Here is a 56,044-nt window from a genome sequence, read left to right as displayed (position 1 = left end):
ACACCACGTCCTGAGGAGCTGAGGAGCGTCATGTCCGCCCCCTCCCGGGCCCCCGACCGGCGGCACGCCCCCGACCGGGACGTACCGCCACCGGTACCGTCCGCGGCGCGGTCCGGGGCACGGCCGTCCCGGCTCGCCGGCCTGTGGCCCTACCTGCTGATCGCCCCCACCCTGGCGGGCACCGCCTACCTGCTGCTCTACCCGCTCGTCCGCAGCGTCGTCATCTCCTTCCAGCACTTCAGGACGGGCGAGCTGATCCGCGGCGGGGCGGAGTTCGTCGGCCTGGGCAACTACGCGGAGGTGCTCGGCGGGGCGGAGTTCTGGGCCGTGGTGCGCAGGACCCTGATCTGGACGGCCGTCAACGTCGTCCTGATCATGGTCATCTCCACCGCGGTGGCGCTGATGGTCGCCCGTCTGGGCCGGACGATGCGGCTGGCCGTGCTGGGCGGCCTGGTGCTCACCTGGGCCACCCCCGTCCTCGCCGCCACCACGATCTTCCAGTGGCTGTTCCAGTCGCGGCTGGGGGTGGTCAACTGGCTGCTGGTCACGCTGGGGTTCGAGTCCTTCAGGGACTACACCTGGTTCGCCGACGGCACGTCCACCTTCGCCATCCTGGTCGCCCTGGTCGTCTGGCAGTCCGTGCCGTTCGCCGCCCTCACCCTGTACGCGGGCCTGACCACCATCCCCTCCGAGCTGTACGAGGCCGCGCGGATCGACGGCGCGAACGGGCGGCAGGTCTTCACCGCCGTCACCTTCCCCATCCTGCGGCCGCTCTTCGGCCTGATCACCTCGCTGGAGGTGATCTGGGTGTTCAAGTGCTTCGCCCAGATCTGGGCGATCAGCAAGGGCGGCCCGGGAGAGGCCACCACCACGCTGCCCGTCCACGCGTTCCAGGTCGCGCAGTCGCTCCACAAGTACGACCTCGGCTCGGCGATCTCCACCCTCACCGTGCTGATCCTGATCGCCCTGCTGATCGTCCACCTGCGGCGGATGCTCAAGCACGAAGGGGAGGAACCGTGACCACCCTGACGCCGATCCGGCAGGCCCGTCCGGCACCCGTCCGTCTCCTGCGCCGCGCGCCGCTGAACCTGGCGGCCCTGGCCGTGCTGGCCGTCTCGGTCTTCCCCGTCTACTGGATGGTGCTGACCGCGTTCAAGCCCACCAGGGACATCCAGTCGCAGACCCCGACCTTCTGGCCCGCCCACCCCACCCTGGAGCACTTCGCGACCGCGGTGAGCGCGGACGGTTTCTGGACGTTCTGGCGCAACAGCCTCGTCGTCACCGTGAGCGCGGTACTGCTCGCCCTGGTGGTAGCGCTGCTGTCCGCGTTCGCGGTGGCCCGGATGCGCTGGCGCGGGCGCAGGGCGTTCATCCTGATGGTCTTCATCGCCCAGATGGCACCCTGGGAGGCGCTGCTGGTGTCGATGTTCATCATCGCCCGCGACACCGGGATGCTCGACAAACTGTCGATGCTCAGCCTGATCTACTTCATGACGACGCTGCCGTTCGCCATCGTCACCCTGCGCGGGTTCCTCGCCGCGATCCCTCCCGAGCTGGAGGAGGCCGCGATGATGGACGGGTGCGACCGGCCGGCCGCCTTCCGCCGGGTGGTCCTGCCGCTGCTCGCCCCCGGCCTGATGTCCACCTCGCTGTTCGGCTTCATCACGGCGTGGAACGAGTTCGCCTTCGCCAACGCGCTGATCATCAAGAACCAGGACGACCGGACGCTGCCCGTCTGGCTCTCCTCGTTCGGCAACGTCTTCGGCACCGACTGGGGGGCCACCATGGCCGCCTCGGCCCTGTTCATGCTCCCGGTGCTGCTGGTCTTCCTCGTCCTGCAGCGCAGGGTCACCTCGGGGATGATCGCCGGTTCCGTCAAGGGGTGAGATCCCGCCCCGCACCGCCTGCAGGCGTGCCCGTCCGGGAGCGCCGTGAAGGGAAGACAACGTGATCATTCCGAGACCGCGGGACGTCGTGGCGACCGGCGGGGACCCCGTCCCGTTCCGGCGCGATCTCCTGCGGCCGATGCCCGACGACCCGTCCCTCGGCGAGGAGGGGTACCGCATCGCGGTCTCCCCCTCGGGCGTCGAGCTCACCGCGGGCGGCCCGGCCGGCCGCTTCTACGGCTCGCGGACCCTCGCCCAGCTCGGACCGTCGATCCCGGCCGGGGTCATCGAGGACCGGCCCGGGTTCGCCTGGCGCGGGGTGATGCTGGACGTCGCCCGCCACTTCATGCCCAAGGCGTTCGTGCTGCGCCTCGTCGACCTGCTCGCCGAGCACAAGCTCAACGTGCTGCACCTGCACCTGACCGACGACCAGGGGTGGCGGCTGGAGATCGAGCGCTACCCCCTGCTCACCGAGGTCGGCGCGCGGCGCGGCGGGTTCTACACGCGCGAGGACGTCCGGGAGATCGTCGCGTACGCGGCGGAGCGCTTCGTCACCGTGGTGCCGGAGATCGAGATGCCCGGCCACGCCCAGGCCGCCATCGCCGCCTATCCCGGTCTGGGCAACGACCCGGACCGGAGGGTGGAGGTCTGGACCGAGTGGGGGATCAGCGAGCACGTCCTCAACCTGGAGGAGTCCACCGTCCGCTTCTGCCAGGACGTGCTCGACGAGGTCTGCGAGCTCTTCCCCGGCCCGTACGTGCACGTCGGCGGGGACGAGTGCCCCACCGCCGAGTGGGAGGCGTCCCCGGCGGCGCGGCGCCGGCTGGCGGAGCTGGGACTGGCCGGGCCGCAGGACGCGTGCGCCTGGTTCATCGGCCGGATGGCCGCCCACCTGGAGAAGCACTCGCGCAGGCTGGTCTGCTGGGACGAGCCCGACCGCGAGCCCACCCCCGGCACCACCGTCATGATCTGGCGGGACGAGCAGGCCGACCGCGGCGACAACGAGATCATCCTGGCGCCGCACACCCGGACCTACTTCGACTACCGCCCCTCCGTGGGCCCCTTCGAGACACCGGACGACGGTCCCGGCGACCCCGGCGGCCCCGGCGGCCCCGGCGGCCCCGGCGGCCCCGGCGGCTCCGGCGGCCCCGGCGACTCTGTCGGCTCCGGCGGTTCTGTCGGTTCTGCCGGCTCTGCCGGCTCCGGCGGCTCCGGCGGCTCCGGCGGTTCCGGTGACGGGCCCGCCGGTGACGAGCGGCAGACCGTGCAGGAGCACGTCCTCACCCTGGCCGACACCTACGCGTTCGCACCCGACCCGGCCGCGCGGGGCGTGCAGTGCCAGCTGTGGACCGAGTACATGCCCACCCCCGAGCGGGTCGAGTTCATGGCCCTGCCCAGGATGTGCGCGTTCGCCGAGGTCGCCTGGGGCACGGCCGGCGACTACCCCGGCTTCCTGGCCCGCCTCGGCCCGCACCTCGACCGGCTCGGCGCCCTGGGCGTCCGGGGCGGCCCGCTCATCCCCTGACCCCCGCGCCGGCCCACGGCCCCGCCCCCGCGGGCACCGGGGCCGCCCGGACCACCGAGCCTCCGAGACCACCAAGACCCCGAGACCCCGGCACCCTGGAGACCATCGAGACCCCGGAGAACCCCCAGACCACCTGACCCCCACGCACGGGACCGCAGGCCACCCGGCCCTTCCGTCCGGTACCCGCCAGACCTCGGAAAGCACCGACGAAAGGAAAGAACGTGCGCGGAAAGCTGTTACTCGGCGGGCTGCTGCCCGTCCTGCTGCTCGCGCTGGTGGGCGTCACGGCCGGCCCGGCCGCCGCCCAGCAGTCCCTGCGGCTCCAGTACAAGACGAGCGCCACCGGAGCCACCGCCGACCAGGTCGAGCCCTGGTTCAACCTGGCCAACGACGGCACCTCGGCCGTACCGCTGAACGGCGTGAAGATCCGCTACTACTTCAAGGCGGACGCCGGATCGCCGCAGTACCGCTTCGCCTGCTCGTGGGCGACGATCTCCTGCTCCACGATCACCGGCGCCTTCGGCACCCTGTCCCCCGGTACGGCCACCGCCGACCGCTACCTGGAGGTGGGCTTCACCTCCGGCACCCTGGCCCCCGGTGCGCGCACCGGTGACCTGCAGCTGCGCTTCCACCGTGCCGACTGGCAGCGGATCACCCAGAGCGACGACCACTCCTTCGGCCCGGCCCACACCACGTACGGCGACTGGACCAAGGTCACCGTCCATCACAACGGCGCCCTGGTCTGGGGCACCCCGCCCGCGGGCGGCGGCGGCCCGACCCCCACTCCCACCCCCACGCCCAGCAACCCCGGGGGTGCCGGGGTGGTGTTCGACGACTTCGCCTACACCGGCGCCGACGACCCGGCCATCACCGCGCACAACTGGACCGTGCGCACCAACAGCGGCGGTCCCGGCGTGCCCGGGGCGAGCTGGCCCAAGCAGAACGTGAGCTTCCCCACGCTCTCCGGCGGCAACAGGGCACTGCAGCTCAAGGCCGGTACCGACGGCACGGCGGCGGGGACCCGGCAGTCGGAGGTGCTGCACCAGCGCAAGTTCCTGGAGGGCACCTACGCGGCCCGGGTGAAGTTCTCCGACGCCCCGATCAGCGGGCCCGACGGCGACCACATCGTGCAGACCTTCTTCACGATCACGCCCCTGGCCTTCGACATGGACCCCGCCTACAGCGAGCAGGACTTCGAGTACCTGCCCAACGGCGGCTGGGGAGAGCCCGCCAACATCATGTACACCACCTCGTGGGAGACGTACCGTAACGAGCCCTGGGAGGCGGTGAACGTCCACACCGAGGTCAGGCAGAGCTACGCGGGCTGGCACGACCTGGTCCTCCAGGTCTCCGGCGGCCAGATCAGGTACTACATCGACGGCGCCCTCTTCGCCGAGCACGGAGGCATCTACTACCCGGAGACGGCGCAGTCGGTCAACTTCAACCTCTGGTTCATCAACGGCGGCCTGGTGGGCTCGGCGACCCCGCGCGAGTACATCCAGCAGGTCGACTGGTTCTACCACTCCAAGAACGAGGTCGTCGCACCGGCCGACGTGCTGAACCGCGTCAACGGCTACCGCTCGGCCTCGACCACCTGGGTCGACACCGTTCCCGGCTCCTGAGATCCCGTCCGCACGGCCCGCGTCTCCCGGCGCGGGCCGTGCCCGTTCCCACGGCCCTCGACCGGCCGTTATCCGTCGGGGTCGTTCACATCGTGCGTGAACGATCCCGACAGATCATGACCGTTCCGGCGTGCGAGGACGCGGCGGGTCAGGGGGCCGCGGTCTCGGGGTGCGGGATGCGCGCGCGCAGGCCGGCCAGGGCGAACTCCACGGCCTGGCGGCCGGCCCGCAGCGTCTCCTCGGGCGAGGCCCCCTGGTTCATGGCCACGAAGGTGGCGAGCTTGGCCCCGCCGACCACCGCGCCGACGGCGGCCGACGCCTCGACCAGGGTCAGCTCGTCGGGACAGGCCCGGTGCAGGGCCTCGGCCAGCTCCCGCTGGCCGTCGAAGAGAAGCAGCAGACCGCGGGCCCGCAGCGAGGGGACGGTCATCGTGAGGCGGTTGGTCGGGACGATCCCCCGCCTGACCTGGTCGTCCACGTCGAGGGCGGCGTAACCGTCGGCGATCACACGACCCAGCACGTCGGCGGCCCGTTCCCCGGGCGCGGCCTCGGCCATCGTCCTCAGGGCACGGTCGAGGCCCTCGCGCGAGTCGTGGAAGACCACGTCCTCCTTGCTCGCGAAGTAGCTGAAGAAGGTGCGGGTCGAGACGTCGGCGGCCGCGGCGATCTCCGAGACGGTCGTCTGCTCGTAACCCTTCTCCATGAACAGGTCGAGCGCCGCCGTGATGAGCGCCTGCCGGGTTCGTAGCTTCTTGCGCTCACGAAGCCCCAGATCCTCACCCATAGCGTGCATCGTACTGCATCGCAGTAGTTTTTACATCTGTTGCAAATTTACACTTGATGTAGTTTTCTGGGTGGAGACGAACCGCGCCGACGCGACAGGAGCACGAAGATGACGGAGTCCACGGCAGAACCCTCGGTGCCCCCGGTGCCCCGGGTGGAGCCCTCCACGGGGTCCCCGGCAGAGTCCACGGCAGGGTCCTCGACGGAGGCGATCACCTTCCCGGTCGGGCGTCCGGGGCCCTTCGACCCGCCCGAGCGGCTGGCCTCGCTGCGCGAGGAGCGGCCCGTCGCCCGGCTGGCCTATCCCGACGGCCGGATCGGATGGCTGGTGACCGGCCACTCGGCCGTACGGGCGATCCTGGCCGACCCCCGGTTCAGCTCCCGCCGCGAGCTGCTGAACGTCCCGGTCCCCTTCCCGCTGATGCAGGAGATGCGCGGACCGGCCGAGCCGGGGATGTTCATCCGGATGGACCCGCCCGGCCACACCCGCTACCGCAAGCCGCTCACCGCGCAGTTCACGGTGCGGCGGATGAAGGGGCTGGAGCCCCGGATCCGGGAGATCACCCGGGAGCGGCTGGACGCGATGGAGAAGGCCGGGCCGCCCCTGGACCTGGTGAGCGAGTTCGCGCTCCCCATCCCCTCGCTGGTGATCTGCGAGCTGCTCGGCGTCCCGTACGCCGACCGGGACGAATTCCAGCACGCCACCTCGGCGCTGCTGAACCTGGAGTCCTCGCCCGAGGAGATCCACGCGGCGCTCGCCGGCATCGCCTCCTTCTTCGCACGGCTCATCGCCCTCAAGCGCGCCGACCCCACCGACGACCTGCTCGGCGGCCTGATCGAGGACGGTGAGCTGACCGACGAGGAACTGCGCAACGTGGGGTTCCTGCTGCTCGCCGCGGGACACGAGACCACGGCCAACATGCTCGGGCTCGGCACGTTCGCCCTGCTGGAGCACCCCGACCAGCTCGCCACGCTGCGCGCCGACCCCTCGCTGATCGACAACGCGGTCGAGGAACTGCTCCGCTTCCTCAGCGTCATCCACATCGGCCCGACGCGGGCCGCACTGGAGGGCGTCGAGGTGGAGGGCGAGCTCATCAGGGCCGGCGAGGTGGTGACGCTCTCGGTGCCGGGCGCGAACCGTGACCCCTCGCGCTTTCCCGACCCCGACCGCCTGGACGTCACCCGCTCCGCGAGCGGGCACCTGACGTTCGGGCACGGGCTGCACCAGTGCCTGGGGCAGCAGCTCGCCCGCGTGGAGATGCGCATCGCCTTCCCGATGCTGTTCGACCGCTTCCCCGGGCTCCGTCTCGCCGTACCGGCCGACCAGGTGGCCGTGCGCGACACCATGACCATCTACGGCGTACGAGCGCTGCCGGTCGCGTGGTAGGCCGCGACATGAGGGTCACCGCGGACGTGGCGTCGTGCGTCGGGGCGGGCATGTGCGCGCTCACCGCGCCCGCGGTCTTCGACCAGAGCGAGGAGAGCGGCACCGTCGTGCTCCTGGACGAGACGCCCCCGCCCGAGTTGCACGCCGCCGTCCGCCGGGCCCGGTACCTGTGCCCCTCGGGCGCCGTCTCGGTGAGAGACGGCCATGACGACCCCGCACGTCCGGGCTCCGAGGACGTCGACGGCGGAGGCCCGGAGGACCTCCGGGCCGGGAACGGTTCGTCCCGGGGCGAAGCCCGTTCATCGCCCCTGCCGGTGGCGCCACCGGGACATGGCGATGCGATACGGAGCTCCGCCGGGACCGAGCGGGGAGATCGGCGAGGCTGAGGTTCCCTCAGGTGGGGACGGGTGTCGTCATCGGCGCGGTTCCCAGCGGAAGATCCGGGAGGCCAGCACGACGGCGACGACCACCCAGCCCAGCGTGGGCGCCAGGAGCATCAGGGACTCGGTGACGGGGACGCCGCCGTTCCAGGCGGTGACGGCCAGTTCGGTGGCCGAGCCACCGGGAAGCAGCCGCTTGAGCAGGGTGAGTTCCCCGGTGCCGGTGATGCCCACCCAGCTGGCCACGGCGATGGCGCCGAGACTGACGGGCAGCGTGGTCACCTGCGCGTGCTCGGGGGAGTTCGTCAGTCCCGCCGTGGCCAGCCCCAGGCCGAGCATCATGATCATCATCGAGAGGACGGCCGCCGCCAGCAGGAGGACGTTGCCCGGCCCGCCCGCGACCGCGGCCAGCACGGTCATGATCACGGCCACCTGGACCAGCGAGATGACGGTGATCGGGAGGAGCAGCCCGGCCAGGATGCCGGCGTCGCCCTCCGCGGTGGAGCGCAACCGCTTGAGGAAGAGGTTCTGCCGACGGGAGGCCAGGGTGGTCACCGCGGTGGTGTAGAGCCCGAACGCCCCCACGGTGAACATCGTGATCGCCGCGATGTACCCGAGGCTGCCCAGGGCCGCGAAGGCCTCGTGCCGGTGGATGAAGAACCCGCTGACCACCGCGGGCATGACGAGACCGGTGACCAGGACCAGCCGGTTCCGGAAGATCTGGATCAGCTCGCCGAGAGCGATCGAGAGCATGACGAAGGTCCTTTCCTTGGAGGGTCCGGCCGGTCTCAGCCGTTGCCGATGGCGCGGAAGACGTCGTCGAGCCGGGTCGGTCCGGCCTGGAGTCCCCGCAGCTCCACCGAGTGCTCCTGTGCCCAGCCCAGCAGGACGTGCAGGTCCTTCTGCAGGCCGAAGGTCTCGACGAGGAACGTCCCGTCGCCGTCGCGTACGGCCGGCAGCGGCAGCGGCACCGCCGGGGCGGGGACCGGCAGGGAGAAGCGGATGGTGGCGGGCATGGCCTGTGTCAGCTCCGAGACGGTCCCCTCCCGGTGAAGGGTGCCCCCGTGCATGAGACCGATGCGGTCGGCGTGCTGCTGCGCCTCCTCCAGGTAGTGCGTGGTCAGGACGACGGTGGAGCCGGCTTCGCGCAGCCTGCCCACGGTGTCCCACAGATCGTCCCGGGACCGGATGTCCAGGCCGGTGGTGGGCTCGTCCAGGAAGATCAGCTCGGGTGTTCCGTACACGGCGGTGGCGAAGTCCAGGCGTCGCTTCTCGCCGCCGGAGAGCTGGGCCACCGTGGTGCCGGCCTTGCGGGTGAGGTTCACGACGCCGAGCACGCGCTCGACCGTGTCCGTGCGCCGGGTGAGCGCTCCGATCAGCCGGACCGACTCCCTCACCGTCAGGTCCGGGGAGAACCCGCTCTCCTGCAGCATGATGCCCGTCCTGGGCCGCACGGCGCGCCGGTCGTGCGGGCTCCGCCCGAAGACCCGCACGGTGCCCGAGGTGGCCCTGCGGTGGCCTTCGACGGTCTCCAGGACCGAGGTCTTCCCCGCCCCGTTCGTGCCGAGCAGCGCATACAGCTCCCCCGGCCGTACCTGGAAGGACAGGTCCTTCACGGCGTGGAAGTCGCCGTAGGTGAGATTCAGACGTTCGACGTCGATGACCGGTGTGGAGGACATGCCGTCGATCCCATCAGCCACCGCGCCCACCGGGCAGTGCGGCCACGTCACGACCCGCACGTGACGTTCCCGGAGCGAACGCATGACGTGGTGTCACGACGGCGCCACCGTCGTCGCGGCGGCCCAGCCGCGAACGCCTTCGCCTCGTGCCGTTCCGGCCCGTGAACGGCGACGACGGACCGGTCCGGTCAGGATGGCGGTGCCGGCCCTCACCTCGCGTTCCGAGGCGAGGGCCGGCACCCGCTCCCCTGCTCACCGTCTACGGCCCGGTCACCTGTTCACCCGGCCGACGGCCCGCCCACGGTCGTCGCACCCGGCCGGGTGCGACGACCGGCTACCGATCCGTCTGCCCGGACAACGCCCGGCTGTGACGGAGAGCGTGTTTCCCCGGCTCGTCCGGAAGCGGGAACCTTCGCGGGAACAAGGGGTCCCCTACTCCAGGATCTGAAGCTCGTAGTGGGGCTGTCCCTGGTGCGGAGGGTAGCTGTCGGGATAGTACACACACCGCCAGGCGCCCCCGAAGCTCTTACCGTCGATCTTGCATTTGGTGTGATTCGCCGCACTGGCCGGGTGATACCAGATCACCGTGTGCCAGAACGCCGCCGATGTCGCCGATGTGGCCGACGTGGCCGACGTGGCCGATGCCGCCGACGCGGTCGTCGGCCCGCTCACGGCGCACAGAAGCGCCGTGGCGGCGAGTACGCCCAGCCCCCGTTTGAACATGCTTCGAACCTTCCGATCAACAGACTGTAAAAATACCTGACAAAGAAATGTTAGATCATTCTTTAACAGGCCGCAGTGGCGGAGACCGGCAGGCGCCTGAAGCCTGAACACCACGGGTTCAGGGGTGAGTTCGTCGGACCACGCGGGGCGGAGCGGATCGACTCAGGCCCGCGGACCCGGGGCGCGGCGGAAGGCGAAGGGCTGGCTCTCCCGGCCGGGGATCACGAACCAGCACTCGCCGGTGCCCTCGCTGTCGAGCAGCCGCATGAACGTCTCCACCACGTCCGAGACCTCCAGGACGGGGAAGCCGAGCTGCTCCAGCACGGCCTTGCCCTCGCCGAGGATCGCGGTGTCGGCGAAGGAGGGACAGAGCGCCTGCACCCTCACCCCTCGCGACTGGAGGTCCTGGCCGAGCGTGCGGACCAGCCCGACGACCGCGTGCTTGTTGGCGGCGTAGATCGGGTCGGACGGGATGCCGACGATGCCGGCCATGCTGGCGGTGGCCACGATGGTGCCGCCGCCCGCCGCCAGCAGCGCGGGCAGGGCGGCGTGCACCCCGAACACGACGCCGTCGAGGTTGACGCCCATCGCCAGGCGGTAGCGCCGGAGGTCGAAGTCCTCGCCCACCCCGCAGCCCGAGGAGATGCCCGCGTTGAGGAAGGCGAGGTCGAGCCTGCCGTACCGCTCGACCGCGGTCGCCACCGCCGCCTCGTTGTCCTCCAGGCGCGAGACGTCACAGTGGACGTACGTCGCGTCCAGCTCGCCGGCGAGCTTCTCGCCCGCGGCGTCGTCGACGTCGGCGAGGACGAGGCGGGCCCCGCCGGAGGCCAGGCGCCGGGCCACGCCCGCGCCGATGCCGTTGCTCCCGCCGGTGACGAGGGCCACCTTTCCCTCCAGGTCGTCGCCGCGGACCATGTTGGACGCCTGGATCGCGGGCTGCGGGACCAGGCCGCTGAGCAGCCCGCCCCCCGTGCCGTCGTTCCGGGCGGTTCCCGTGCTCGTCTCCTGCGTGCTCACAGCGGCAGTCCTCCGGTGGCGGCGTTGGTCGATCCCGTGCTCCGGTACGCCGCGATCGTACGCTCGGCGATCCGCATCTGGTGGATCTCGTCGGCGCCGTCCGCGAAGCGGGCCCAGCGGGCGTGCTGGAGCATGTTCGCCAGCGGGGTGTCGGTCGAGTAGCCGAGCGCGCCGTGCACCTGGACCGCGCGGTCCACGATCCGGTTGAGGCTGTTGGCCACGAAGTGCTTCGCCATCGAGACCTCGGTACGGAAGTCCTCACCCTTGTCGATCTTCGAGGCGGCGTGCAGGACCATGAGCTTGCACTGGTAGAGCTCCATGGCCGAGTCGGCGATGAGCCACTGGATGCCCTGCTTCTCGGCCAGCAGCGACCCGTGGCTGTAGCGGTTGAGCGCGCGGTCGACCATCATGTCGAGCGCGGTCTCGGCCTGGGAGATCCAGCGCATGCAGTGCGCCAGCCGCGCCGGGCCGAGCCGGTACTGGCCGAGCCGGTGGCCGTTCCCGCGTCCGCCGAGGATCTGGTCGTCGTGCACCCGCAGGTCGGTGATGACGATCTCGCTGTGCCCGGTGGAGCCGTGCATCGTCTCGACCTCGCGGACGTCGTTCCACCCCTGCTGCGGGAGGTCGACGAGGAAGGCGGTGTTGCCGCCGCGCGAGCCCTCGGGCACGTCGAGCTCGGTCTTGGCGATGAGGATGGCGAAGCTCGCCCGGCGGGCGTTGGAGATGAACCACTTGTGGCCGTTGATCACCCACTCGTCGCCGTCCTTGACGGCGTGGGTACGGATGAGCGTGGGGTCCGATCCGGCCACCTCGGGCTCGGTCATCGCGAAGCACGACATGGCGTGGCCCTTGAGCAGCGGCCTGAGGTACCTCTCCTTCTGCTCGTCGGTGCCCCAGTGCAGCAGCGTGTGCATGTTGCCCTCGTCGGGCGCCGAGCAGTTGAGGACCCACGGCCCGAGCCGGGTCTTGGCCGCCTCCGACTGCACCATGGCGAGCTCGACGTGGCCGAGCCCCATCCCTCCCCACTCGACGGGCATGTGCGGCAGCCACAGTCCCTCGGCCTTCGCCTTGGCGCGCAGGTCGAAGATGACGCGGAGGTACTCGTCGCGTCCGGTCTCCCTGTCCACGTCGAGGCCCTCGACGGCCGGGACGACGGTCTCCTGGATGAAGACCCGCACGCGGCGCCGGATCTCCTCGTGCTCGGGCGCGAGGGTGAAGTCGATGGCCATGCTCTCCCCTTGACCGGTTACCGGTTCCGTGACGTGCCGGCAGGTCGCGGGAGGTCACCGGGAGTCCCGGGAGTCGCGGACGTCACGCCGATCGCCTCTATCCTGTGCCGTGGGCCGCGACCTTTGATGCGGCTGATCGACGTTTTCAGACACGTGCATTATTACCATAGTCATCGGCACATCCACCGGCAAGGCAGGAGTTCCCATGCCCCCTAACCCGGAGGCCACCGGCAGGCGTCTGGTGGCGGCGGCCGAGCTGCTCTTCGCCGAACGGGGCATCGACGGCGTGTCGCTCCGCGAGATCAACGCCGCCGCCGGGCAGCGGAACTCGACCGCGCTGCAGTACCACTTCGGGGACCGCGCCGGTCTGCTGGCCGCGGTGCTGGCCAAGCACCATCCCGAGATCGAGGCCCGCCGTCACCAGCTCCTCGACGAGTACGAGTCCAGGGACGAGCCACCCGGTGCCGGGACCCGCCGCACCCTCGCGGGCGCGCTGGTGCGGCCGATGGCCGCGAAGCTGGCCGACCCCGACGGCGGCCGCGCCTACCTGAGGATCATGGAGCAGCTCGTGCACCGCGCCGGCGTGCCCGCCCTGCAGAGCAGGCAGGCCGACCCCGCGCAGAGCATCAACCGGTGGCGGGAACTGGTGGCCCCGCTCCTGCCCGAGGTCGCCGTCACCCGGCTGCACCAGCGCTTCATGGCCATCCGGGTGACGTACGTGGAGCTCGCCCGGCGCGCCGCCGGGCCGGAGGGGAAGGACGACCGGCTCTTCACCAGCCACCTGGTCGACGTCGTGTCCGCCGTGCTGGCCACCGAGGTCTCCCCGGAGACCGCGCGGCTCCTCGGTGAGCGCGACAGTCGCCAGGCCACCGGCCGGACGTCCCGCTGAGCCTTCGGCGAGTGCGGTCAGACCCCGGCGTGGGCCTCCTGGAAGGCGCCCCCGGCCGAGTAGGTGACCAGCGTGGTCAGCACCTCCTTGACCGACTCGCGCCGGCGCACGTCGCACAGCACGATCGGGGCCACGCCGTCCAGGCCCAGGGCCCGCCGGATCTTGGCCGGGTCGTGCCGCCGCGCGCCGTCGAAGCAGTTGACCGCCACCACGAACGGCAGGCCGCGCTGCTCGAAGTAGTCCACCGCGGGGAAGCAGTCCTGCAGGCGGCGGGTGTCGGCGAGCACGACCGCGCCGAGCGCGCCCACGGAGAGCTCGTCCCACATGAACCAGAACCTGTCCTGGCCCGGGGTGCCGAACAGGTAGAGCCAGAGCCCCTCGCGGATGGTGATCCGGCCGAAGTCCAGCGCCACGGTGGTGGTGATCTTCGATTCCACGCCAGAGAGGTCGTCCACGCCGACCCCGCGCTCGCTCAGCAGCTCCTCGGTGTGCAGCGGCCTGATCTCGCTGATCGTGCCCACCATGGTCGTCTTCCCGACTCCGAAGCCACCGGCCACAAGGATCTTGATGGCCATCGCCGGAGTGTCGGCCGGGCTCGTCCCCGGCTCAGAGGCCGCGTATTCCATGGAGCACTTCCCTGTATATACGTTCGTCGATCGTCTTCCCCACCGGGCGGGGCCGGTCGATGGTGACCAGGCCCTCTCGCCTCAGCTCGCTGAGGAGGACGCGGGTGATGTTGAGCGGCAGCCGGAGGTGCGCGGCCACGTCGGCCACCGGGGTGGGACGGCGGCACGAGGAGAGCACGTCGAGATGCTCGGGCATCAGCCCGACCGGTTCGGCCGGCACGTCGACGGTCGTGACGATGGCCACCAGGTCGAAGCTCTCCCCGACCGGGCGGGCCCTGCCGCCGGTCACCCCGAACAGCCTGATCAAGGGCCCGGGATCCTCCCCGGTCATGACCTCACACCGTTCCAGGCGGGCGCCGGGGCGGCCCCCCTCGGCTGCGCGGACAGGTGCTCGCCGACGCGCTTGACCAGCAGGGCCATCTCGTACGTCACCATGCCCAGCTCGGCGTCGCCCGCGGCGAGCACGGCCAGCCTGGCCCCCTGCCCCGCCGCGGTGACGAACAGGAAACCGCCCTCCAGCTCGATGATGGTCTGCCGTACACCGCCGAGGCCGAAGTGCCGGCCCGCGCCCAGCGCGAGGCTGTGACTTCCCGCGGAGATCGCGGACAGGTGCTCGGCGTCCTCCCGGGTCAGCTGCCGGGAGCCGCCCATCGCCAGCCCGTCGGAGGACAGCACGATGGCGTGCCGGATGCCCGGGACCCGCTGGGTCAGGTCGTCGAGCAGCCAGCTCAGTTCAGATCTGGGGTCGGGCATCGGGGCGACTCTCCTTTCGGGTCCACACGTCCTGGTCCTGCTCACACCGGCTACGGCCCTGCTGCCAGCCCTGCTGCATGGACGACATGAGGTTCGAGAGTTCCTCCGGCGTCCGCGTGGAGACCTCACCACGCCGCACCGGGGAACGCGTCTGGCGAAGCTGGGGCGCCAGATTGGCCTGCCGTACCCGGACGGGGAGCCCGTCCAGGTCGTCGTCGGCCTCCGGTGCGGCGGCCGGTTGCCGGACGGGAACGGTGGGGGGGCTGCTCCTGCCGCTCCTGGGCCGGGAACCATCCGGTCACCGGCTCGGGCACCGGTGCGGCCGGCTGCCGCTCCGGAACGCCGGGCAGCGTCCTGGGCCACGACTCGGGCTGCATGTCCAGCGCCCGGGGCGGCCCGGCCGCGTGGGCACCGCCCTGGCGGGCGCGCTGCGAGACCTCGAAGACCGGCACCTCCTCCACCGCGAGCAGGGTGGACGGCAGCAGCACGATCGCGGTGGTCCCGTCGTAGGGCGAGGGCCGCAGCACGACCTTGATGCCGTGCCGGGACGCGAGCCTGGCGACGACGAACAGGCCGAGCCGGTCGCTGTCGGCCAGGTCGAACTCCGGTGGTTCGGCCAGCTTGGCGTTGAGCTCGTCCAGGGTCGTCCGGTTGAGTCCCAGGCCCCGGTCCTCGATCTCCAGCGCGAAGCCGTTGGCCGCCGACATGCTCCGGATGTGGACCACGGTGTTCGGCGGCGAGAAGGCGGTGGCGTTCTCCACCAGCTCGGCGATGAGGTGGATCAGGTCGGTGACCGCGCCGCCCACCAGCATCGGGGCCTGCGGCATGGGCAGAACCGTGACGCGGGTGTAGTCCTCGACCTCCAGCACGGCGCTGCGCACCACGTCGAAGATCGGCACCGGGTCGCGCCACCTGCGGGCGGGCGCCGCGTCGGACAGGATGATCAGGTTCTCCGCGTGCCGCCGCATGCGGGTGGTCAGGTGGTCGAGCTTGAAGAGGTCCTCCAGGATCTCCGGCTCCTCGATGCGGCGCTCCATCGCGTCCAGGAGGCTGAGCTGACGGTGCAGCAGCGCCTGGTTGCGCCAGGCGAGGTTGAGGAAGACCTGGCCGACGCCCTTGCGGAGCGTCGCCTGCCCGACCGCGGCCTCCACGGCGGTGCGCCGCACACTGGAGAACGCCTGCACGACCCGGTCCACCTCGGCGGTCTCCGCCGGTTCCAGCTCGGGGGCCTCGGTCGCCGGGTCGACGTCGTCGCCCTTGCGCAGCCGCTCGACCAGCCGCGGCAACCGCTCCTCGGCCAGTTCCACGGCCGAGGCCTGCAGCCGCCTCAGCTCGGCGATCATGGATCGGCCGAACCGGTAGGAGACCAGCACCGAGGCGACGATGGCGAGCAGGCCCAGGCCGAGCACCAGGCCGATGCGCAGCAGGGCGTCGCGCTTGAGCGTCTCGCCCTTGGCGGTGGCCCTGGCCAGCTCCTCCTGGGTCTGCCGGGTGATGGTGTCCAGGACCGTCTGGGAGTCGCGCTTCCAGGCGGCCGCGTCCAGCGGCGGCCTGCCCTTCAGGTCCCACGCGAAGATCGTGTTCTCCGCCGCCTGGAGCCGCTGGTGGGGCGCGTCCCCGACGACCTGCTGGTAGCGCGCCTTCAGCTCGGGCCCCATGTCCCGGTCCGCGTAGGCCTGGTAGTTCCTGCGGCTGGTCATCGCCGCGACGAAGGCGGCGTGCTCGGCCTGCGTCATCTCGCCGCGCTTCAGCACGGGGATGAGGATGGCCTGCTCCCTGCCCAGGTACTCGGCGGTGCTGCTGTAGGCGCCCAGGCCGCGGACGACCCGGAAGGAGGAGACCTCGGGGAGCGCCGCCGGGTCGCCGAACTGCCGGTTGGCCGCGCCGATGAACGCGTTGTAGGCCTCGGTCACCTGGATCGCGCTCATCGAGCCGCTGTCCGCGGAGACGCGCAGCGCGTCCAGCCCGTCCATGGCCGACTCCAGGACCCGCACGTCGACGGGGGCGTTACCGGGTTCGTGGGCCGCGGTGGACGCGATCACCTCGCGGACCACCTCCACCTTGCCGTCGGTGATCCTGCGCTGGTCGGCCAGCGCCCCGTCCTGCCCGGTACGGTCGGCCGCGCTCGCGGTGAGCCTGCGCTCGTTCTGGAACTCGACGATCAGCTGCCGGATCGGCGCCCCGATCGACTCCCAGCGGTTCAGGGTCGTGGAGAGGCCGCTGACCTCCACGACGGTCGAGTAGGCCATGAACGACCACAGCGCGACCAGCGCGAGGATCGGGATGACGAGGATCTTGAGGATCTTGGATCGGATCGGCGGGGGGGGAACTCATTCGACCTGTCCAATCCGCGGTTCCTGCAGGAGGCCGACGGCCGGGGAACGGTGTCCCACGGTCGCACGCCGTAACCGTTGCGTATGTGATTCGACACACTATGCCCATGGGACAGATCCAGCTTCAAGCCACAGGAGCGAAGTTTAAGTATCAATGTTCACACCGGTTCGGGTGAGCAATTCCCGATAAAATACCGCTTCTGGCGCATTATGCCTGTTCATCCGGGTTGGATCTTCGCCCGGACGCTCCACCGCCGCCACCGCGGCCCAGGACCCCGCCGCCCTGGCCCGCGCGTCCCCTCCCCCTCCACGTCGTCACCGTCCGCCCGGACCCCGGACGGCACCGGGGATCCGGACGTCCCCCGCATCCGGGGACGCCCGGATCCGGACGTTCCGGACGGCGCCGGGACCTGGGGGCCGGGCATTCCGGACGGCGCCGGGACCCGGGGGACGGGCGTTCCGGACGGCGTGGGAGTCCGGGCGGGCCGGTCAGCGGCGGGCTGCCTCCAGCACCCGTCGCGCGTCACGCTCGAAGAAGCCGCGCGCGGACAGGGTGATCAGGCCGCCCACGACCATCGGCACGATCAGGGCGTACATGGCCGAGACCAGCGAACCGGTGCCGTCGGAGACGATGCCGACGATCAGCGGGCCGAACGCCACGCCCCCGGTGAGGAACAGCTGCAGGATGGCGAACCCGATCCCCCGGGAGGCGGCGGGGACCACGTCGGCGAGGGAGGCGGTCAGGTTGGGGATGGCCATCGACATCAGCACGCTGGAGAGGGTCAGCACCACGCAGAACAGGGCGAGGGAGTTCATCGTGAGCGCGGCGGCCAGGGTGGCCGAGCCCACCGTGATGCCCCCGCCGCCCGCCAGGAGCCTGCCTCCCTTGCGGGTGCCGTGCCAGACCCGGCCCAGCCAGGAGCCGATCAGCGTCCCGCCGACCACCCCGACGATGGTCATCAGGCCGCTCAGCGACCCCGCGGCCCCGATGCCGATGCCGAAGTTGCGTACCAGCAGCGAGGGGAGCCAGTAGAAGACCCCGCCCAGGCCCAGGCTGACCAGCATCAGGCCGAAGGAGACCGCGAGCAGGGTGGGGATGGTGATGACCTCGCGGAACTGGCGGCCGAACGGCTGCCTGGCGGACGCCGGACGGGCGGGGCCGTCCTCGGAGCCGCCGACGGCCCCCAGGTCGGAGGTTCCGGCACCGATGCCGGAGCCGCCCGCGACGTCGAGGGCCGGCTTGGAACCGAGACCGCCGGAGGCCTCGGCTCCGCCCGCGGGACCGGTCGCGGGACCGGAACCGGCGCCGGTCCGCTCGGCGAACAGCCGGTCGAGATGCCCGCGCTCGGGCTCGCGGAGCCGCCAGACGAGCAGGGCGGTGAGCACGCCGGGCACGACCATGATCAGGAAGGCGCTGCGCCAGTCGCCGAACGCCTCCGCGAGCACGCCGCCGAGCAGTGTGCCGATGCCGCCCAGGTAGGCGGTGATACGGGTCCAGCCGTAGGCCTGGGCGCGGGAGGCCGGCGGGTAGTAGTCGGCCAGCAGGCTGCCGGCCGCCGGGTTGTCGATGCTCTCGGCGGCGGCGAGGAAGACCCGCATCATGTAGAAGAGCGCGAAGCTGGTGGCCAGGCCCGAACCGAGCGTGGCCAGCGCCCAGCAGAAGACGACGACGGTGATGATCCGGGTACGGCTGCGCCGGTCGGCGATGTACCCGGCGGGAAGCGCCACCAGGGCGGCGGCCAGGGCCGAGGCGGTCGGGATGGAACCCGCCACGGTGTCGCTGAAGCCCCATTCGGCCTGCAGGAGCGGCAGCACACCCGCGAGCAGGTTGTGCTCGATGCGGTCGACGAGCCCGACGACGAAGAGCACGGCCAGCGGAGCCCAGCCGTAGGGGGCCCGGGAGGTCGCGTCGATCTCCCCGTTGCGGGGTGCTCCGAGTTTCAGGCGGGGGGTGGTGGGCGTGTCGACCATGCGCCGGCCTTCCTGTAACCAAAATCTAGAATCTGCTTCTAGAGCTTTGTTAGGGAGGGTGGCACACATCACAGCGGTCGTAAATGGGCCGGACAGCATCTGTCACGGCCGGGCGCGGATCGACAGGGGCCGGATCCCGCGGCTCGCCCCTTTCCCGAGGTGATCGAGGGCCGATCCCCATGACCGGCCCGTGACCGAACCCGTGACAGAACCCGGACAGGGCCCTGTGAATCGTCCCCATCCCCGGCGCGACGAACGGTCAAACCCAGCGAAACACGTCCTTGCCGAGGTGACTGGATGCGGCCGTACGGCGGCGGGAGACCGGTCCGTCCCCTCAGCCGCCGAAGGCCCTGCGGGCGAGAACGGAGTGGATGTCGAACGAGGGGGCGCTGAATCCCGGGGCCGACATCACCTCGCGGACCTCGCGGAGCCGATCGGGGGTCATCCCGGCCTCCACCAGCCGGTCCTGCAGGTGACGACTGTTGCTGATCATGAGGTCCAGGCCGGCGGAGCCCGGTCTCCACACCTCGGTCCAGCGCACCGGATCGACGTCCACCAGGCCCGCCCGGGCCATCTCCCCGGCGACCCGCGCACCCCAGGTCGGGTCGCTCCCCGCGGTTCCCAGGACACGGGCCATGGCCCGGACGTAGGCACCGTAGACCTCGTGGCCGTCCGGGACGGACGGCTCCGCCCACCGGGTGATGTCGATCTCGTCGAGCTGCAGCAGGCCACCGGGGCGCAGCGCGGCGCACAGGCGACGCAGCACCCGGTCGCGCCGCGGCAGGTGGCTGAGCACGAGGCGGGCGTGGATCAGGTCGAACGCACCCTCCGGCAGCGGGTCGGCGACGATGTCGTGGCGGACGACGGTCAGCCCCTCCCGCGAGGGGATCAGGCCGGGCTTGATGTCGGTCGCCAGCACGTGCCCGTGCGGCGCCACCCGCTCGGCCAGCCAGAGCGCCACGCTGCCGCCTCCGGCGCCCACCTCCAGGCAGTTCCAGCCGGGCCCGACCCCGGCCGACTCCAGGCGTCCGAAGGTCAGCGGGTCGAGCAACCGGGCGAGGTGGCGATGCTGGTCGCCGGAGTGGTCGCCGTCGTTGTCGAACACGTAGGTGGACGCGTCGGCGGACACGTTCACGACGTTCTGGCCGGTCATCGGACCCTCCCCGGGTGTTGAGCTCGACCGCATGGTAAACGCGGTGACACGGAAGGTGACAGCACATGGCCGGACCCGGACGCGTTCCCCCGGCGCGCCCATCGTCTACGCTCCGGTGTGTCCGGATAAGGAACTCATGTTCGGTAGGTGAACATGCTGCATCACGAGATCGCGGGTCCCGCCGACGCCCCGCCGGTCGTGCTGGCCGGTTCGCTGGGCACCACGCTGCGGATGTGGGACCCCCAGATGGAGGCGCTGACCCCTCACCTCCGGGTCGTCCGCCTCGACCATCCCGGCCACGGGGGTTCCCCCGAGGGCGGCGCGGGCTCCATCGCCGAGCTGGGCCGCGGCGTGCTGGACCTGCTCGACCGGCTGGAGATGCCCCGGGTCTCCTTCGCCGGACTCTCGCTCGGCGGCATGATCGGCATGTGGCTGGCCGCGCACGCGCCGGAACGGATCGACCGGCTCGCGTTGCTGTGCACGTCCGCGAGGCTGGGCACCCCCGCCTACTGGGCGGAGCGGGCCGCCACGGTCCGCGAGGCGGGCACCGCCTCGCTGGCGCAGGCGGCCGCGGCCCGCTGGTTCACCCCCGGCCACACCGGGACGGAGCCGTACCTCAGGATGCTCGGCGAGGTCTCCGCCGCCGGGTACGCCGCCTGCTGCGAGGCGATCGGGGCCATGGACCTGCGGCCCGACCTTCCGCTGATCACCACGCCCACGCTGGTGCTCGCCGGGGCCGAGGACCCGGCCACGCCCCCCGAGCACGCGGAACTGATCGCCGCGGGCGTCCCGGGCTCCCGGCTGGTCGTCGTGGCCGGGGCGGCGCACCTGGCCAGCGCCGAGCGGCCCGAAACGGTCTCCCGGCACCTGCTGGACCACCTCCTGGGGGAGTGACCCGGAAGCGATCTCGGAGCGAACGGAGTGATCCGCCGAAATACGGTGACGTACCCCGGTGACGCCGTACACGAGGGGGCACCATGGCGACCGTCGCGGAACAGTTCATCGAGGTCCTGCGCCAGACCGGGGTGGAGCGGATCTACGGGGTGGTGGGCGACAGCCTGAACCCGGTGGTCGACGCCATCAGGAAGGCCGGGGGCATCGAGTGGGTCCACGTGCGCAACGAGGAGGCCGGGGCGTTCGCCGCGGCGGCCGAGGCGCAGGTCACCGGCCGCCTGGCGGTCTGTGCGGGAAGCTGCGGGCCCGGTAACACGCACCTGCTGCAGGGACTCTACGACGCCCACCGCAGCGGCGCCCCGGTGCTCGCGCTGGCCGCCCAGATCCCCTCCACGCAGATCGGCACCGGGTTCTTCCAGGAGACCCACCCCGAGCGGTCGTTCGTGGAGTGCAGCCACTTCTGCGAGACGATCGCCTCACCGGGCCAGATGCCCAGGGTGCTGCGGACCGCCGTCCAGCGGGCGATCGGTCTCGGCGGCGTCTCGGTGGTGGTCCTGTCCGGCGACGTGGCCGACCTGGACGTCCCGCAGTCGCTGGGCGAGCACGACCTGCTGACCCGGACGGGCACCGTGATGCCACCCGCCGACCAGGTGGCCGAGCTGGCCGCCGCGCTGAACCGGGCCGAGAAGGTGATGCTGTTCTGCGGCGCCGGGGCCCGCCACGCCCGCGACGAGGTCATGGCGCTGGCCGGCCGCACGCTCGCGCCGGTCGGGCACGCGCTGCGCGGCAAGGAGTGGATCCAGTACGACAACCCTTACGACGTGGGGATGAGCGGGCTGCTCGGGTACGGCTCCTGCTACGAGGCGATGCACCAGGCCGACCTGGTGGTGCTGGCCGGGACCGACTTCCCGTACGACGACTTCCTGCCCGGCGCGCGCACGATCCAGATCGACCACGACGCGGCGCGGCTGGGCCGCAGGACCCCGCTGGAGCTGGCCGTGCACGGCGACGTCGGCGCGACGGTCCGCGCGGTGCTGCCCCACGTCACGCAGAAGACGGACCGCCGGTTCCTGGACAGGATGCTGTCGCGTCACGTCAAGGCGCTGGAGGATGTGGTGGAGGCGTACACCCACGACATCGAAAAGCACCGGCCGATCCACCCCGAGTACGTGGCGAACCTGGTGGACGAGCTGGCCGCGGACGACGCGGTGTTCACCGCGGACACCGGGATGTGCACGGTCTGGGCCGCCCGCTACCTCACCCCCAACGCCCGCCGCCGGGTCATCGGCTCGTTCTGGCACGGGAGCATGGCCAACGCGCTCCCGCACGCCATCGGCGCGCAGTTCGCCGACCGGGGGCGGCAGGTCGTGTCCCTGTCCGGGGACGGCGGGCTGGCCATGCTCCTGGGGGAGCTGCTCACCGTCCGGCAGCACGACCTTTCGGTGAAGACCGTGGTGTTCAACAACTCCTCGCTCGGCATGGTGAAGCTGGAGATGCTGGTGGACGGGCTGCCCGACCACGGCACCGACAACGCCCCCGTCGACTACGCGGCCATCGCCGCCGCGGCCGGCATCGCGTCACTGCGCGTGGAGGACCCCGCGGACGTGCGCGAGGCCCTCCGGACGGCGTTCGCCACGCCCGGCCCCTTCCTGCTGGACGTGGTCACCGATCCGGACGTGCTGGCGATGCCGCCGCACGTGAGCGCGGGGCAGGTGAAGGGGTTCGCGGTGGCCGCCGGGAAGATCGTCCTCACCGGCGGGGTCGGACGCATGATCGACATGGCGAAGGCGAACCTGCGCAGCATCCCGCGTCCCTGACGCGCGGTGTCCCGCGTTCCTGGTACGCGGTGTCCCGTGTCCCTGACGCGCGGCGTTCCGCGTTCCCACGCGCGGTGTCCGGCGTCGCAGGCGCGCGACGTCCCGGCGTCCCCGGGCGGGGCGCCGGAACTGTCGGTGGCGGGGCCCACAATGACGCCATGGACGGTTGGCGTGAGGTCCGCGAGACGCTGCGCGAGTTCGCGCTGCGGTTGCCGGAGTGCTACGAGGATCACCCCTGGGGCGACACGGTCGTCAAGGTGAACAAGAAGATCTTCCTCTTCCTCGGCGTCGAGGAGCCGACGGAGAAGTGGCGTCCGAGCGTCGGCGTGAAGCTGCCGGAGTCGAACGGGCACGCCCTGGCGCTCCCGGGCGCCCGGCCGTCCGGGTACGGGCTGGGCAGGACGGGATGGGTGACGATCCCGCTGACCGGCCCGCTGCCGGAGACCGAGGTGCTCCTGGACTGGGTCGAGGAGAGCTACCGTGCCGTCGCCCCCAAGAGGCTCGTCGCCCGCCTCGACACCTCCTGACCCGGCGCCTCCTGACCCGATGCCTTCCGGCCCGGCGCCTTCCGGCCCGGCGCGCGTGCCGGAGGTCAGGGGACGTCCTGCGGGCGGGCGGCGAGGATCCGGCCGAGCAGGCCGGTGAGCTCGTCGCGCTCGCCGGGCGCCAGCGGGGAGAACCACTCCTGCTCCCGGCGCGTCTGCTCGGTGAAGATCTCCCGGACCGCGCTCTGGCCCGCGGGAGTGAGCTCGACCACCACGGCCCGCCCGTCGCCCGGGTCCGGGCGACGCCGGACCAGGCCGTCACGCTCCAGCGTGTTGACGGCGTTGGTCACCGCCGAGCGGGACATCGCGGAGATCTCGGCGAGCCTGACGGGCCGGGTGGGGCCGAGCAGCCAGAGCTTGAACATCAGGCGGAAACCGGAGAGGGTCCAGCCGCGCGGGCGGTGGATCCGGGTCTCCAGGTCGGTGACGAGCAGGTAGGCCAGCTGGAGCAGGTTGTACGCCAGCGCGAAGGCCTCCGCGTCGGCCGGGGGCGGCATGGCCGCCAGGCGTTCCCTGGCGTAGGCGGCGTACCGCAGATCTGCTCTGTCCACCGGGCAAGTCTTGCGCAGGTGAGGTCCGGCGTGAATATTGTTATGGCCATAACAACATTCACCGGAGGCGCCCGTGCGGGTGGTCATCGCCGGAGGCGGCATCGGCGGGCTGGCGACGGCCCTCAGCCTGCACGCGGCCGGCTTCGAGGACGTGGTCGTGCACGAGGCGGCCGAACGGATCCGCCCGCTGGGCGTGGGCATCAACCTGCTGCCGCACGCCGTGCGCGAGCTCACCGAGCTCGGTCTCGCCGACCGGCTGGCCGGGGCCGGGGTGGCCACCGCCGAGCTGGCCTACTTCAACCGGTACGGCACGCCGATCTGGTCCGAGCCCCGGGGGATCGACGCCGGTTACGCCTGGCCCCAGTACTCCGTCCACCGCGGACGCCTGCAGATGCTCCTGCTGGAGGCCGTGACCGAGCGCCTGGGCCCGCGGGCCGTGCGCACCGGCAGCCGCGTCACCTTCACCGGCACCGGTGCCCCGCGCGCCGGGACGGACGAGGTGCCGATCGGCCCGGACGACCTGCTGGTCGGCGCGGACGGCATCCGCTCGGCGGTCCGGGCCCACCTGTTCCCCGGCGAGGGCCCGCCACCGTGGAACGGCCTTCTCCTGTGGCGGGGCACGACGTACGGGGAGCCGTTCCTGACCGGGCGATCCATGATCATGGCCGGTGACGGCACCCAGAAGTTCGTGGCCTACCCGATCGCGACGGGCGAGCGGACGCTGATCAACTGGATCGCCGAACGGCCGGTGGACGGCGCGGCCTCGGGACCGGCCGACTGGAACCGTCCCGCGGACCCGGCGCGGATCGCCGCGCACTTCGCGGACTGGCGCTTCGACTGGCTGGACGTGCCCGGGATCATCACCGGTGCCGAGGCGGCCTACGAGTACCCGATGGTCGACCGCGACCCGCTGCCGTACTGGACGGCGGGCAACGTCACCCTGCTGGGCGACGCCGCCCACGCCATGTACCCGATCGGCTCGAACGGCGCCTCCCAGGCGATCATCGACGCGCGGGTGCTCGCCCACTTCCTCGCCCGCGGCGACCTGGCGGCGTACGAGGCGACCAGGCGCCCGGTGACGACCGCCCTGCAGCTCTCCAACCGGAGGATGGGGCCCGAGGTCGTCATGAAGCTCGCCCACGACCGGGCGCCGGACGGTTTCGACGACGTGGAGAGCGTCGTCCCGTTCGCCGAGCGGGCCGAGATCGCCGCGTCGTACAAGCGCACGGCGGGCTTCGACCCGGTCTCGCTGAACGAGCGCCCGTCATGGAGCGTGGACCGTTGACCGCCCGCGACCCCGTCCGGACACCGATCACCGCGTGTCCGCGGAGCGCGGACCGCCGAGCACCCATGGAGCGTGGACCGTTGAACCTCGAACCGCTCGCCACGTTTCACGTGGAACTCGACCCGATCCTCGACCTGGGCGACACCCCGTGGGGCAGGCGCCGGGTGATCAACATCGTGGGCGGCTCGTTCGAGGGGGCGCGGCTGGCCGGGACCGTGCTGCCCGGCGGGGCCGACTGGCAGGTCCTGCACGCCGACGGCATGGCCAGCATCGACACCCGCTACACCCTGCGCACCCACGACGGCGCGCACCTGTACATCTCCACCAGCGGGGTACGGCACGGCCCGGCGCCGGTCATGGAACGCCTGTCCAGGGGCGAGCCCGTCGATCCCGACGAGTACTACTTCCGGCTCTTCTGCCGCTTCGAGACCGGTGACGCGCGGTACCTGTGGCTCAACCGCACCCTGGCCGTGGCCTCGGGGAGCCGCACCGCGAACGCCGTCCGCTACGACGCCTGCACCCTGACCTGAACCACCCCGAGCCACCCTCACCCGAACCACCCTCACCCGAGCCACCCGAGCCACCCGAGCCGCCCGAATCGCCCGAATCGCCCGAGCCACCCGAGGAGCCCCGATGCCGAACCTCGACCGCGCGCCCCTGCCGCTCGCCTCCGAGCACGACACCCCGTTCCGAATGCGCGACGGCACGATCCTGCGCGGCGACGTGCACCGCCCGGCCTCGGGCGGCCCGTTCCCGACCCTGCTCGTCCGCTCCCCGTACGGCGAGGGGTCGTTCCGCGCGGTGCCGAAGATCCCCGCGCTGGAGGCCGGGTTCGCGGTGGTGTTCCAGCACTGCCGGGGGCGCGGGAGCAGCGACGGTGTCTTCCGGCCCTGGCTGGACGAGGGCACCGACGGCTACGACACCATCGAGTGGATCACCGCCCAGCCGTGGTCGAACGGCGAGGTCATGGCGTACGGGATGTCGTACCTCGCGGGGTGCGCGCTGCAGGCGGCGGCGCTGCGCCCGCCGGGGTTGAAGGCCGTGGTCGCGACCATGACCCCGCACGACTTCCACGACGGCCTGAAGTACCACGGCGGCGCCTTCGCGCTGGGCTCGGCGCTGTACTGGGGGTCGATGCAGGCGATGCTCACCCTGACGCACGCGGCCCAGGCGGGCGAGGACGTGAGGGCCGGGTTCGCCGAGCTGCGGCCCGTCATCGGCGCCCCCGCGCGGGCCGCGCGGACGCTCCCGCTGCGCGACATCCCGGGCATCCCGTGGTGGGAGGAGTGGATCTCGCACCCCGAGCGGGACGACTACTGGCGGGAGCTGGCCGGGACCATGCGGCACGAGGACATCGAGGTGCCGGTCATGCACACGGCCGGCTGGTTCGACGTGTTCCTCGCCGGGACCCTGGAGAACCACCGCCGCCTGGGCGGGCCGCTGGTCGTCGGGCCGTGGTCGCACGGCGCGAGCACGGGCGCCCTCGACTTCGGATTCGCCGCCTCCGCCCCCGCGGCCCGGGTGGAGGCGCGGCAGCTCGACTTCCTGCGGGGTGCCGACCGCGGGCCCGCGGTGAGGATCTTCGTGATGGGCGACGACGTGTGGCGGGACGAGGAGGCGTGGCCCCTGGCCCGCGCGGTCGGGACCCGCTATCACCTGCACCCCGACGGCGGGCTGTCGACCGACGTCCCGGCCGGGGACACCCCCATGACGTTCGTCTTCGACCCGCGCGACCCGGTCCCCACGGTCGGCGGCCCGGTGCTGTTCGCCGACGCCGGAAACGTCGGCCCGCAGGACCAGCGCGAGGTGGAGCTCCGCCCCGACGTGCTCTGCTTCACCACCGACGTCCTGGACGCCGACATCGAGGTGACGGGACCGCTGAGCGTCACGCTGCGCGCCGCGACCTCCGCGGTCTCCACCGACTGGACGGCCAAGCTGGTCGACGTCCACCCCGACGGCCGGGCGATGAGCGTGATCGACGGCATCCTCAGGGCCCGTACCGAGCCGGGCCGTCCCGCCGAGTTCGTGATCGACCTGGTGGCCACCAGCCAGGTCTTCAAGGCCGGGCACCGCATCCGGGTGGAGATCTCCAGCTCCAACTTCCCGCGCTTCGACCGCAACCCGGGCACCGGCCGCACCGGTGCCGAGACGACCGAGGACGAGCTGGTCGTCCAGCACCAGACCGTCTTCCCCGGCTCCTTCATCACCCTGCCGGTCGTCCCCCGCTAGAAAAAGGGGGGCCGGGGTAGGCGGGCAATCGGTGTAAACGTCTTTTCACCTGCCCTTTCCCTATTTCATGGAGTGGGGCACGGCGTGGCACCACATAGGCATCAATCGTCACTGTAAGCATCATCAGTGTCACGCTGAGCCGCTCGGCGCGTCGGCAGAGAGCAGCCGCCCCGCGGCCCGCGAACCGGTCGCGGCCACGGACCGCGCTTCGAAAGGAACGGTGTCTCCATGTCCACACCCGGCCTCCAGACGAACACCGCGGTTCCCCGCGTCCGGTGCGGGGGGCACCGGACGGTGACGCTCCCGGTGGCGGGACTCCTTTCCCTCGCGCTGGCCGTCACCCTGTCCGCGCCCGCAGGCGCCTCGGTGCTGAACACCCCGCGCGACCCGGACCCGTCCGTCAGCGGCGGTCTGGCCCCGGCCGGCACGGTCCGGGGAGAGGCGCAGCGCGTCTGCCGTCCGAAGTCCTACTTCAGCTTCCACCACCTGCGGCCGAGGAACTTCTTCGTACCGCGTACCCGGTTCATCGACGGTCCGGGCGGCACGATGACGGCCTCGGTCAACCGCCAGCACCGGGTGTACGCCGAGATGGAGGTCGAGCGGGAGAGGGTCAACTCGGTCGACAGGGAGGAACTGGTCCGCCAGTTCCGCAACCTGGTGAACCCGCTGGTCGCCGAGGAGTACGTCGTGGAGACCGGGCACGAGTACACGCAGGAGGTCAGCGAGGGCAAGTACGGCAACCTGTGGTACCGCGTCTTCGGCTACCGGGTGGGCTTCACGGCTTGGCGCAGGGTCTACAACTGCCGGGTGCACCGGGTCGCCGCGGGCATCGCCAACATCCCCGCGCGGGTGGAGGGCTGGAGGTACTGGGAGACCAGCCACCCGATGTACAGGGGACGCAAGCTGAGCGAGTACTGAGCCCCGCGGCGCCGCGTCCTCAGGTGACGGCGAGGCGCCGGCCGTACCGGTCGTCGCGCCAGTGTTCCTTCTTCAGCACCTCGGCCAGCAGCACGGCCGCGTCGTGGACGTCGGCGAAGCGGATGTAGAGCGGCGCGAAGCCGAACCTGAGGACGTCGGGTGCGCGGAAGTCGCCGTGGACGCCCCGGTCGATCAGGGCGCGCATGACGGGGTAGCCGTCGGGGTGGCCGAAGCTCACCTGGCTGCCCCGGCGCTCCGGGTCCCGGGGCGAGACGAGCCAGAGCCCGTACGGCGCGCAGAACTCCTCGACCAGCTCGATGAAGAGCGAGGTCAGCGCCACGCTCTTGGCGCGAACGGCGGCCAGGTCGACGTGCTCCCAGATGTCGAGCGAGGCGTTGAGCGGGGCGAAGGACATCACCGGCGGGGTGCTGACCGTGAAGCGCCGGATGCCGTCGGCGGGGCGGAAGCCGGGCTCGAAGGCGAACGGCGCCGCGTGCCCGTGCCAGCCGGTCAGCAGGTGACGGGCCTCGTCCTGGTGACGCGGGTTGACGTAGACGAAGGCCGGGGCCCCCGGGCCGCCGTTCAGGTACTTGTAGGTGCAGCCCACCGCGAAGTCGGCCGCCGAGACGTCCACCTGGTACGCGCCGACGCTGTGGCACAGGTCCCAGATCATCAGCGCGCCCGACTCCTGGACCAGCGCGGTGATCGCCTCCGTGTCGTGGCGGGCCCCGGTCCGGTAGTCCACCTCCGACAGCAGCACGCACGCGACCTCGCCGGAGAGCGCGTCCGGGAGCGCATCGGGGCCGCTGACGTCGCGGATCTCGTAGCCGCCCAGGGCCCCCGCCAGCCCCTCGACCACGTAGCGGTCGGTGGGGAAGTCGGCCGGGTTGGAGACGATCACCCGGCGTCCGGGGCGCAGGCCCAGGGCCGCGGAGACGGTCTTGACGATGGCGATCGAGGTGCTGTCGCCCACCGCCACCTGACCGGGTCCCGCCCCGATCAGCGGGGCGATCCGGTCACCGGTGGTCAGCGGCAGGTCGAACCAGCCCGAGGCGTTCCAGGCCCCGACCAGCCTGCCTCCCCACTCCTGCTCCACGGCCCTCGCCACCGCGGCGGCCGCCGCCCTGGGCGGGGCGCCCAGCGAGTTGCCGACGAGGTAGATCGTCCCGTCGGGCAGGACGAACTCGTCCCTGAACCGGCTGAGGGGATCGGCGGCGTCGAGGGCGACGCACTCCGCACGACTGAGGGCCACGGGTCATCTCCGGGGTAGGCGCCTGGCGACCGGTCCATCATGCCGTGACCGCCGGGACTCCCCGCATGCGGGCCCGCGACGGGCCCGCGACGGGCGCGGTAGGCCAGGCAGGCGGGCTCGGTGGGCCAGACGGGCGGGCTTGGTGGCGGGCCCGCGACGGGCTCGGTGGGCTCGGCAGGCGGGTTCAGCGGCCCAGGAAGCGGACGGCGTTGCCGCCGAGCAGCTTGGCGCGGGCGGCCTCCGACAGGAACCCCGCGCCGCGGACCAGCGCGCCCACCGGGGACTCGCCCAGCGGGTAGGGGAAGTCCGAGCCGAGCATGACCCGGTCCTCCCCCATGGTGTCCACCAGCAGCCGCAGCGCCCGCTCGTCGAACACCACCGAGTCCACGCTGAACCGGTCGAGGTAGTGCGACGGCGGGAACTCCGAGACCCCGACCAGGTCACCGCGGCGGTGCCAGGCGTTCTCGAAACGGCCGAGCCAGAAGGCGAACGAGCCGCCGCCGTGCGCGAAGCACAGGCGCAGCGTCTCCGGCACCCGGTCCAGGACGCCGCCCAGGATCAGGGCGAGGATCGACAGGTGCGTCTCGGCGGGCATGCCGACCAGCCACCGCGCCATCCACCGGTCCAGCCGGGGCCCGCCCGTCATGTCCCACGGATGGACGAAGACGGGCGCGCCCACGTCGGCGCAGTGCCGCAGGAACTGGACGACGCCCTCGTCGTCCAGGTCGCGGTCCCCGACGTGGTTGCCGATCTCGACGCCCGCGTGACCCGCGGCCAGGCACCGGTCCAGTTCGGCGCAGGCCAGGTCGGGATCCTGGAGCGGAACCTGGCAGAACGGCACCAGCCGCTCGGAGGCGCAGATCTCCAGCGCCAGGTCGTTGAAGATCCTCGCCACCCGTACGGCCTCGGCCGCCGGGCGGTCGTAGCAGAAGAAGACCGGGGTCGGCGAGACGACCTGCACGTCCACCCCGTCGGCGTCCATCCGCTCCAGCCGGACCGAGGGGTTCCAGCAGTCGTCGGCGATCCGGCGGAACTCCCGGTCGCCGAGCAGGATGACGGCCTCCCGCTCGGAGTCGATCCGCAGCCGGGGCGCCCCCGGCCAGCCGAGGTCCGGCCAGCCCGCGGGGACGTGGTGGGTGTGGACGTCGACGATCACCGGCTATCCCTTGCCCGGGTGCAGGGCTCCGCAGGCGCCGCAGGTGCGCGCCTTCTCGTCGTCGTAGAACGCCTGGAAGATCGGCGGCAGGTCGGTCACGATGTTCCGGACCTGCAGTTCCACCTCGTGGACCACGGCGCTGCACGCGGGGCAGTACCAGAGGAACCTCTCCAGCACCCCCTCAGGGCGGATCCGCTCCACCACCAGGCCGACCGACCCCTCCTCGGGACGCTGCGGCGAGTGCGGGGTGTTCGCCGGGAGCAGCCACATCTGGCCCTCGCGGACGTGCACGGTCCGGGGTCCCTCCGGCGTCATGACGTTGACGTGCATGTTGCCGCGGATCTGGTAGAAGAGCTCCTCGTACGGGTCGATGTGGAAGTCGGTCCGCGCGTTCGGGCCGCCGACGACCATGACGATGAAGTCGTCGCTGCGCTCGAAGACCATCTTGTTCCCCACCGGGGGCTTGAGCAGGTGGGCGTGCTCGTCGATCCATGCGGTGAAGTCGATGGGGCTGATCACGGGCGATCCTCCGGTCGGTGGGCGACGGCCTGAATCTCGATGAGCAGGTGCGGGTGCGGCAGCTCGCGCACGGCGACGGTCGTGCGGGCCGGGCCGCTCTCGTCGAAGTACTCCGCGTAGACGGCGTTGTAGCCGCCGAAGTCGTCGATGTTCACGAGGTACGTGGTGATCTGCACGAGGTTGCTCAGGTCGGCCCCGGCCGCCTTGAGGATGTCGCCGATGTTCTCTATCACGGCCCGGGTCTGCTCGGCGATGTCGAGCGTGATCTTGCCGGACGCGTCGGTCCGGACCCCGGCGATCGTGTCGTCCGGCCTGCGCGCGCTGGTGCCCGACACGTACAGGAAGTCACCCGCCCGCTTGACGTGCGGGAACCGGCCCCGGGGGACGGCCTTCCCGGCGACGACGAGTCCTTCGTTCATGGTGTGTCCCTTTCCTTCGCGGTGAACGAGACCGAGCCCAGGTGCTGGATCTCGGCCCGTACCCGCGCGCCCGGCAGGAGCGGCTCGGCGGGCGTGGCGGCCCCGGCGAGCAGGATCCACCCCTCCTCCAGGACCATTCCCACCTGCGCGGCCAGGCGCGCGGCCTCGGCCAGGGCGCGGCGCGGGTCCCCCAGGATCGCACCGGTCGACCCGGCGTGCACCACCCGGTCGTCGATCTCCAGGACGACGCCCAGGTTCCACCGGGACGGGTCGTGGGGCTGCCAGGGGCCGACGGCGTACCCGGCGGCCGAGGTGTTGTCGGCGATCACGTCCGGCAGCGAGAAGCGGAAGTCCTCGTAGCGCGAGTCGATGACCTCGACGCCGACCGCGACGGCCGCGACGGCGTCCGGCGCGAGCGCGTCGGCGGGCGAGGCGATGCGCCGGCCCAGCAGGTAGACGACCTCCGGTTCCACCCTCGGATGGACGAGGCCGGACACGTCCACGTACGAGCCGTCGGCGATGGCGGACGACGCGGGGAGGCGGCCGAAGATGACGTCGTGCACGCCCATCTGGCGGCGCTTGCCCTCGCTGGTGAAGCCCAGCTTCACCCCGGCGAGCCGGTCGCCCCGCTCCAGGCGGAGCCGGATCAGCTCCTCCTGGACGCGGTAGGCGTCGGCCACGTCGTAGTCCTGTTCGGGCCTGGGCACGGCGCGGCCGGTGCGGGCCGCCTCGTCCAGGACGGCCGCGAGCCGGTGCAGGTCGGTCATGCCCTCTCCTCCGAACGGGTGCCCGGCCCGGAGAGCACCGGGTCCGCCGGACGCGCCGGTTCCCGCGGACCGGCCGCCCCGTCCGAACCCGCCGGGCTCCCCGGAGTCACCGGATCCGCCGAAAACGCCGAGGACGCCGGGTTCCCCGGGGCCGCCGAGCGGGCCAGGTCCAGCGCGATGTCCACGATCATGTCCTCCTGGCCGCCCACCATCCGGCGGCGGCCCGCCTCGGTCAGGATGGCCCTGGTGTCGACCCCGTGGCGCGCCGAGGCGGCCTCGGCGTGCCGCAGGAAGCTGGAGTACACCCCGGCGTAGCCGAGCGTCAGCGTCTCCCTGTCCACCCGGACCGGCCGGTCCTGCAGCGGCCTGACCAGGTCGTCGGCCGCGTCCATCAGCGCGTACAGGTCGCAGCCGTGCTCCCAGCCGGTCAGGTCGGCCACCGCGACGAACGCCTCGATCGGGCAGTTGCCCGCGCCCGCGCCCATCCCGGCCAGGGAGGCGTCCACCCGGCAGGCGCCGTTCTCCACCGCGACGACCGAGTTGGCCACGCCCAGCCCCAGGTTGTGGTGCGCGTGGATGCCGATCTCGGTCTCCGGGCGCAGCACCGAGCGGTACGCCCGGATCCGCTCGCGCACCCCGTCCATGGTCAGCCTGCCGCCGGAGTCGGTCACGTAGACGCAGTGCGCGCCGTAGGACTCCATGAGCGCGGCCTGCCGGGCCAGCTCGTCGGCGGGGGCCAGGTGGGACATCATCAGGAACCCGGCCACGTCCATGCCGAGCTCGCGCGCGACCGAGATGTGCTGGGCCGAGACGTCGGCCTCGGTGCAGTGGGTGGCGATCCTCACCGAGGTGACGCCGAGGGCGTGGGCGCGCCTCAGGTCCCGGACGGTGCCGATGCCCGGCAGCAGCAGGGTGGTCAGCCTCGCCCGCCGCACGACCCCGGCGACCGCCTCGATCCACTCGTCGTCGGTGTGCGCGCCCACACCGTAGCTGAAGCCGCCCCCGGCGAGGCCGTCGCCGTGCGCGATCTCGATGGCCGCCACCCCGGCGGCGTCGAGGGCCGCGGCGATGGCGGCGGCCTGGCCGACGGTGTAGCGGTGCCGGACGGCGTGCATGCCGTCCCGCAGCGTCACGTCCTGCACGTACAGCCTCATGCCCCCACCTCCGCGCTCCGCGGCGAGGCGGTGACGGCCGGAGCGGCAGCTGCGGTGGCCGAGGCGGTGGCGGCGGTGGCCGGGGCGGCGAGGCGTTCGGCCGTGCGCAGCGCGGCCGAGGTCATGATGTCGAGGTTGCCGGCGTAGGCGGGCAGGTAGTGGGCGGCGCCCTCCACCTCCAGGAAGACGGTCACCTTCACGCCGCCGTCGCGGGTGCCGTCGGGCAGCGGCTCCCCGGCCCCGATCTCCTCGAACTGCACCTCCTGCTTGAGCCGGTAGCCCGGCACGTACGTCCTGACCTGTTCCACCATGTCCAGCACCGCCCCGGTCACGGCGGCCTCGTCGCAGTCGCCGACCAGGCAGTAGACCGTGTCACGCATGATCAGCGGCGGCTCGGCCGGGTTGAGCACGATGATCGCCTTGCCCCTGGCGGCCCCGCCGACCCGCTCGATCGCCCGGGCGGTCGTCTCGGTGAACTCGTCGATGTTGGCCCGGGTGCCCGGCCCCGCCGACCGGGACGCGATCGAGGCGACGATCTCGGCGTACCGGACGGGCGTCCGCGAGGCGACCGCCGCCACGATCGGGATCGTGGCCTGCCCCCCGCAGGTGACCATGTTGAGGTTCGGCTCGGCCAGGTGGGCCTCCAGGTTGACCGAGGGCACCACGTAGGGGCCGATCGCGGCCGGGGTCAGGTCGACGACCCGCTTGCCGTGCGCGCGCAGCACCCGGTCGTTGTGCCGGTGCGCCCCGGCCGAGGTCGCGTCGAGGACCACGTCCACCTCGTCGAACCCGGGCAAAGCCACCAGCCCCTCGACGCCCTCGCTGGTCGTGGCGAGGCCGCGGCGGCGGGCACGGGCCAGGCCGTCGGAGTCCGGGTCGATGCCGGCCATCGCGACCACCTCGACCCTCTCCGAGAGCAGGGCCTTGAACATCAGGTCGGTGCCGATGTTCCCGGAACCGATGATCGCGACTTTCACGAGAAGACCGTCCTTACCGACCCCAGGCCGTCGATGTGCACCTCGAAGGCGTCGCCGGGTTCGACGTCCACCACCGGGCCGAGCGCTCCGGTGAGCACGACGTCCCCCGCGCTCAGCGGGAAGTCCGTGCGGCCCAGCGCGTCGGCCAGCCAGACCGCGGCGTTCAGCGGATGCCCCATGCAGGCGGCGCCCGCGCCGGTGGAGACCTCCTGGCCGCGCCGGCTCATGGTCATCCCGGCCAGGCGCAGGTCCAGGCCGCGCAGGCCGGCCGGGGTGTTGCCGAGGACGAACGCGCCGCTGGAGGCGTTGTCGGCGACCGTGTCGACGAGCGTGATGTCCCAGCCCGCGATGCGGCTGTCGACGATCTCGATGGCGGGCAGCGCGAAGTCGACCGCGCGGATGACGTCCGCGACGGTGAACGGGCCGCCCTTCAGGTCCCTGCCCAGGACCAGCGCGATCTCCGCCTCCACCCGGGGCTGCAGGAAGCGGCCGACCGGGACGGTCAGGCCGTCCAGGTAGGCCATGTCGGCGAAGAGCATCCCGTAGTCCGGGCTGTCCACGCCGAGCTGACGCCGCACCGCCTGCGAGGTCAGGCCGATCTTCCTGCCCACCGGGCGGCGCCCCTGCTCCAGCGCCCGCCTGGTGTTCACCTCCTGTACGGCGTACCCGACGGCCTCGGCGTTCCCGGCCGGGAGCATGTCGCGCACCGGGGGGCACGGCTTGCCGCTCCGGGCCGCCTCCAGCAGCCGGTCGGCCGCCTCGGCGTACACGTCGGTGGCCTCGCTCCACTCAGTCATGTTCGGGCTCCAGCTTGATGGTGATCGTGGTGGGCTCGGAGTAGAAGTCCAGGGAGCGCGTGCCGCCCTCGCGGCCGATGCCCGACAGCTTCACCCCGCCGAACGGGGTGCGCAGGTCACGCAGGTACCAGGTGTTGACCCAGACCAGGCCGGCCTCCAGCGACTGCGCGACCCGGTGGGCCCGGCTCAGGCCGGAGGTCCACACGGTCGCCGCCAGGCCGTACTCGCTGTCGTTGGCCAGCGCCACGGCCTCGGCCTCGGTGTCGAACGGGGCGATGTGGCAGACCGGGCCGAAGATCTCCTCCCGGTTCACCCGGGAGTCGTGCGGCAGGCCGGTCAGCACGGTCGGCTCGACGTAGTAGCCGCCGTCGCGGTCGTCGCCGAACGTCGGCACGCCGCCCCCGGTGCGGATCTCGGCGCCCTCGCGCGCGGCCAGCTCGTAGTAGGAGAGCACCTTGTCACGGTGCTCGGCGGAGATCATCGGCATCATGGTGGCGTCGGGGTCGGAAGGACGGCCGAACCGCAGCTGTCCGGCCCGACGGGACAGCCGCTCGGTGAACTCCTCGAAGACGGGCCGCTGCACGTAGAGCCGCTCGGTGCACAGGCAGACCTGGCCGCCGTTGGTGAAGACCGACCGCACGCTCCCCTCGACCGCCGCGTCCAGGTCGGCGTCGGCGAAGACCAGCCCGGCGTTCTTGCCGCCCAGCTCGAACGAGACGGGCTTGACCCGGTCCGCCACCGCCTTCATGATCGCCGATCCGGTCCGGCTCTCCCCGGTGAAGGTGACCGCGTCCACGCCCGGGTGCTCCACCAGGAACTCCCCGGTGGAGCCCGCTCCGAAGCCGTGCACGACGTTGAGGACGCCCGGCGGCAGCCCGATCGAGGCGGCGATCTCGGCGAGCACCGCCATCGAGCCGGGGGTGTGCTCCGACGGCTTGACCACGACGGTGTTGCCCGCCACGAGCGCCGGTCCGAGCTTCCAGGTCGCCAGCAGGAACGGCAGGTTCCACGGCACGATCACCGCGACCACCCCCAGGGGCCTGCGCACGGTGTAGCTCAGCACGTCCGTCAGGTGGAACGCGTTCTCCGGATGCTGGGCGGCGATCTCGGCGAACGACCGGAAGTTGGCGGCGCCGCGCGGGATGTCCAGGGTGCGGGCCTGGACGACCGACTTGCCGGTGTCGGCGATCTCCGCGGCCACCAGGTCCTCGAACCGCTCCTCGATCGCGTCGGCGAGGCGGCGCATCCAGGCGGCGCGCGCGGCCACCGGCAGCGCCGCCCACCCGGGCAGGGCGGTGCGGGCCGCGGTCACCGCGCGGTCGACGACCGCCCGATCCGCCTCCCGGACCTCCCGGACGGCCGACCCGGTCACCGGGTCGTACACGGTGAACGTCGCTCCCTCGGCGACCGGCACCCCACCGATGAAGTGGTCGACCTGGTCGGACACGGCTGCTCCCTGGGGATCACGTTTTCATGAGGTCACTACGTATGGGTATAGAGCGGAAGGCCGCACATAGGCAACAATGCGTTCCGTGAGACGGAACCCCGACCGGCTCTCCATGCTGGAGAAGTCATGGCTCGTCCTCGACGCGTTCCGCCCCACGGGAGGGCCCCTGCGGCTGAGCGACGTCACCGAGCGCTGCCACCTGCCCAAGACCACCGCCTTCCGGCTCCTCACCGAGCTGACCGAGATCGGTGCGATCACCCGCCGCCCGGACGGCTACTACCTCGGCCGCCGGCTCTTCGAGCTCGGAAGCATCGTGCCCGGGGAACGCGACCTGAGACACGCGGCCCTGCCCTTCATGCACGATCTGTACGAGGCCACCCACGAGACCGTCCACCTGGGGGTGCGCGACGGCCTGGACGTGGTCTACGTCGAGAAGATCCAGGGCCAGGAGGCGTTCGCGCTGCCGTCCCGCGTCGGCGGTCGCCTCCCGCTGACCTGCACCGGCATCGGCAAGGCCCTGCTGGCCTACTCCGGCCCCGACCTGATCGAGGAGGTCCTGGGCCGCCCGCTGCGCCGGCTCACCCCGCACTCGATCGTCGACCCGCGACGGCTGGAGGAGGCCCTCGGCCAGGTCCAGGCCTCGGGGCTGGCGTACGAGCGCGAGGAGGCCCAGGCGGGCGGCGCCTGCATCGCGGCCCCGGTGTTCGGCGACGGCGTGGCCGTGGCCGCGCTCTCGGTCTCGGTCCCGCTGGCCCGCTTCCACCCGGCCCGGCTGGCCCCCGCGGTCAAGGCCGCCGCCCTGGGCATCTCCCGCGCCCTGGCCAGGACCATCTGACGGTGCGGGGGCTCGCGTGGCGGGGCCCCACATCTGTCCACGCCCGGCGGGTATGCGATTCACTGCTCGTTGACGATTCCGGACCCGCCAGGAGGATTCTCGTGGAAGCTCGCACCGAGACGGTCACCATCACCGACGGCTCGTTCGATCTGCATCTCTGGCTGCCCCCGAGCGGCCGGGGACCGGTCGTCCTGCTGGTCCAGGAGATCTTCGGGGTCGGGCCGTACATCAGGAAGGTCGCCGAGGACCTGGCGGCGCTCGGGTACGTCGTCGGCGCCCCCGACATGTTCTGGCGGATGCGGCCCAACTGGGTCGCCGAGCACGACGAGGCCGGGACGGCCAGGTCGATGGAGATGGGCGGCGCGTTCGACATGCCCCAGGGGGTGGCCGACGCGGCGATGGCCCTGGCGCACCTGCGGAAGCTGCCCGAGGCCGCAGAGGGGTCGGCGGTGGTCGGGTTCTGCCTGGGCGGTTCGATCGGCTACCTCCTCGCGGCCACGATGGAGGTGGGCACGGTCGTGTCGTTCTACGGCTCCGCCGTGCCGGAGGCCACGGGCATGATGGAGAAGATCACCGGCCCGCTCCTGCTCGTCTTCGGCGGTTCGGACCCCTTCATCCCGCGCGAGCAGGTCGCCGCGGTGGAGGAGGCCGCGGCCGGGCGGCCGAACGTCGAGATGTACGTCGCCGAGCAGGCCGGTCACGCCTTCCACAACCACGAGGCCCCGCGGTTCCACGACCCCGTGGCGGCGGAGGCCGCCTGGGCCCGGACCGTGGCCTTCCTCGGCCGCCACCTGAGCCCGGACTCCCCGTGGACGTCCGCCCCGGAGCCGGACGCCCGGCCCTGAGGCACCCGCCCCGCCCTGAGGCACCTGCCCGGCCCAGACACCCCGCCCGACCCTGAGTCGGCCCGGCCCTGAGGCGCCCGCCCGGCCCTGAACCGGCCGGGGGAAAGCGGCCCTGGGAAAAAGCGGCCCCGGGGAAAGGCGGCCGTCGGCTCCGGGAGTCCTGAACGACCTTCGAGGACTCCCGGAGCCGACCGGAGGTCCTCCCGAGGTCCTCGCACGTCCCCGGGAGGCCACCGCGGGCCCTTGCCGGAAGGTCACCTTCCCGTACCCCCGCGAGCCTCCCAGCCCGTCCCGCGGACCGGCATCATTGCCTCATGGACCAGGCGTGGCAGATGTGGGGAGACGTCGTCGTGGCGGCCCTCCTCGCGGTCCCGGTGGCCGTCGTGGCCGTCCGTCTTCTCGCGCTCCGCCGCGCCCGCGCGGGTCACCCCCACCCCCTCCGCACCGCCCTGGCCGACGTGGTGGCGACGGCCGGGACCGCCCCCTGGATCTGGATGATCCTCACCCCCGCCGCGGGCCCCGGCGGTGTCAGCCCGATCCCTCTCGCGGACCTGCGGACGGTCCTCGGCGGACCACCGCAGACGGCGTTGGTGCAGGTCGGAGGCAACCTTCTGGTCCTCGCCGCGCTCGGCGCCATGCTCCCGGTCCGCTCGGCGCGGTTCGCCTCGCCCGCCGGGGTCGCGGCCGTGGCGGCGGTGGCGGCGACCGCGTCGCTCACCGTGGAGACGCTCCAGTACGCCCTGAGCCTGGGGAGGGTCAGCTCCGTCGACGACGTGATCGTCAACACGGCGGGGGCCGTCGTGGGCGCCCTCGTCACGCGGCGGTGGTGGGCGGCGCGGATACCGGCCGGGACCGTTCCACGGTAACGGTCCGGGAAAACCCCTGGAGATCGCCACAGGGGCACGATTCTCCCAAAAGAAGCACGTTACCAACCTCTGTATCTGTGCGATCGTGGACAAGGCGGGGCAAGTTCTCTGGAGACGCCAAACCCGGTTGGTGACAGAGGGTGATCGAACGTGCAGCAGTCCCCGGTACCTCCCGAGCCCCCGATCTATCGGCGCATCGCCGACGGGCTTCGCCAAGCGATCCTGTCCGGTGATCTCCGAGACGGGGATCGGCTTCCGGGCGAGAACGCCCTGATGGCCACGCACGGCATAGCCCGTGCGACCGCCAGACAGGCTCTTTCCGTACTGATCAACGAAGGACTGGCCGTCCCCAAACGCGGGTCGGGGGTGTACGTCAGGCAGTTCCGCCCCATCAGGCGGCACGGCTCCCGGCGGCTCTCCCGGGACGGCTGGGGGCGCGGTGAGGCCATCTGGGACTCCGACACCAGAGGCCGCCCCTACACGGTGGACGAGGTGGAGATCGACAGGGAGACGGCCGAGGAGGCCGTGGCCCGGGTCCTGGGCGGTCCCGAGGTGTGGGTCCGCAGGCGCCGCTACTCGGTGGACGGGCGGCCGGTGCAGATCTCGGTCTCCCACTTTCCCGCCGGACTGGTCGAGGGGAGCGCCATCACCCGGCCGGACACCGGAGCGGGGGGCGTCTACGCGCGCCTGGGCGAGCTCGGACACCTTCCGGCGCACTTCACCGAGGAGATCCGTGCACGGATGCCCCATCCGCACGAGACCGTCCTGCTCGACCTGCCCGCGGGCACCCCGGTCATCGCCATCGCCCGGGTCGCCTACACGGCCGAGGGCACGGCGGTCGAGGTGAACGAGATGGTGCTGGACGCCGCTTCTTACGTACTTCAGTACGACTTCGACGCATAGATCAAGACCATCCGTCAACCGATAGGTTGACCTGTCCCCCGCGATCATTGATTTCTCTAGAGAACTGCCTCACCGTCGAAGGTGGAACGTCGAACGGGCGGACCTGGGCGCGGGGAAGGTGCACGGATGTCTTTCGACCGACATCTCGCGGAGATCGCCCGGGAGTTTCCCGACTGGACGATCTGGCGGAGCGACGCGGGCAGGTGGTGGGCGACCCGCCACCACCCGCTGACCTCCGCCCAGCGTGACATCGGCTGCGCGATGACCATCGACGCGGACGACCCCGAAGGGCTGCGCGAGCAGCTCCTCGAACAACGGGAACGTTCCGGCGGAACAGGGCCGGTGACGGACACCTGAAGACCGCCCGGTGCCGGGATGAGCGGATCCGATGCGGTCCCGGCGCCGGGCCCCCAATCGCGGAAGCCCCCGACCCGATCGGGGGCGGGGGCTTCCGCTCGGTTGATCCGGTCACCTGACGCCTCGACGACCTGGCGCCTCGACACCCGGCGTCCCGAAGACCCGTGCCTCGACACCCGGCATCCCGGAGACCCGGAAACCTGGAGACCCCGGTGCCCGGAGGCGGCCCGATGTCTCGGCGACACCGAGGGCCCGGGCGACCCGGGGGACCCGGCGGTCACCCGGATCGCCTCCTTCCGGACGAGCCGCTACTTGCGCGGGTTCGCGTACCGCTGGTTCCTGCGGCCGGGGGCGATCACCGTGTCGGTGTCGGCGTCGGGACCCGCACCGCCGCCGGTCTCCGTCCCGCTCCCGGCCTGCGTGCCGGCGTCCGTCCCGGACTTTGTCTCGGCCTCTGTCCCGTTCTCCGCCCCGGCCTCCGTCCCGGTCCGCGTTCCGGCTTCGGGGCCGGTGGCGGCGTCGGCCCCCTTGTCGGCGTACGGGTCGGCGTGGCGCTCACCGGAACGCTCGCTCCCGGTGGGGGCCGCGTCCCTGGCGGGGAGGTCGTCGTCCACGATCACGCGGACGGACTCGTAGTCGGGCGAGGCGTCGACCGGGTCGCCGTCCCGGCCGTCCCCGGCCGCGTTCCCGGAGCCGTTCCCGGCCGTCCGGGCGGAGCCGTCCCCTCCCTCGTGATCGGAGCCGGTCCGTCCGGCGACGCGTCCCGGCCCGGTCTTCCCGGAATCCTCGTCACCCGGCCCGTCACCGCCGGACCCGGCGTCCCCGGCCGTCGTCCTCGCACCGTCGGACCCGGTCGCCGCCTCGCCGTCGGCCCCGGCCTCACCCGAGGTCCCCGCGGAGGCTCCGGCGACCTGACCGGAGGAGATCCCGGCGGAGGCTCCGGCGCCGGAGGAGGTCCCGGCCGCCACGTCCGCGGAGGACTCTTCAGGGGCCTCGTCAAGGGCCCGGCCGGAGCCGTCGAAGGTGCCGTCGCCCGCGTCACCGGAGGCGGCGGGAGCGGCCAGCGCGGGCTGGACCCGGGCCGGGGGCAGCACGGCGTCCTCGTCGATCAGCGGCCCGGCGCCGCCCTCGCGGTGCAGCAGGTCGCCCAGGACGGCCCCCATCTCGTGCAGGCGGCGCATGACCTCGTGGTGGGTGTCGGTGAGGTACACCACCCGGCGGCCGGTGGTCTCGTCCAGCACGGCGGCGCGCCGCTGGGCCGCCGACAGCGTGGACTGCGCCTCGGTGTCGGCGGCCAGCACGGCCGCCCGCGCCTCGGCGTGCGCGGCGGCCAGCGTGGACTCGGCCTCGGCGCGGGCGCCCTCCACCGTCCGCTCGGCCTCGTTCCTGGCCGAGGTGACCATCCGCTCGGCCTCGTCGCGGGCGCCGCGCAGCGTCTCCTCGGCCTCGGCACGGGCCGCGTTCAGCGTCTCCTCGGCGTCGCTTCCCGCCTGGGAGAGCATCTGCTCGGCCGAGGCGGTGGCCTCGGCCACCCGGCGCTCGGCCTCCTGCTGGGCGGCGTTCAGGATGCCCTCGGCCCGCTCCTGCGCGGAGGTGACCAGCCGCTCGGACTCGGTGGCGGCCTCCTCCGTGACCCGGGCGGCCTCCGCCTCGGCGACCTGTTTCTTGGAGGCGGCCTCCTCCTCGCCCAGCTTCAGGATCTGGCTGAGCCGCTCGCCGAGCTCGTCATAGCCCTGCGGGGCGTCCGAGACCCTCCGGCGGGCCTCGGCCAGCTCCATCCGGCTCTGCTCGACCTGCTCGGCGGCGTGCGCGAGCCGCTGCTCGAGCTCGCGGATCTGGTGGCGGTGCCGGTCCATGTAGTCGTGGACCTGGCGACGGCTGTAACCGCGCATGACGACCTCGAACGAGTCCTCATGCATCAGGTCGGGAAAGCTCTCGTGCTGATTTGTCATGGCACTGCCCGTGGAGATCGTGTGGCGGAAAAGGAGACGTCAGGACACGACTTTCCTGCTTAACGCCCTCGTCCGCAACCTGAACGCTCCGCCGCCCGCCGAAACACCGGACAAATCCCTCCCCCCGTACCATCGCTCCCATGACCTCCGCGCCCTACGTCGCCGCGCTCGGCGACGACGCCCCGCTGATCCATCCGGACGCCTACGTCGCCCCGGGGGCGGTGGTCGTCGGCAGGGTCCGGCTGGGCCGGGCCGCCAGCGTCTGGTACGGCTCGGTGCTCCGCGGCGAGGACGAGGACGTCGAGGTCGGCGAGGAGTGCAACATTCAGGACCTGTGCTGCCTGCACTCCGACCCGGGCGAGCCCGCGGTGCTGGAGCCCCGGGTGAGCCTGGGGCACAGGGCCATGGTGCACGGGGCGTACGTGGAGACCGGCGCCCTCGTGGGCATCGGCGCGATCGTGCTGGGCGGCGCCAGGATCGGCGCGGGGACGCTGGTCGCGGCGGGCACCGTGGTCCCGCCCGGCAAGCGGATCGCGGCCGGGGTGCTGGTCGCGGGCGTACCGGCGAGGGTCGTCCGCGACCTCACCGACGACGACCGTGCCCTGTTCGCCGAGACGGCGGCCCGCTACGTCGACAAGGCCGCCCGCCACCGGGCCGCCGTCCCCGTGCCCCCGGCGCCGGCCTGACCCCTCCCGGCCCTCGCCGGCCTGCCCCCTCCCGTCCTCTCGGGCGGTTCCGTCCGGCGGCCGGGCCGGGTCGTACGATCGGTGCAGGCCCGCTCGGGGGAGCGCGGGACCGCAGACCACCTGACCGAAGGGAGGCAGGGGCGTCCCGCCCGCGGCCGAGGCCGGGGCCCGCCCTGGAACGCCCATGACCGGCATGTGGCAGTGGGACGGGTTCGACGCCGTGGAGAACGACGTGCGGATCATGGTGACCGATCCCCGGTGGGCCGGTCTGCCGCCGTTCGCGCGCGTCCAGGCCCTGGCGGAGCGCACGCTGTCCGCCCCCGACGGCGGACGCTGGCTGTTCGGCGCGCACGCCCGCTGGTACCGCCAGGACCCCGCCGACGGCCGCTGGTACCTGACCGCACCCCCGGCCGACCGGGGCTTCCGCGCGGCGGCACACCGGTCGCGGTCCTCCTCGGCGATCCTGCCGCACCTGATCCCCACCGGCCTCGACTTCACCGTGGACCGCGGGTCGGTCCAGGGCTTCGTCGGCCCCGACGTGCCGTACGAGATCACCGAGCGGGTCCGCGAGCTGGTGATCGCCCAGCGCGGCAGGCGCCGGGAGGACTTCCCGCTCACCGTGCCGTTCACCGGGTTGTTCGCGCCGGAGGTGGCCAGTCCCGTCGCGGCGATCTGGGGCACGCTCATGTGGTGCGCCTACGCCCCGGCCTTCGACGGCAACGAGGTGCTGCTGTCGATGTTCGGGGAGTTCCTGGCCCGCCCGCTCCCGGGTGACGAGTGGGTCCGCTGGCTGCCGCCCACCCCGCTGGACGATCTGGTCGCGCTCTACGGCGAGCGGGTCAGGGCCGCCCATCCCGAGGCGGGCCTGCGGCTGGTCGCGCTGATGGCCGACACCGCGACCTGCATCCGCGGCGACCGGCGGTTCGGCCCGCGGGCGGACGCCCTGCTGTGCATGCTCCAGCCGCTGCTCCGGCGGGCCTGCCAGGACCCCGTGCTGGCCCACCACGGCGACGAGGCGGTGCGGGACGCGTGGCTGGCGCGCTGCCCGTCCCATGTGACGCTTCCCGACGCCCTCCCCGGTGAGCACCTCCAGCACATGATCTACGACCTGGTCGGGGCGCTGGGCTTCGTCGCCCCGATGGGGGCCGATCCCCGGGCGGTGGCCGCGTCGCTGCTCGCCGCGGACCTGGCGGCCTGCGCCCCGCGGGCGGCCGACGGGCTCTACCCGTGGCTGGACCCGGAGCTGCGGCACATCCTGCACGTGGTGCTCACCGACGCCTCGCATCCGCTGCGGGGGTGCTGGCCGCGTTCGGGGGAGCTGCCGTCGGCGCTGCACCCGCCGGACCGGGCCACCGCCGCGGCCCTGCTCGGCGCCGCCTACGCCACCGGGCTCGCCTGGTGCCGTCTCACCGGCACCGAGGTGCCGGAGCGCGGGTTCGCGACGGCCTCGGCCGTGGTGCACCGGCTGACGCACGAGCGGGACGACCCCGTCCCGGGAGCCTCGGGAACCTATCCCCGTCACTTCTGACACACGCCCGTAGGCTTAAACCACAAATATAGTTATTTTATCCTTACTGCCCCTATATCCTTCTCGCCCCGTATGCATCAGACAATTGGCTGAATTGTGATCTCGTAATCGGGAAATGATCCTCCTTGAGGACGCATCGGGCGGGGCGAGGAATGGTCCCGATGGGCCATGGGCACCGATGACCGCCCGCCGTAACCTCGAAGTGGGTGTGGGCTGCGGAAGGAAGGACGACGCGGTGGGGCACGACGACCTGGACTCTAGGGTCCACGACCGTGTCGCGTTGGACGAGATCGCGCTCTATGCCGAGGTGCTGTCCGCCGTCGCGATCAGCGAACGGCCCCTCACCTTGGTGGAGCTCGACAACGCGCTCGGGTTGAGCGCCTCGGCTGTCTGCTGAGGCCACGGCAGGAACGGTTTCCAAGACCTGGTCCCGGACCCTCCAACGGGGTCCGGGACGCGGTCGGAAAAGATAGTCCTGTGACTAGTCACGAACGGACGAGCCGGGCGATCGCGGCCGAGGCCTCCTTCACCTTCTCCTGGGCCTCCGGCCCTCCCGCCTCGATGGCCCCGGTGACGCAGTGCCCGATGTGGTCCTCCAGGAGTCCGAGCGCCACCGCCTGGAGCGCCCGGGTGGCGGCCGAGACCTGGGTCAGCACGTCGATGCAGTAGGCGTCCTCCTCGACCATCCGCTGAAGGCCCCTGATCTGCCCCTCGATACGCCGCAGGCGGGTCAGGTACGCCTGCTTGTCACCGCTGTACCCATGCATGTCCCAACGGTACCCGCGTCAGGCGGGACGGGAAGTGGCCGCGAACAGTTTCTCCCACTGCTCCGCCACCGAGGGCGCCCCGTACGTCCTCGCGGCCTCCAGGGCGCCCGCGGAGAGCGTCCTGCGCCGCCGCTCGTCGTCGATGAGGGTCAGCAGCGCCGAGGCGTACGCCTCGATCTCACCCTCCCCCTCGGCGACCAGCACGCCGCTGCGGCCGTCGGTCACGAACTCCCCCGGCCCGCGCGGGCTGTCGAACGCGATGACCGGCACCCCGCTGGCCATCGCCTCGATCACGGTCATGCCGAGCACCTCGGTCCTGGAGGTGGTCGCCACGATCGAGGCCTTGGCGAACTCGCCGGTCAGGTCCGAGGTCGTGCCCATGAAGTACACGTGGTTGTGCAGGTCCAGGTCGCCGACCAGGGCGCGCAGCCGCTTCTCCTCGGGCCCTCCGCCGTACAGCCGCAGCCGCCAGTCGGGGCGCTTGCCCGCGACGACGGCGAACGCCCGGATCAGCCGGTCGTGGGCCTTGACCGGGACCAGGCGCCCGCCCGCGGCGACGATGCGGTTGTCCATCCGCGAGCGCGGCCACGGCCCGGCGGGCAGCGCGTCCGGGATCGCGGTGACCGGGACGGTCCCGGCCAGCAGCCCGTCCCACTCCTGCCTGGCCGTCTCCGTGGAGGTCACCACCGCGTCCAGCCGCGGGTAGAACCTCTTGATCGGAGCGGGTACGGGCGGGCGGCCCCACTCCCGGGCGACGCGGAGCAGCGCGCGCGGCGCGTGCCGGGCGACCTGGACGCTCAGCCCGGGACGGGTGCTGACGATCACGTCGGCCCTCAGGCCCCGCAGCCGCCGCCACAGGGCGACCTCGGCGCGCATCCGGCCCCCCGGGAGCAGATGCCTCACCCCGGGCCTGCCGTCGACCACCCAGGACAGCTCGACGCCGGACGCCACCGGGAAGAAGGGCCTCTCCCGGTGACGGCGGACGCTGATGATCTCCACGTCGTGGCGTTCTGCCAGCTCCCCCGCGAGGTTGACGATCGAGCGGACGTCACCGCGCATCCCGTACGCGGAGGGGACGAGCAGGCAGATCCTCACCCGCCGACCTCGATCCGCAGTTCGTCGTCGGCGGTGTAGCAGGGCCGGATCGGCACCCCGTCGATCTGCGCCGCCGGGTAGTGCAGCCGCCGGCGTTTGCCGTCGACGTCGTCCAGCCGGGAGCCCAGCCGAAGCGGGGTGGAGACGCCGCGCACCCGCAGGGAGGGCTCCCAGGTGCCGGTCTGGCCGGGGGCCGCGGCGATCACGTCGCAGAGCGAGAGCGCGGCGTGGAAGCGGACCCCCTGGACCGTTGCAACCGACGTCAGCTCGGCGTCCGGACGGCTGCGGTGCAGGGTGAGCCGGGCGTCGTGCCGTGCCTCGTCGTCCTCCAGCCCGGTGAAGGCCAGCAGGCCGGTCACCTCGAAGCGGCCCTCCCGGAACCAGACCGACCTGACCTCGGCCGTCGGCCGCGCATCGTCGATCTTCAGCGCCAGGAAACCGTTACGGGTCCGGTACGCGCGGTAGGCCAGCGTGCGCCGGCTCAGCGCGTACGCCTCCAGGTGGTCGAGGGAGAAACCGGGGTCGACGCTGCGCAGGCGGGTGCGCGAGGAGCCCTGCTGCAGGTAGGTGTCCCAGCGGCCGGGGCCGAGGTCCAGCGGCGCGAGCGAGACCGCGAGCGCGGCGTCGCGCACCCCGGCCCCCGGTCTGCCCAGCGGCACCCGGCTCTCGGCCAGGGTGGCCCGGTTGCGCAGGACCAGTTCGGCGCCTTCGGCCAGCGGTTCGTCGACGGCCAGCCGAAGTGAGAGAACGTCGGCCAGGGTAACCTCGGCATCGCTGACGACGACGGGCATCGTCGAGCCCCCTCCCCGTTGAATGAGCCACGCGACGTTGAGGCTACCGTGATTTTCCCGTTATGTGGAGAAAGGTTTTTGGACCTTCCCCTCTTTTCCAGGACACTTGACCAAATGTCAGATACGAACCGTTGAAATAGCCCGTATCTGACATCGGGGACGGTCAGGACGCCTCGACGGGCTGGCCCTTGATCGATTTGATCAGCAGCTGGGAGACGTCGACGACCTCCAGCGTCTCCTTGGCCTCGCCGGTGTTCTTCTTCTCGTTGATCGAGTCGCCGAGCATCACCAGGCAGAACGGGCACGCCGTGGAGATCGTGTCGGGCTCGGTGGTCAGCGCCTCGTCCACCCGCTCGGTGTTGATGCGCTTGCCCAGCCGCTCCTCCATCCACATCCGCGCGCCGCCCGCGCCGCAGCAGAAGCCCCGGTCCTTGTGGCGGTGCATCTCCTGGGTCTTCACCCCGGGCACCTTGGCCATGATGTCGCGCGGCTGGGAGTAGACCTTGTTGTGGCGGCCCAGGAAGCACGGGTCGTGGTAGGTGATCTTCTCCTCGATCGGGGTGACCGGCACCAGCCTGCCCTCGTCCACCAGCTTCGCCAGCAGCTGGGTGTGGTGCACGACCTCGTAGGTCCCGCCGAGCTGCGGGTACTCGTTGGCCAGGGTGTTGAAGCAGTGCGGGCAGGTCGCGACGATCTTCTTCGCCCCCACCTCGTTCAGCGTCTCGATGTTCTGCTTGGCCAGCATGTCGAACAGGTACTCCATGCCCAGGCGCCGGGCCGGGTCCCCGCTGCACGCCTCCATCGGGCCGAGCACCGCGAACTTCACCCCCGCGACGTGCAGCAGCTCCGCGACCGCCTTGGTGGTCTTCTTGGCCCGGTCCTCCAGGGCACCGGCGCAGCCGACCCAGAACAGGTACTCGACGTCCTCGTCCAGCTTCTCGTCGACCAGGGTGACCTCGATGGGGTCGACCTCGCGGCCGGCCAGCTCCTCGATCCAGTCGGCCCGCTTGGTCTCGGCCATCCCCCAGGGGTTGCCCTTGTTCTCCAGGTTCCTGACCATGACGCCGGCCTCGGAGGGGAAGTTCGACTCCACCATGGCCTGGTAGCGGCGCATGTCCAGGATGTGGTCGATGTGCTCGATGTCGACCGGGCACTGCTCGACGCAGGCGCCGCAGTTGGTGCAGGACCACAGCACGTCGGGATGGATGACGCCGTCCTCGCCGACCAGCGGCTTGTCCAGCAGGGCCAGCACGTCCTCGTGCAGGTCTGCGCGCTGCTCCTGGGTGGCCGACAGGTACGGCGCGACCTTGAAGGCGTGGTCGCGCTGCTGGAGGATGAGCATCTTCGGCGAGAGCGGCTTGTCGGTGTTCCAGGCCGGGCACTGGTCCTGGCAGCGGCCGCACTCGGTGCAGGTGTAGAAGTCGAGGAAGCCCTTCCACGGGGTGTCCTCGATCTTGCCCCGGCCGAGCCGGTCACCGTCGAGCTCCTCGTCCTCGAAGTCCACGACCTTGCCGTCGATGCGCAGCGGCTGGGCCGGGCCGTTGCCGTTCGGGCGCCGGGAGAAGGCCACGTTCAGCGGCGCGGTGAAGATGTGCAGGTGCTTGGAGTTCACCACGATGACCGAGAAGACCAGCATCACGCCGATGTGCAGCAGCAGCCCGACGTGCTCCAGCGTCTCGTTGGCCGAGGCGCCCAGCGGCCGCAGCAGGGCGGCCGTCGCGTCGGAGGCGAACGCCCCCGAGGCGTAGGGGAGGTTGCCGGTGTTGGCCGCGGCGCCGCGGAAGAGGAACATCGTCCAGATCACGTTGAAGATCATGAACAGGACGAGCCAGGCGCCGCCGAGGTGCGAGCCGGAGAAGCGCGACCTGCGGCCCAGCCTCTTGGGCGAGTTCCTGATCCTGATGACCGCGAAGGCGATCAGGCCGCACAGGGCCGCCACCGCGATGAAGTCCTGCAGGAAGCCCAGCACCGGCCACGTCCCCACCAGCGGGATGTGGAAGTCGGGGGTGCCGGTGATCGCACCCTGGATCAGCGCGCCGTAGGCCTCCAGGTAGACGGTCACCAGGATGAAGAACGCCCACATCACGAAGAAGTGCGCGGTGCCGGGCGCCGTCCACTTCAGCAGCTTGCGCTGGCCGAAGACCTCGACGAGCTGGGCCTTGATCTCCTCCCCGAGGTGGTTCCTGGCGTACTCGATGCGTTCGGGCGCGGGTGGCCCGACGGTGGCGAGCCGGTACAGGAACAACACGCGGCGCGCGGCAAGCGCGACCGCGACGGCTGTCATGACCAGCCCGATGATCGCTACCCAGAGCACGGGTCCTCCCACAGACGGCGTTGGCTGCCAGCGTACGACCGCCGGTCACCCATGATGACGACGGGTCCCCACGAATCCTACCCACGGGTAACTTACCCGCGCACAGCACCCGGGCCGACCGTGGTCACCCTATGGCCGACCCAATGCCCAGAACAATGCTCTGTACGCCTCCGGACGGTACCGAAGTGATCACTACGGCCGCACCGGGTCGAGGTAGCGCTGGATCGTGGGAGCGAGCAGCTCCACCAGCTCCTCCACGTCGGTGGAGGCCAGCGGCTCCAGCTTGAGGACGTAGCGCACCAGCACCACGCCGAACAGCTGGGCGAAGGCCGCCTCCATCCGCAGCGGCGGGATCTGGAGCAGCTCCGCGACCCGGTGCAGCAGCGCCCGCGTCATGAACTCGCGGATCATGACGACCATCTGGTCGTTGGTCATCGCGGTGCGCACCAGCGCCAGCAGCGGCTGGCGGGCCGCGGCGTCCGAGGTGATCGTCAGGATGAGCCTGGTCAGCCGCTCGCCGACCTCGTCGCGCGGGCCCGCCAGGATCGCCGCGACGACGTTCTCCGGGTTGATCGGCAGCTCCATCGCCGCGACGAAGATGCCCTCCTTGCCGGCGAAGTAGTGGTGGACCAGCGCCGGGTCCACCCCGGCCTGGCGGGCGATGCCCCGGACGGTCGCCTTGTCGAACCCCTTATCGGCGAAGATCTCGCGCGCCGCCGCCAGGATCTGCCCCCGCGTGTCGGCCGACCCCGGCCTGCGCCCCGGCCTCCTCCTCGCCGCCGCGCTCCCGCCGTTCCCGCCGGACCCGCCGTTCCCGCCGAGCGAGCCCGACCCGCCGGGCGCGTCCGGCGCGGCGGGCTCGCTCACGACGGGCTCGCTCATGCGCTGGTGGAGGCGGCCAGGTGCAGCCGGGCGAACGCCAGCGCCTCGGCCAGGTCGTCGATCCGCTCGCTGCGGCTGACCGCCTTGCGCGTGTTGATCTCCAGCACCACCAGCCCGGAGTAGCCGTTGCCCGCCATCCGCTCCAGGATCGGCGCGCATGGCTGGGTGCCCCGTCCCGGAACCAGGTGCTCGTCCTTGTTCGGCACGCCCACGCCGTCGGCCAGGTGCAGGTGGGCGAGCCGGTCGCCGAGCTTGGTGAACATCTCCAGGGCGTCGGACCCGGACACCGCCGTGTGCGAGAGGTCCAGCGTGACCTGGGGGAAGTCGTGGTCGACCGGGTTCCAGTCGGGGGAGTAGGGGACGACCTCGTTGCCCCTGGCCTTGAGGGGGAACATGTTCTCCACCGCGAACGCCACGTCGGTCTCGTCGCGCATCCTGGCCAGGCCGATCTCGAAGTCCCTGGCGTAGTCCCGCTGCCAGCGGAACGGCGGATGCACCACGACCGTGCGGGCGCCGACCCGCTCGGCCGCACGCTGGGCACGCTGCAGCTTGGCCCAGGGGTCCTTGCCCCAGACCCGCTGCGTCACCAGCAGGCACGGCGCGTGGATGGCCAAGATCGGCATCTGGTAGTGGTCCGACAGCCGCTCCAGGACGTCGACGTCCTGGCTCACGGGGTCGGCGCCCACCATGATCTCCACACCGTCGTACCCCAGGCGCGCGGCCAGCTCGAAGGCGTCGGGGGTACGTTCGGGGTACACCGACGCGGTGGACAGCGCGATCTTCGCACTGGATACACGGACGCTCATACCGCTTCCTCGTCTCCGGCTCGGAGCACACGCTCGCGAACACCGCTGGGCCGACCGGCCCGCTCGCTCATGTCGCTCACCTTTGCCAGCCTAAGCGGGTCCGGAGAGCGGTGCTGTACGCCGCCGTCCGACGCGTCCGGGATCACACCGTTACGGTGAGGGCATGCCGAGGTACGCCAAGGGTGCCATCCCCAGCCCCAACATCTGGAACACGCCCCGGACCTACGAGCTGGAGAACCGGGCGGTGGACCCCGAGGGACGCGCCGAGGCCGCCATGGCGGCCATCCGGCCCTGGAGCGGGGCGACGGTCCTGGACATCGGCTGCGGCACCGGCTACCACCTGCCCTCCCTGGCCGCCACCGCCGCCCGGGTCGTCGGCGTCGAACCGCACGAGGACCTGGTGGGCCTGGCCGTCCGCCGGTGCCGCTCGCTGCCGAACGTGGAGGTCCGCGCGGGCACCGCCCAGGCGCTCCCGCTGCCGGACGCGAGCGTGGACGTGGCCGTCGCCCGCTGGGCCTACTTCTTCGGGCCCGGCTGCGAGCCCGGCCTTGCCGAGCTCTCCCGGGTGCTGCGGCGCGGCGGCGCGGCCTTCGTGATCGACGTCGACGCCGGTCGCGGCGCCTTCGGCCGCTGGTTCTCCCGGTCGATCCCCTCCTACTCGGCCAGGTCCGTCGAGGAGTTCTGGAGCCGCCAGGGCTGGCAGGCCGCCGAGCTGGACCTGAACATGCGCTTCGAGCGCCGCGCCGACCTGGAGGCGGTGCTCCGCATCGAGTTCACCCCCGCGGTCGCCGAGCAGGCCATCGCGGAGACCGCCGGCCTGGAGATCGCCTACCCCAACGTGCTGCGCTGGAAGCTGTTCTGAGCCGTTCCCCGCGGATCCCGTCGCCCTTCCCGGGCGATCCGGGAACCTCCCCGCGGGGCGTGTGCGAACCGTGCGGGAACCGTCGGGAACAACGCGTGGCGGCTTGACCTTGACGTTGGTGTCACGGTTTATCGTCGTCCCATCGGGAGGGGCGGATGCGGATCGGCGAGCTGGCACGGCGCGCGGGGGTCAGTCCCCGGGCGCTGCGGTACTACGAGCAGCAGGGCCTGATCTCGGCCCGCCGCTCGGCCAACGGCTACCGCGAGTACGGGGAGGCGGACCTGCGGCTCGTCTCGGAGATCCGGTCGCTGCTCGCGGTCGGCTTCACCCTGGACGACGCCCGCCCGTTCGTGGCCTGCCTGCGGGCCGGGCACGACTCCGGGGGGTCGTGCCCGGAGTCGGTGGCCGTCTACCGGCGCAAGCTCGCCGAGATCGACGACGAGATCCGCACGCTGCTCGCCCGCAGGGCCGAGGTGGCGGCACAGTTCACCACGGCCTGTCCGGGCTGCGTACTGAGGAAAGCAGGAGAATCATGATCACGTTGACCGCCGAGAACTTCGACGAGCAGGTGCTGCGGAGCGACAAGCCCGTCCTGGTCGACTTCTGGGCCGAGTGGTGCGGGCCGTGCAAGATGATCGCCCCGGTTCTCACCGAGATCGAGGCCGAGTACGGCGACCGCCTCACGATCGCCAAGCTCAACGCCGACGACTACCCCGAGATCTCCGCCAGGTACGGCGTCCTCGGGCTGCCCACGCTCAACCTCTACAAGGACGGCGAGGTCGTGCAGCAGATCAAGGGCGCCAAGCCCAAGCGCCTGCTGCTGGCCGACCTGGAGGGCCACATCTGACACACCCGCGAACCGGGCCCCTGCGGGCCCGGCGCGCGGCGGCTCTCCCCCGGCACGGCACGGCCCGGCCGTGCCGGGTGAAAGTTGTCGGTGCGGACGGGTAACGTGCGGCCATGGTGAAAAAGGCTGGCGGCTACCGCTGTGCCGAATGCGGGTGGCAGGCGGCCAAATGGGTGGGGCGCTGCGGCGAGTGCCAGGCCTGGGGCACGGTCGAGGAGGAGACGGCCCGCGCGGGCGTGCGGGTGGCCTCCGCCGGGGCGGTGTCGGCTCCTGCCGTGCCGATCGGCCAGGTCAAGGCCGAGGTGGCGCACGCGCGTCCCACCGGTGTGCCCGAGCTCGACCGGGTCCTGGGCGGCGGCCTGGTCCCCGGGGCGGTGGTGCTGCTGGCCGGGGAGCCCGGCATCGGCAAGTCCACCCTGCTGCTGGAGGCGGCGGCCAAGATCGCCCGCCAGCAGACCGTCCTCTACATCACCGGTGAGGAGTCGGCCGCCCAGGTGCGGATCAGGGCCGACCGGATCGGCGCGATCCAGGACCGCCTCTACCTGGCGGCCGAGACCGACCTGAGCGCGCTGGTCTCGCACGTCGAGAAGGTCCAGCCCGACCTGCTCATCGTCGACTCGGTGCAGACGATCGGCTCGGTCATGACGACCGGCGTGCCCGGCGGGGTGACCCAGGTCAGGGAGGTCGCGGGAAACCTGGTGCGGCTGGCCAAGGAGCGCGGCATGTCCACCGTGCTGGTCGGCCACGTCACCAAGGAGGGCTCGATCGCCGGCCCCCGCACCCTGGAGCACCTCGTCGACGTCGTGCTCCACTTCGAGGGCGACCGGCACTCCCGGCTCCGCCTGGTCCGCGCGATCAAGAACCGGTACGGCCCGGTCGACGAGGTCGGCTGCTTCGATCTGCACGAGAACGGCATCGAGGGCATCGCCGACGCCAGCGGCCTGTTCGTCTCGCACCGCACCGACCCGGTGCCCGGCACCTGCGTCACCGTCACCCTGGAGGGCACCCGGCCGCTGCCCGCCGAGGTCCAGGCGCTGGTCGCCAGGACCGAGGCCCAGCAGCCCCGGCGCTCCTCCTCCGGGCTCGACACCTACCGGGTGACGATGGTGCTCGCCGTGCTGGAGCGGCGGCTCAACGCCAAGCTGGGCGGGTGCGACGTCTTCACCGCGACCGTCGGGGGGATCAAGCTCAGCGACCCCGCGGTCGACCTGTCGGTGATGCTCGCGGTGGCCAGCGCGGCCGGTGACAAGGCGCTGCCCTCGGGGCTGGTGGTGCTCGGCGAGGTGGGCCTGGCCGGGGAGCTCCGCCCGGTCCGCGACGTGCGGCGCCGCCTGTCGGAGGCCGCGCGGCTGGGCTTCACCCGAGCCCTGGTCCCCTCGGGCTCCCTGGAGGGGGGCAAGCGGCGGGGCGGCGACAACTCGCTGGTCCCGGTGGCCGGGCGCGGCTCGGCCTTCGCCCCCGGCTTCGACGTCGTCGAGGCGGAGAACGTCTGGGACGCCCTCACCCACGTCACCTGACCCCGCACATCCCGTGATCCACCGGCCCGCAGGCCCTGCGGTGCACCGGCATCCGGCGATTCCGGCCCCTACGGGGCCTTCGCCGGTAAGCTGGGTGGTATAGGCAGACCACGGGGGTCAGGTGGCAGCAACCTACAAAGGGCTCGACGAGCGCCGCAGGAGCATCCTGGCCGCGGTCGCCCCGGGCACCGCTCTACGCGACGGCCTGGAGCGCATTCTCCGCGGGCACACCGGCGGCCTGATCGTCCTGGGCTACGACCGGACGGTCGAGGAGATCTGCAGCGGCGGGTTCGAGCTGGACGTCGAGTTCTCCGCGACGCGACTGCGCGAGCTGGCCAAGATGGACGGCGCCATCGTCCTCAACTCCGGTGACCTGCGGATCGTGCGCGCCGCCGTGCACCTGATGCCCGATCCCTCCATCCCCACCGACGAGTCCGGGACCCGGCACCGCACCGCCCAGCGGGTGGCCCTGCAGACCTCCCTGCCGGTCATCTCCCTCAGCAAGTCCATGCGGATCATCGCCCTCTACCTGGAGGGCATCCGCTACGTGGTGGAGGAGTCGGCGGTCATCCTGTCCAAGTCCAACCAGGCCCTGGCCACCCTGGAGCGCTACAAGCTCCGCCTGGACGAGGTCTCCGGCACGCTGTCGGCGCTGGAGATCGAGGACCTGGTCACGGTACGTGACATCGCGGTGGTCGCCCAGCGGCTGGAGATGGTCCGGCGCATCTCCGAGGAGATCGCCGGTTACGTGGTCGAGCTCGGCACCGACGGCCGGTTGCTCTCCCTGCAACTGGACGAGCTCGTGGCCGGCACGGAGAGCGACCGCGAGCTCATCGTCCGGGACTACCTGCCCGCGGCCGGGCGCAGGCCGCGCAAGTTCGCCGAGGCGCTGCAGGAGCTCGACCGGCTCTCCTCCACCGACCTGCTCGACCTCTCGATCGTCGCCCAGGTCCTCGGCCACTCGGGCAACGACGCGCTGGAGCAGCCGGTGAGCCCCCGGGGGTACCGGCTGCTGGCCAAGGTCCCCCGGCTGCCGAGCACCGTGGTCGACCGCCTCGTCGACCAGTTCGCCAGCCTGCAGAAGCTGCTGGCCGCCAGCATCGGCGAGCTCCAGGAGGTCGGCGGGGTCGGCGAGGCCAGGGCCCGCCACATCCGCGAGGGCCTCTCCCGGCTGGCCGAGTCGTCCATCCTGGAGCGCTACGTCTGAGGACACCCGGCCGGAGCCGCGCCGGGCGCGGGAGCACGCGGGTCACGTCGAGCACGAGGTCACTCCGAGTCACGCCGGACACAAGGTCATGCCGGGCGCAGGGTCATGTCTGGCTCGGGGTCATGCCGGCACAAGGCCGCGCCGGGCGCGGGGTCAGCGCAGGTGGAAGACGGCCTTGCGGCTCCTCAGGCCGGGAGCGTGGGCCACGGCCACGTAGGTGCCGGGGCGGGCCGCGACCCGGTCGGCGGCGCAGTCGTTCCCGGAGCGGCGGCGGTCCCACACCAGCTCCCGCACGTAGGGA

At 72.0% G+C, this 56,044-nt stretch carries 57 protein-coding genes (2 of these 57 running past the window's edge); 27 read left to right on the top strand and 30 right to left on the bottom strand.

Annotated elements, in window-relative coordinates; all coding sequences use genetic code 11:
- The 5 genes from ABD832_RS12745 to ABD832_RS12725 form a co-directional block, all read left to right on the top strand.
- Positions 1-14, top strand: partial view of an extracellular solute-binding protein gene (locus ABD832_RS12745; protein WP_344893150.1) — the end only. The gene continues 1,270 nt to the left of window position 1, outside the view; 14 of the gene's 1,284 nt are visible here — the last part of the coding sequence; the start codon falls outside the window, past its left edge; it ends in the stop codon at positions 12-14.
- Between the two features lie 16 nt (positions 15-30).
- Positions 31-1,020: a carbohydrate ABC transporter permease gene (locus tag ABD832_RS12740; protein WP_344893147.1), complete on the top strand. Its 990-nt coding sequence runs from the start codon at positions 31-33 to the stop codon at positions 1,018-1,020.
- On the top strand, positions 1,017-1,886 hold the full coding sequence (locus tag ABD832_RS12735; RefSeq protein WP_344893144.1) for a carbohydrate ABC transporter permease: 870 nt from the start codon (positions 1,017-1,019) through the stop codon (positions 1,884-1,886). Before ABD832_RS12740 ends, ABD832_RS12735 begins: the two co-directional genes overlap by 4 nt.
- A gap of 61 nt (positions 1,887-1,947) precedes the next feature.
- Positions 1,948-3,411 (top strand): beta-N-acetylhexosaminidase, encoded by a 1,464-nt coding sequence (locus ABD832_RS12730; RefSeq protein WP_344893141.1) that lies wholly within the window; start codon positions 1,948-1,950, stop codon positions 3,409-3,411.
- Positions 3,412-3,632: 221 nt separating this feature from the next.
- Complete coding sequence (locus ABD832_RS12725; protein WP_344893138.1) at positions 3,633-5,033, top strand: cellulose binding domain-containing protein; 1,401 nt, start codon at positions 3,633-3,635, stop codon at positions 5,031-5,033.
- A gap of 148 nt (positions 5,034-5,181) precedes the next feature.
- Here ABD832_RS12725 and ABD832_RS12720 read toward each other — a convergent pair whose 3' ends face one another.
- Positions 5,182-5,817, bottom strand: a complete 636-nt coding sequence (locus ABD832_RS12720; RefSeq protein WP_344893135.1) for a TetR/AcrR family transcriptional regulator — start codon at positions 5,815-5,817, stop codon at positions 5,182-5,184.
- 108 nt (positions 5,818-5,925) lie between these two features.
- On the opposite strand from ABD832_RS12720, the gene ABD832_RS12715 reads away from it, so the two are divergent.
- Together ABD832_RS12715 and ABD832_RS12710 are read left to right on the top strand one after the other, a co-directional pair.
- Positions 5,926-7,203, top strand: a complete 1,278-nt coding sequence (locus ABD832_RS12715; protein ID WP_344893132.1) for a cytochrome P450 — start codon at positions 5,926-5,928, stop codon at positions 7,201-7,203.
- Positions 7,204-7,211: 8 nt separating this feature from the next.
- Positions 7,212-7,589, top strand: a complete 378-nt coding sequence (locus ABD832_RS12710; protein ID WP_344893129.1) for a ferredoxin — start codon at positions 7,212-7,214, stop codon at positions 7,587-7,589.
- A gap of 27 nt (positions 7,590-7,616) precedes the next feature.
- On the opposite strand, the gene ABD832_RS12705 is transcribed toward ABD832_RS12710, so the two are convergent.
- The 5 genes from ABD832_RS12705 to ABD832_RS12685 form a co-directional block, all read right to left on the bottom strand.
- Positions 7,617-8,336: an ABC transporter permease gene (locus ABD832_RS12705; RefSeq protein WP_344893127.1), complete on the bottom strand. Its 720-nt coding sequence runs from the start codon at positions 8,334-8,336 to the stop codon at positions 7,617-7,619.
- 35 nt (positions 8,337-8,371) lie between these two features.
- A complete protein-coding gene (locus ABD832_RS12700; protein ID WP_344893470.1) occupies positions 8,372-9,262 on the bottom strand; it encodes an ABC transporter ATP-binding protein in 891 nt (296 codons plus the stop codon).
- 432 nt (positions 9,263-9,694) lie between these two features.
- Positions 9,695-9,985, bottom strand: coding sequence for a hypothetical protein (locus ABD832_RS12695; protein ID WP_344893124.1), 291 nt, complete (start codon positions 9,983-9,985; stop codon positions 9,695-9,697).
- Between the two features lie 162 nt (positions 9,986-10,147).
- Positions 10,148-11,002: an SDR family NAD(P)-dependent oxidoreductase gene (locus tag ABD832_RS12690; RefSeq protein ID WP_344893121.1), complete on the bottom strand. Its 855-nt coding sequence runs from the start codon at positions 11,000-11,002 to the stop codon at positions 10,148-10,150.
- Positions 10,999-12,231: an acyl-CoA dehydrogenase family protein gene (locus ABD832_RS12685; RefSeq protein WP_344893118.1), complete on the bottom strand. Its 1,233-nt coding sequence runs from the start codon at positions 12,229-12,231 to the stop codon at positions 10,999-11,001. Before ABD832_RS12685 ends, ABD832_RS12690 begins: the two co-directional genes overlap by 4 nt.
- A gap of 205 nt (positions 12,232-12,436) precedes the next feature.
- Between ABD832_RS12685 and ABD832_RS12680 the strand changes: the two genes are divergently transcribed.
- Complete coding sequence (locus ABD832_RS12680) at positions 12,437-13,120, top strand: TetR/AcrR family transcriptional regulator (protein WP_344893115.1); 684 nt, start codon at positions 12,437-12,439, stop codon at positions 13,118-13,120.
- A 17-nt stretch (positions 13,121-13,137) separates the two neighbouring features.
- Here the strand turns inward: ABD832_RS12680 and ABD832_RS12675 are convergent, their stop codons facing one another.
- The 6 genes from ABD832_RS12675 to ABD832_RS12650 all read right to left on the bottom strand — a co-directional run bounded on the left by ABD832_RS12675 (position 13,138) and on the right by ABD832_RS12650 (position 19,956).
- The gene (locus ABD832_RS12675) at positions 13,138-13,746 is read right to left on the bottom strand and encodes a GTP-binding protein (RefSeq protein ID WP_344893112.1); all 609 of its coding nucleotides are present in this window, start codon (positions 13,744-13,746) and stop codon (positions 13,138-13,140) included.
- The gene (locus ABD832_RS12670; protein WP_344893109.1) at positions 13,727-14,053 is read right to left on the bottom strand and encodes a DUF742 domain-containing protein; all 327 of its coding nucleotides are present in this window, start codon (positions 14,051-14,053) and stop codon (positions 13,727-13,729) included. The genes ABD832_RS12675 and ABD832_RS12670 overlap by 20 nt, the downstream gene beginning before the upstream one ends.
- Positions 14,054-14,073: 20 nt before the next feature.
- Complete coding sequence (locus tag ABD832_RS12665) at positions 14,074-14,499, bottom strand: roadblock/LC7 domain-containing protein (protein WP_344893106.1); 426 nt, start codon at positions 14,497-14,499, stop codon at positions 14,074-14,076.
- Between the two features lie 125 nt (positions 14,500-14,624).
- The gene (locus tag ABD832_RS12660; RefSeq protein ID WP_344893103.1) at positions 14,625-16,748 is read right to left on the bottom strand and encodes a sensor histidine kinase; all 2,124 of its coding nucleotides are present in this window, start codon (positions 16,746-16,748) and stop codon (positions 14,625-14,627) included.
- Between the two features lie 573 nt (positions 16,749-17,321).
- Entirely contained in the window at positions 17,322-18,803 is a 1,482-nt protein-coding gene (locus tag ABD832_RS12655; RefSeq protein ID WP_344893100.1) for an MFS transporter, read from the bottom strand.
- 334 nt (positions 18,804-19,137) lie between these two features.
- Positions 19,138-19,956, bottom strand: a complete 819-nt coding sequence (locus tag ABD832_RS12650; RefSeq protein ID WP_344893097.1) for a class I SAM-dependent methyltransferase — start codon at positions 19,954-19,956, stop codon at positions 19,138-19,140.
- A 153-nt stretch (positions 19,957-20,109) separates the two neighbouring features.
- Here ABD832_RS12650 and pcaD point away from each other — a divergent pair, with 153 nt between their 5' ends.
- From pcaD to ABD832_RS12635, 3 genes are all read left to right on the top strand, one after another.
- Entirely contained in the window at positions 20,110-20,850 is a 741-nt protein-coding gene (pcaD, locus tag ABD832_RS12645; protein WP_344893467.1) for a 3-oxoadipate enol-lactonase, read from the top strand.
- Between the two features lie 83 nt (positions 20,851-20,933).
- Positions 20,934-22,667, top strand: coding sequence for a pyruvate dehydrogenase (locus tag ABD832_RS12640; RefSeq protein WP_344893094.1), 1,734 nt, complete (start codon positions 20,934-20,936; stop codon positions 22,665-22,667).
- 158 nt (positions 22,668-22,825) lie between these two features.
- Entirely contained in the window at positions 22,826-23,194 is a 369-nt protein-coding gene (locus ABD832_RS12635) for an MmcQ/YjbR family DNA-binding protein (protein ID WP_344893091.1), read from the top strand.
- A gap of 65 nt (positions 23,195-23,259) precedes the next feature.
- Here the strand turns inward: ABD832_RS12635 and ABD832_RS12630 are convergent, their stop codons facing one another.
- A complete protein-coding gene (locus tag ABD832_RS12630; RefSeq protein ID WP_344893088.1) occupies positions 23,260-23,763 on the bottom strand; it encodes a MarR family winged helix-turn-helix transcriptional regulator in 504 nt (167 codons plus the stop codon).
- A 73-nt stretch (positions 23,764-23,836) separates the two neighbouring features.
- Between ABD832_RS12630 and ABD832_RS12625 the strand changes: the two genes are divergently transcribed.
- The 4 genes from ABD832_RS12625 to ABD832_RS12610 all read left to right on the top strand — a co-directional run bounded on the left by ABD832_RS12625 (position 23,837) and on the right by ABD832_RS12610 (position 28,195).
- Positions 23,837-25,048 carry a flavin-dependent oxidoreductase gene (locus ABD832_RS12625; protein ID WP_344893086.1) on the top strand — a complete coding sequence of 404 codons (1,212 nt, stop codon included), beginning with the start codon at positions 23,837-23,839 and terminating at the stop codon, positions 25,046-25,048.
- Positions 25,049-25,128: 80 nt separating this feature from the next.
- A complete protein-coding gene (locus tag ABD832_RS12620) occupies positions 25,129-25,578 on the top strand; it encodes a DUF3237 domain-containing protein (RefSeq protein ID WP_344893083.1) in 450 nt (149 codons plus the stop codon).
- A 103-nt stretch (positions 25,579-25,681) separates the two neighbouring features.
- Positions 25,682-27,277, top strand: a complete 1,596-nt coding sequence (locus ABD832_RS12615; protein ID WP_344893081.1) for a CocE/NonD family hydrolase — start codon at positions 25,682-25,684, stop codon at positions 27,275-27,277.
- 228 nt (positions 27,278-27,505) lie between these two features.
- A complete protein-coding gene (locus ABD832_RS12610) occupies positions 27,506-28,195 on the top strand; it encodes a hypothetical protein (RefSeq protein WP_344893078.1) in 690 nt (229 codons plus the stop codon).
- A gap of 19 nt (positions 28,196-28,214) precedes the next feature.
- Here ABD832_RS12610 and kynU read toward each other — a convergent pair whose 3' ends face one another.
- The 9 genes from kynU to ABD832_RS12565 all read right to left on the bottom strand — a co-directional run bounded on the left by kynU (position 28,215) and on the right by ABD832_RS12565 (position 36,683).
- Positions 28,215-29,447, bottom strand: coding sequence for a kynureninase (gene kynU, locus ABD832_RS12605; protein WP_344893076.1), 1,233 nt, complete (start codon positions 29,445-29,447; stop codon positions 28,215-28,217).
- Positions 29,448-29,631: 184 nt separating this feature from the next.
- Entirely contained in the window at positions 29,632-30,603 is a 972-nt protein-coding gene (locus ABD832_RS12600) for an amidohydrolase family protein (protein WP_344893074.1), read from the bottom strand.
- A gap of 3 nt (positions 30,604-30,606) precedes the next feature.
- A complete protein-coding gene (locus tag ABD832_RS12595) occupies positions 30,607-31,122 on the bottom strand; it encodes a 3-hydroxyanthranilate 3,4-dioxygenase (RefSeq protein ID WP_344893072.1) in 516 nt (171 codons plus the stop codon).
- Entirely contained in the window at positions 31,119-31,541 is a 423-nt protein-coding gene (locus ABD832_RS12590; protein WP_344893069.1) for a RidA family protein, read from the bottom strand. The genes ABD832_RS12595 and ABD832_RS12590 overlap by 4 nt, the downstream gene beginning before the upstream one ends.
- The gene (locus ABD832_RS12585) at positions 31,538-32,308 is read right to left on the bottom strand and encodes a 2-keto-4-pentenoate hydratase (RefSeq protein ID WP_344893066.1); all 771 of its coding nucleotides are present in this window, start codon (positions 32,306-32,308) and stop codon (positions 31,538-31,540) included. The genes ABD832_RS12590 and ABD832_RS12585 overlap by 4 nt, the downstream gene beginning before the upstream one ends.
- Positions 32,305-33,462: a 4-hydroxy-2-oxovalerate aldolase gene (dmpG, locus tag ABD832_RS12580; RefSeq protein WP_344893063.1), complete on the bottom strand. Its 1,158-nt coding sequence runs from the start codon at positions 33,460-33,462 to the stop codon at positions 32,305-32,307. The genes ABD832_RS12585 and dmpG overlap by 4 nt, the downstream gene beginning before the upstream one ends.
- Positions 33,459-34,439, bottom strand: a complete 981-nt coding sequence (locus ABD832_RS12575; RefSeq protein WP_344893059.1) for an acetaldehyde dehydrogenase (acetylating) — start codon at positions 34,437-34,439, stop codon at positions 33,459-33,461. The genes dmpG and ABD832_RS12575 overlap by 4 nt, the downstream gene beginning before the upstream one ends.
- Positions 34,436-35,236: a 2-keto-4-pentenoate hydratase gene (locus ABD832_RS12570; RefSeq protein ID WP_344893056.1), complete on the bottom strand. Its 801-nt coding sequence runs from the start codon at positions 35,234-35,236 to the stop codon at positions 34,436-34,438. The genes ABD832_RS12575 and ABD832_RS12570 overlap by 4 nt, the downstream gene beginning before the upstream one ends.
- Complete coding sequence (locus tag ABD832_RS12565) at positions 35,229-36,683, bottom strand: 2-hydroxymuconic semialdehyde dehydrogenase (RefSeq protein ID WP_344893053.1); 1,455 nt, start codon at positions 36,681-36,683, stop codon at positions 35,229-35,231. The genes ABD832_RS12570 and ABD832_RS12565 overlap by 8 nt, the downstream gene beginning before the upstream one ends.
- A gap of 76 nt (positions 36,684-36,759) precedes the next feature.
- Here ABD832_RS12565 and ABD832_RS12560 point away from each other — a divergent pair, with 76 nt between their 5' ends.
- The 5 genes from ABD832_RS12560 (at position 36,760) to ABD832_RS12540 (ending at position 40,489) form a co-directional block, all read left to right on the top strand.
- Positions 36,760-37,518 (top strand): IclR family transcriptional regulator, encoded by a 759-nt coding sequence (locus ABD832_RS12560; RefSeq protein WP_344893050.1) that lies wholly within the window; start codon positions 36,760-36,762, stop codon positions 37,516-37,518.
- Positions 37,519-37,619: 101 nt separating this feature from the next.
- Positions 37,620-38,363, top strand: a complete 744-nt coding sequence (locus ABD832_RS12555) for a dienelactone hydrolase family protein (RefSeq protein WP_344893047.1) — start codon at positions 37,620-37,622, stop codon at positions 38,361-38,363.
- Between the two features lie 314 nt (positions 38,364-38,677).
- Positions 38,678-39,229, top strand: a complete 552-nt coding sequence (locus ABD832_RS12550; protein ID WP_344893043.1) for a VanZ family protein — start codon at positions 38,678-38,680, stop codon at positions 39,227-39,229.
- Between the two features lie 150 nt (positions 39,230-39,379).
- Positions 39,380-40,132 (top strand): GntR family transcriptional regulator, encoded by a 753-nt coding sequence (locus ABD832_RS12545; RefSeq protein ID WP_344893040.1) that lies wholly within the window; start codon positions 39,380-39,382, stop codon positions 40,130-40,132.
- 126 nt (positions 40,133-40,258) lie between these two features.
- Positions 40,259-40,489, top strand: coding sequence for a hypothetical protein (locus tag ABD832_RS12540; RefSeq protein WP_344893037.1), 231 nt, complete (start codon positions 40,259-40,261; stop codon positions 40,487-40,489).
- A gap of 308 nt (positions 40,490-40,797) precedes the next feature.
- Here the strand turns inward: ABD832_RS12540 and ABD832_RS12535 are convergent, their stop codons facing one another.
- Positions 40,798-42,441, bottom strand: coding sequence for a DivIVA domain-containing protein (locus ABD832_RS12535; protein ID WP_344893034.1), 1,644 nt, complete (start codon positions 42,439-42,441; stop codon positions 40,798-40,800).
- Positions 42,442-42,581: 140 nt separating this feature from the next.
- On the opposite strand from ABD832_RS12535, the gene ABD832_RS12530 reads away from it, so the two are divergent.
- Complete coding sequence (locus tag ABD832_RS12530) at positions 42,582-43,127, top strand: gamma carbonic anhydrase family protein (RefSeq protein WP_344893031.1); 546 nt, start codon at positions 42,582-42,584, stop codon at positions 43,125-43,127.
- 184 nt (positions 43,128-43,311) lie between these two features.
- Positions 43,312-44,655 (top strand): hypothetical protein, encoded by a 1,344-nt coding sequence (locus tag ABD832_RS12525; RefSeq protein ID WP_344893028.1) that lies wholly within the window; start codon positions 43,312-43,314, stop codon positions 44,653-44,655.
- Positions 44,656-45,140: 485 nt separating this feature from the next.
- Here the strand turns inward: ABD832_RS12525 and ABD832_RS12520 are convergent, their stop codons facing one another.
- The 6 genes from ABD832_RS12520 to ABD832_RS12495 form a co-directional block, all read right to left on the bottom strand.
- Positions 45,141-45,422 (bottom strand): metal-sensitive transcriptional regulator, encoded by a 282-nt coding sequence (locus ABD832_RS12520; RefSeq protein ID WP_344893025.1) that lies wholly within the window; start codon positions 45,420-45,422, stop codon positions 45,141-45,143.
- An 18-nt stretch (positions 45,423-45,440) separates the two neighbouring features.
- Positions 45,441-46,517, bottom strand: coding sequence for a glycosyltransferase (locus ABD832_RS12515; RefSeq protein WP_344893022.1), 1,077 nt, complete (start codon positions 46,515-46,517; stop codon positions 45,441-45,443).
- Positions 46,514-47,308 carry a hypothetical protein gene (locus ABD832_RS12510; protein ID WP_344893019.1) on the bottom strand — a complete coding sequence of 265 codons (795 nt, stop codon included), beginning with the start codon at positions 47,306-47,308 and terminating at the stop codon, positions 46,514-46,516. Before ABD832_RS12510 ends, ABD832_RS12515 begins: the two co-directional genes overlap by 4 nt.
- A 163-nt stretch (positions 47,309-47,471) precedes the next feature.
- A complete protein-coding gene (locus tag ABD832_RS12505) occupies positions 47,472-49,622 on the bottom strand; it encodes a (Fe-S)-binding protein (RefSeq protein ID WP_344893016.1) in 2,151 nt (716 codons plus the stop codon).
- Positions 49,623-49,814: 192 nt separating this feature from the next.
- Positions 49,815-50,504 carry a TetR/AcrR family transcriptional regulator gene (locus tag ABD832_RS12500; RefSeq protein ID WP_344893013.1) on the bottom strand — a complete coding sequence of 230 codons (690 nt, stop codon included), beginning with the start codon at positions 50,502-50,504 and terminating at the stop codon, positions 49,815-49,817.
- Positions 50,501-51,310, bottom strand: coding sequence for a sugar phosphate isomerase/epimerase family protein (locus ABD832_RS12495; RefSeq protein WP_344893010.1), 810 nt, complete (start codon positions 51,308-51,310; stop codon positions 50,501-50,503). The genes ABD832_RS12500 and ABD832_RS12495 overlap by 4 nt, the downstream gene beginning before the upstream one ends.
- Before the next feature lie 163 nt (positions 51,311-51,473).
- Between ABD832_RS12495 and ABD832_RS12490 the strand changes: the two genes are divergently transcribed.
- The 5 genes from ABD832_RS12490 (at position 51,474) to disA (ending at position 55,743) form a co-directional block, all read left to right on the top strand.
- Entirely contained in the window at positions 51,474-52,172 is a 699-nt protein-coding gene (locus ABD832_RS12490; protein ID WP_344893007.1) for a class I SAM-dependent methyltransferase, read from the top strand.
- Positions 52,173-52,327: 155 nt separating this feature from the next.
- Positions 52,328-52,708, top strand: a complete 381-nt coding sequence (locus ABD832_RS12485) for a MerR family transcriptional regulator (protein WP_344893004.1) — start codon at positions 52,328-52,330, stop codon at positions 52,706-52,708.
- On the top strand, positions 52,705-53,019 hold the full coding sequence (trxA, locus tag ABD832_RS12480; protein ID WP_344893001.1) for a thioredoxin: 315 nt from the start codon (positions 52,705-52,707) through the stop codon (positions 53,017-53,019). Before ABD832_RS12485 ends, trxA begins: the two co-directional genes overlap by 4 nt.
- 113 nt (positions 53,020-53,132) lie before the next feature.
- The gene (gene radA, locus ABD832_RS12475) at positions 53,133-54,536 is read left to right on the top strand and encodes a DNA repair protein RadA (RefSeq protein ID WP_344892998.1); all 1,404 of its coding nucleotides are present in this window, start codon (positions 53,133-53,135) and stop codon (positions 54,534-54,536) included.
- A gap of 121 nt (positions 54,537-54,657) precedes the next feature.
- A complete protein-coding gene (disA, locus tag ABD832_RS12470) occupies positions 54,658-55,743 on the top strand; it encodes a DNA integrity scanning diadenylate cyclase DisA (RefSeq protein ID WP_344892995.1) in 1,086 nt (361 codons plus the stop codon).
- A gap of 153 nt (positions 55,744-55,896) precedes the next feature.
- Here disA and ABD832_RS12465 read toward each other — a convergent pair whose 3' ends face one another.
- Positions 55,897-56,044, bottom strand: partial view of a hypothetical protein gene (locus tag ABD832_RS12465; RefSeq protein ID WP_344892992.1) — the final stretch only. The gene runs 542 nt beyond the window's last position; the window shows 148 of its 690 coding nt (coding positions 543-690); its start codon lies off the right edge, out of view; its stop codon occupies positions 55,897-55,899.

The sequence above is a fragment of the Streptosporangium longisporum genome (genome assembly GCF_039534895.1).
Taxonomy (GTDB): Bacteria; Actinomycetota; Actinomycetes; order Streptosporangiales; family Streptosporangiaceae; genus Streptosporangium; species Streptosporangium longisporum.
This window is presented reverse-complemented; position numbering and strand designations above follow the sequence as displayed.

Coding starts and splice junctions, on each gene's coding strand:
- ABD832_RS12740 (WP_344893147.1), top strand. CDS start 31: ATGTCCGCCCCCTCCCGGGCCCCCGACCGGCGGCACGCCCCCGACCGG.
- ABD832_RS12720 (WP_344893135.1), bottom strand. CDS start 5,817: ATGGGTGAGGATCTGGGGCTTCGTGAGCGCAAGAAGCTACGAACCCGG.
- ABD832_RS12715 (WP_344893132.1), top strand. CDS start 5,926: ATGACGGAGTCCACGGCAGAACCCTCGGTGCCCCCGGTGCCCCGGGTG.
- ABD832_RS12710 (WP_344893129.1), top strand. CDS start 7,212: ATGAGGGTCACCGCGGACGTGGCGTCGTGCGTCGGGGCGGGCATGTGC.
- ABD832_RS12705 (WP_344893127.1), bottom strand. CDS start 8,336: ATGCTCTCGATCGCTCTCGGCGAGCTGATCCAGATCTTCCGGAACCGG.
- ABD832_RS12700 (WP_344893470.1), bottom strand. CDS start 9,262: ATGTCCTCCACACCGGTCATCGACGTCGAACGTCTGAATCTCACCTAC.
- ABD832_RS12695 (WP_344893124.1), bottom strand. CDS start 9,985: ATGTTCAAACGGGGGCTGGGCGTACTCGCCGCCACGGCGCTTCTGTGC.
- ABD832_RS12685 (WP_344893118.1), bottom strand. CDS start 12,231: ATGGCCATCGACTTCACCCTCGCGCCCGAGCACGAGGAGATCCGGCGC.
- ABD832_RS12680 (WP_344893115.1), top strand. CDS start 12,437: ATGCCCCCTAACCCGGAGGCCACCGGCAGGCGTCTGGTGGCGGCGGCC.
- ABD832_RS12675 (WP_344893112.1), bottom strand. CDS start 13,746: ATGGAATACGCGGCCTCTGAGCCGGGGACGAGCCCGGCCGACACTCCG.
- ABD832_RS12665 (WP_344893106.1), bottom strand. CDS start 14,499: ATGCCCGACCCCAGATCTGAACTGAGCTGGCTGCTCGACGACCTGACC.
- ABD832_RS12660 (WP_344893103.1), bottom strand. CDS start 16,748: ATGGCCTACTCGACCGTCGTGGAGGTCAGCGGCCTCTCCACGACCCTG.
- ABD832_RS12655 (WP_344893100.1), bottom strand. CDS start 18,803: ATGGTCGACACGCCCACCACCCCCCGCCTGAAACTCGGAGCACCCCGC.
- ABD832_RS12650 (WP_344893097.1), bottom strand. CDS start 19,956: ATGACCGGCCAGAACGTCGTGAACGTGTCCGCCGACGCGTCCACCTAC.
- pcaD (WP_344893467.1), top strand. CDS start 20,110: ATGCTGCATCACGAGATCGCGGGTCCCGCCGACGCCCCGCCGGTCGTG.
- ABD832_RS12640 (WP_344893094.1), top strand. CDS start 20,934: ATGGCGACCGTCGCGGAACAGTTCATCGAGGTCCTGCGCCAGACCGGG.
- ABD832_RS12635 (WP_344893091.1), top strand. CDS start 22,826: ATGGACGGTTGGCGTGAGGTCCGCGAGACGCTGCGCGAGTTCGCGCTG.
- ABD832_RS12615 (WP_344893081.1), top strand. CDS start 25,682: ATGCCGAACCTCGACCGCGCGCCCCTGCCGCTCGCCTCCGAGCACGAC.
- ABD832_RS12610 (WP_344893078.1), top strand. CDS start 27,506: ATGTCCACACCCGGCCTCCAGACGAACACCGCGGTTCCCCGCGTCCGG.
- ABD832_RS12590 (WP_344893069.1), bottom strand. CDS start 31,541: ATGAACGAAGGACTCGTCGTCGCCGGGAAGGCCGTCCCCCGGGGCCGG.
- ABD832_RS12585 (WP_344893066.1), bottom strand. CDS start 32,308: ATGACCGACCTGCACCGGCTCGCGGCCGTCCTGGACGAGGCGGCCCGC.
- dmpG (WP_344893063.1), bottom strand. CDS start 33,462: ATGAGGCTGTACGTGCAGGACGTGACGCTGCGGGACGGCATGCACGCC.
- ABD832_RS12570 (WP_344893056.1), bottom strand. CDS start 35,236: ATGACTGAGTGGAGCGAGGCCACCGACGTGTACGCCGAGGCGGCCGAC.
- ABD832_RS12560 (WP_344893050.1), top strand. CDS start 36,760: ATGCGTTCCGTGAGACGGAACCCCGACCGGCTCTCCATGCTGGAGAAG.
- ABD832_RS12550 (WP_344893043.1), top strand. CDS start 38,678: ATGGACCAGGCGTGGCAGATGTGGGGAGACGTCGTCGTGGCGGCCCTC.
- ABD832_RS12540 (WP_344893037.1), top strand. CDS start 40,259: ATGTCTTTCGACCGACATCTCGCGGAGATCGCCCGGGAGTTTCCCGAC.
- ABD832_RS12535 (WP_344893034.1), bottom strand. CDS start 42,441: ATGACAAATCAGCACGAGAGCTTTCCCGACCTGATGCATGAGGACTCG.
- ABD832_RS12530 (WP_344893031.1), top strand. CDS start 42,582: ATGACCTCCGCGCCCTACGTCGCCGCGCTCGGCGACGACGCCCCGCTG.
- ABD832_RS12525 (WP_344893028.1), top strand. CDS start 43,312: ATGACCGGCATGTGGCAGTGGGACGGGTTCGACGCCGTGGAGAACGAC.
- ABD832_RS12520 (WP_344893025.1), bottom strand. CDS start 45,422: ATGCATGGGTACAGCGGTGACAAGCAGGCGTACCTGACCCGCCTGCGG.
- ABD832_RS12510 (WP_344893019.1), bottom strand. CDS start 47,308: ATGCCCGTCGTCGTCAGCGATGCCGAGGTTACCCTGGCCGACGTTCTC.
- ABD832_RS12500 (WP_344893013.1), bottom strand. CDS start 50,504: ATGAGCGAGCCCGTCGTGAGCGAGCCCGCCGCGCCGGACGCGCCCGGC.
- ABD832_RS12495 (WP_344893010.1), bottom strand. CDS start 51,310: ATGAGCGTCCGTGTATCCAGTGCGAAGATCGCGCTGTCCACCGCGTCG.
- ABD832_RS12490 (WP_344893007.1), top strand. CDS start 51,474: ATGCCGAGGTACGCCAAGGGTGCCATCCCCAGCCCCAACATCTGGAAC.
- ABD832_RS12485 (WP_344893004.1), top strand. CDS start 52,328: ATGCGGATCGGCGAGCTGGCACGGCGCGCGGGGGTCAGTCCCCGGGCG.
- trxA (WP_344893001.1), top strand. CDS start 52,705: ATGATCACGTTGACCGCCGAGAACTTCGACGAGCAGGTGCTGCGGAGC.
- radA (WP_344892998.1), top strand. CDS start 53,133: ATGGTGAAAAAGGCTGGCGGCTACCGCTGTGCCGAATGCGGGTGGCAG.